The organism is Vreelandella lionensis (assembly GCF_044543515.1).
GTDB classification, from domain to species: Bacteria; Pseudomonadota; Gammaproteobacteria; order Pseudomonadales; family Halomonadaceae; genus Vreelandella; species Vreelandella lionensis.
Map to the genome: position 1 here is coordinate 1 of NZ_JBITWC010000011.1, position 56,952 is coordinate 56,952.

The window sequence follows — 56,952 nt, forward strand, 5'->3', positions numbered from 1 at the left end:
GCGTTATACCCGACGATGGGCAGAAGCCGTGCGATGAGGGTGGTGAGTCAGGCCGCGAGTGTACGCCTGCTCTAAACGCAACGAACCCACCAAAACAGGTGGGTTCGTCAGCAGTCTGAAGCCACCCTTTTTTTGGGTGGCTTTTGCATGTTGGCATGTAGGGACTCTTACCCCATCCAATAAAGGCTCAGTAGTGCAAAGCCATAGCCCATCACGCCACCAACCAGCACATCGCTCACATAATGTAGCCCCAGCCCCACTCGAGAAATTGCAATGAGTAGGCTGAGTGGAAGAACAATCGGCAGCAGCCAGGGGGTGTGGGCGGCCACTAATACGCTGAACATGATGGCGTGCATGGTGTGGCCACTGGGGAAACTGTAGCGATCTCGAGCGGGTTCACCGCAGTGTACGCCTCCCAGGTAAGTGATAAAGGGGCGCTCTCGGCACAGCTTGGTTTTAACCAGCTTATAAACCGTGACAGCTACCAGGGCGATCAGCGAGTACTGCATCATCCGCCACGTGCCATCAGGTTGAAGCCAGGGCTGGGCAGCAATCAGCAGTACCCACACCGGCCAGTCGCCTAACTTACTGGCTGTTTGCAGCGTTAGCCGCCAGGGGCGGTAGAGCGAGAGATGCGTGACCCGTTGGCAAAACCGCCACTCCCACAGGTCAAGACGATCGAATACGACAAGCGGGCGAGCTCGCATGGTGGGCCTCCTGGGCATGGTGTAGGTAGCGCAGAAATTGCTCAGCAATGCCCGACCAGCTTTGTTCTAGCGCGCGTAAACGGGCAACTCTTCCTATTCGTGCGTAATCGGCGGGGTGTTGGCACAGTGCCACGGCCGCTTCTTGAAAGCCGTGGGCGTCGTTAGGCGCTACGGTCACCCCGTTATGGCCGTTTTGGATCAGCTCCACGCTGGCTGCATGACGATAAGCAACTACCGCCAAGCCGCTTGCCATTGCCTCCGTTACTACGTTGCCCCACGTTTCCGACAGCGAAGGAAATACAAACATATCAGCACTGGCGTAGTGGCAAGCTAACTCATGTTTATCCACAAATCCGGTGAAATGTGCGTCAGGGAGTGCCTTCTCTAACTGCGCACGCCCTGGGCCATCACCAACGATCACCTGTGCCATATCGGGGCGCACATCGCGCATGGCTTGCAGCGTTTCCTGTAGCAGGGCCAGATTCTTCTCTGGTGCGAGTCGCCCGACATAGAGGGCGACCGGCTGGTGCTCGCTAACTCCCCACTGCTTACGCAGCTCTGCACTACGGTGAGCTGGAGAGAATTTTTCCCCATCAATCCCCCGAGAGAGCACCTGTACTTCATGGATACCCTGTTGGCGTAAAGCTGTGGCTTGCTGATGAGTGGGCACTAGTGTCAGTGCGCAGCCATTGTGAAAGTAGCGCAAATAGCGGCGAGTCGCGGCAGAGAGCCAAGAGACGCCGTAATCATGGCAGTAATGATCGAAGTTGGTGTGCCAACCTGCCACCAGCGGAATGCTCAACTGTTGCGCTGCCTGGCGAGCTGCCCAGCCGAGCGGGCCTTGGGTGGCTAAATAAATCACATCTGGCCGGTGCTGTTGCCAAAACCGCTGCAACGTGGACGGGCGAGCAAATCCCACCTGAACATCACGATAGCCGGGCAGCGCCAGGTGGTTAACCTGTAGCTCTTGGGTGGCATAGGCGGCACTGCCGGGTGCCTTAGGCTTAGGGCGAATCACATCCATTGTGACGCCCAGCCGCTGCAGCTCACGACATATCCGGTTGAGAGTATGCGCAACGCCGTTAATTTCTGGAGACCATGTTTCGCTAACGATACAGAGCCGCATGAGCGATTCATCCCTTTATCACGTTTCTCATTATGTTGCGCGGGCACAATGACACTGCCAAGACAGGCAAGTGAACAAGCGATGACAGACAGCCATCATGTTCCCGGTTTTATCGCTAGCTATTATTAAGTGCTGAGTCGTCATTTATCAGACAAATGTTAATCTAATAAGTCATTTTTGTTTAATTTCATTTTTTAAAAATATTAAATAAAAAAATAAAACTTTAAGAAGAATGACATATAACGCCTCTAAGGTAGCCAGTGACGAGGCAGTAGTAGCCTCCATTGTGCCTTCGCAACGCGCAATCATATTTAACTCAAATTTTAACTCTAGCTTAAGAAGTGCTGGTAACAAGCACTAACGACTTTAAAGGGATTCATCATGTTTAAGAAAACGACACTTGCTCTGGCGGTTAGTGGTTTGTTAGGTGCTTCTGCTGCCCAAGCCGCGATGGTGTACGACCAAGACGGCACCACGCTGGATATTTATGGCCGTATCGCAATGGGTATCGAGGGTGGCGGTGCAGAAGAAAACAACGTCGATAACGGAGAAGAGTTCCGCAACTTTGGCTCTCGTCTACGCGTTACCGCTGGCCATCAGATCACGTCCGACCTACGCGCGTTTGCCCGTGTAGAGTGGCGTTTTACTGGCGATGAGCGTAATCAAGAGTCTGGCTTTGACGAAGTTCGTAACAGCTACATTGGTCTGGATAGTGAGCAGTTTGGTACCTTCACTGCCGGTAACTTCGACAGCTTCTACGACGGCGAAGTAATGGGCGTGTTCGACGTGTACGTTGAGCGCGGCTATGAGTTCGCTGGTGGCGGTGTGCAGGCACGTGGTGATTCCCTGGCCTACATGACACCTGATCTGAACGGTTTCCAAGCCTTCGTGGCTGCTAAACACTACTCTGAGCGTGGCTTAACGCCTGCCCAGCAGAGTGCTGAAGGTTCAGAAGTTGCTACCCAGGGTGGCGTTGTTTACGCGACTGGCCCGCTGCGCTTAGCCGCTGGTTTTGTGGATGATAAAGCCGTTGGTGGTGGTAACGATGAAACCCGCTTTGGTGCAACTGCCGAATATGCCATTAATGACGCGTTTGCAGCACGCTTAGGCTACGAGACGCGTGATGACAATGCGACGCTGGGTGGTGGTTTTGACACCGTTGGTCTGGGTGGCTCTTTCGCCACTGGCGCATGGACCTTCCACCTCGACTATTACAACATCGAGCTGGACAACGTTTCCGACAGCCGCGATGCCTGGGCCGCTGCCGCGCATTATGATCTGTCCAACAACTTCGATGTTTTTGTTGAGTTGAACGACGCTAACGAAGATGCGGTCAACACCTACGAAGATGATCTGTATTACGCAGTGGGTGCTCGCTACCACTTCTAAGTAATACGTTAGGTTCCTTAATGTTTTAATGCTTTGAAAGATCGTTTTTTGCCGATGTGTTAATCACACATCGGCTTTTTGCGTTAAGCTGTTTTATTATTTAATAACGTATTTAAGGAGCGACGATGTCTTCGACAGTTGTGATTACGGGCGCTAATCGCGGTGTAGGGCTGGCGCTTGCCGAGCATTATCAGCAGGAGGGGTGGCAGGTCATAGGCGTATGTCGCCAAACCTCTGAGGAGCTAGCGCGCGTAGCGGCAAAAGTAGTGGAAGGTATTGATGTCACTCAGGGCGAAGATATTGCTCGTCTTGAAGCGTCGTTGGCCGGGCACACCATTGACCTATTGATCAACAATGCAGGCCTGCTGCGCGATGATGTGTTGGGGGATATCGAGATCGACAGCCTACGCCAGCAGATGGAAATCAATGCCTATGCGCCGCTGCGAGTATCCGAAGCGCTGCTGCCGCTGATGAAAAAGGGCAGTAAAATAGCCAATATTACTAGCCGGATGGGCTCCATTGCCGATAACGATTCGGGCGGTCGCTACGGCTATCGTGCGTCAAAAGCGGCGCTGAACGCCTTTGGTAAATCGTTAGCCATCGATCTAAAGCCTCGTGGCATCGCCGTGGCGCAGCTGCATCCGGGCTATGTGAAAACCCGCATGGTTAACTTTGGTGGCCACATCAGCCCGCAGGAGTCAGCGACGGGCATTGCCGCCTGCATCAAAGCGCTCAACTTAGAGAATAGCGGCGGCTTCTGGCACTCCAATGGCGAACAGTTGCCTTGGTAACGCACCAGATAACCGCCTATCGGTAGCTTAGATAACGCGCTTGCGGATTTGCGACGAGAGCTGTTCAAAACCAATAACCACGACCAGAATCACCAAAATAATGGTGAGGGCGCGGTCGTAGTTAAATAGCCGCATGGCGGCAGCGAGCTCAACGCCAATGCCGCCTGCGCCTACCAGCCCTAGCGTGACCGCTGAACGCAGCGCTTTTTCGACGCTGTATAAGCTAGTGGCCGTCATCGATGCTAGGGTTTCTGGCAAAATCGCACCCCCAATCACGGATAGCCTGCCGGCCCCGGTAGCGGTTAGCGCATCGGAGGGGCCAGGGTGGACTTCCTCAATCCGCTCTGAGAAAAAACGCGCTGCAAAACCAATCGTATCCATCACGATGGCTAGTACGCCCGCCATTGGGCCTAACCCGACCGCCACGACAAAAATCAGCGCCCAGATAAGGTCTGGAATAGTGCGCATGGTGGCAATCATCAGCCGTGTAATGGAGCGCACCCACGGGGTGGGGGAGGTATTGCGCGCCGCCAGCAGTGCAAACGGTACGCTGAGAATAACGCCCAGCGTTACGCCGACAATGGCAATGTTGAGGGTTTCATACATCGACCATGCCAGTACGTCTAAATTGCTGAGATCCGGTGGGAAAGCCCGTCCTATAAAGTGACCTAGGTTCGTCGCCCCGCGTATCAAACGCTCGAGTGTGACATTGGTGGCCATCACGCCCTGAATAAACAGCGCTAAAAAGCCAAGGCTGATGCCCCAAACAAACAGCGAAGGGCGACGAAAACGAGGCGGTAGATCGGTGGTCGGCGGTGGGGTCGAAGGCATGTTATATCGCCCTTAGCGGTTGGCGGGTATTTGGTGAAAGGGATGTTTGGTCTACGCGGGTTTCGCCTTGATAAAGCTCGCGCATCGAGTTGAGTGAGACAGTTGAGCGGGGCGAATCAAGCACCACTGTGCCCGCCTTCATGACGACAATACGATCACCATACTGCTGCGCTAGCTCTAGCTGGTGCAGCGTACACAGCACGGTGAGGCCACGTTCGCTGACTACCTCTAGCAGCAGATCCATAATCTCGCGGCCTGCTTTTGGGTCCAGGCTAGCAATAGGCTCGTCCGCGATAATGATCTGGGCGTCCTGCATTAACGTTCTGGCAATGGCTACGCGCTGCTGCTGTCCTCCAGAGAGGTCGCGGCAGTTTGCCTGAGCTTTATGAGCTAAACCGACGCGCGCTAACGCCGACATGGCACGTTCACGAAGCGCTTGGCTGGCCAGACAGGAGAGCGTTGTTAGTAGGCCAAACCGCTGCTGGCCCAGAGCGCCATAGAGCACGTTTTGGAAAACGCTAACGTTTTGCACCAAGTTAAATTGCTGGAAAACGACGCCTACTTTTTGGCGCAACGTGCGTAACTGGGAGGGTGAAAGCTGTGAGAGCCGTTCATCAAAAATATGGATATCACCACAATCATAACGTGCCAAGCCATTGAGGCAGCGCATCAGTGTGGATTTACCGCAGCCGTTGGCACCCAACAGGATTACGCACTCCCCTTTGGGAATATCCAGCGTTAGCCCACGTAAGACGTGCAGCTGGCCGTAATATTTATGCACATCGTTGATCGCAATGGCATTCATACAAAAACCTCCTGCGCTTGCGCTAGGAGGGCGAGAGAGTTAACCAACATAGTGGGATTACCGTGGTTGTACACCATCTGTGCCTAGCCCTGCCTCTGCACATTCAAGTGCAGAGGCATTAGGCGGATAAGCGCGGGTAAGGGTTAAAGCGCGATACCGGCTGCTTCATAGGCTTGGCGCACTACATCGTAATCTTCATTGGTGCGGTCAAAGCCCAGCGAGGAGTCGCGGTTCAAAAACTTATCTTCGTTGCGGTCGGTAGCAATCAGCGCGTTCCACAGGGTGTCGCGGTTCTCTTCCAGGGTGCTGCGTAGCGCTGTTTTACAAGCGTCGTCTAGCGAGCCGCGCATCCCCACCGGGTCACCGGGTAAAACATCGCTGGTAGCAATCACACGGTATTCGCCGTCCGGGTCCATCGCCTGGATCTCTTCGATATCGCGGTTACCGCCACCCATGGCATCCACATCGCCGTTAACCAGCGCGGCGACACGGGCATCGCCCGCCATAATGATCTCAAGGTCGCGATCAATATCCAGGCCCGCATCAACCAGCATTTGGCTTGGGAAAATATGGCCGCTGGTGGAGCCCACGTCTTTCAAAGCGACGCGATGGCCTGCCAGGTCTTCCAGCGACTGAATATCGCTATCGGCGGGAACATAAAAGCTGCTGCCGTAGTGGGGGCGCTCAATCGCAAACAGAATTTCAATATCGCTTTCGCGGTCGAACAGGACGAACTCAGACGGCCCCGCAAACACAAGGTCCACGTCATCATACTGCAGCGCGGTGCCTGCTGCCGTGCGGTTGCTGAGGCTAAACATCTCAAGCGTGAGGCCGGTGGTCTCTTCAAACGCTTCAGCAAAGGGGCCAAACGCTTCTGCGAGCGGGCCCATGCCTTCAATGCCGGTATCGGCCATGCGAATAGGATTGGGGCATACGCTGCTTAAATCGTTATTAGCGTGGGCCGTAGACACAGTGAAGGTGGCGGCTGCCATCGCAAGAGCTAACAGTGTTTTCGTCATAGTGGGGTTCCCTGAAACTGTTTTTGCGTTGCCTTACTTACAGAAGAAGGCAGCGAGTTATGATCCGCTTCAGGTTGGCAGCTCTCTGTGACACTAAGGTGTAGTCAAGATGACGGTATGATCACGTGAAGATGACAGGCGGTTTGTGGCATAGCGGTACCGGCCGCGCCCTAGACGAGTAGCGTTGTTACCCGCCTAAGGCGCAGGGGCTAGTGTGCGGTACGTTTGCCAGTGGTGCTATTAAATGGGTGAAGCGCCTCTTCGGTCACGTACACCTGCAGCGTTTCACCTTCGCTGACCGGTGGCTGGCCTGCGGTACGCACCACCGTGGGTTGGTCGCTGCCTGCCAAGTTCAGGTAAAGATGGCTCTCTGCCCCGGCGGCTTCAAACAACATCAAGGTAGCGTTCAGCGTTATATAGGACGCGGCTGGCGGGGCGAGCTGCATATCGTCCGGGCGGATGCCGACGGTATCAGTCTCTTTCGGCAACTGACTCAGCACGCCCTGGGTATCCTGCTGCGCAAGGTAATCCAGCGGCAGCATGTTCATGGCGGGGGAGCCAATAAACTCCGCTACAAACATGGTGGCTGGGCGGGCGTAGATCTCCATCGGGGTGCCCACCTGCTCAATCTGACCGGCGTTAAGTACTACCAAGCGATCGCCAAGTGTCATGGCTTCCAACTGGTCGTGGGTCACGTAGAGGCTGGTGGTTTTTAACCGCCGCTGAAGCTGTTTGATCTCCACGCGCATCTGCACGCGCAGCTTGGCATCTAGGTTAGAGAGCGGTTCGTCAAACAGAAACGCGGCGGGCTCGCGCACTAACGCACGGCCCATCGCCACCCGCTGGCGCTGGCCGCCGGAGAGCTTGCGCGGTTTGCGCTCCAAAAAGTCCTCAATCTCCAGCATCTTGGCCGCCGTGCGCACCCGCTGGTCGATGTCGTCTTTCTTGAAGCCGCGATTCTTCAGGCCATACGCCAAGTTGTTATACACCGTCATATGCGGGTAGAGGGCGTAGTTTTGGAACACCATGGCGATATCCCGCTCGGCGGGCTCTAGCTGGTTCACTACACGCTCGCCGATTTTTAGGGTGCCCTCGGTGATGGTCTCTAGGCCTGCCACCATGCGCAGCAGGGTGGATTTACCGCAGCCGGAAGGCCCGACCAACACCACAAACTCGCCGTCCTGAATGTGTAAATCGACCCCTTTGACCGCCGCCACGTTGCCCGCGTAGGTTTTTTTCAGCCCTTCCAAGGTAATGCTGGCCATGGTTATTTCTCCGTCTCGGTCAGGCCTTTCACAAACAGGCGTTGCATAAACAGAATCACTAATACCGGTGGCAGAGCCGCCATCACCACGGCGGCCATAATAAGGTGCCACTGGGGGTTCTCTTCAGAGGTCATGCGCTGAATGCCCATCACAATGGTGTAGTAGTCCGGGTCGGTGGTGATCAGCAGCGGCCACAGATACTGGTTCCAGCCGTAAATAAACATGATCACGAACAGCGCGGCGATATTGGTGATGGAGAGCGGCATCAAAATGTCTTTGAAGAATTTCAGTGGGCCTGCGCCATCCACCCGGGCCGCTTCCAACATCTCTTCGGGGATGGTCATAAAAAACTGCCGAAACAGAAACGTCGCGGTGGCGGAAGCAATGAGTGGTATCGATAGCCCGGCAAAACTATTGAGCATATTGAGATCCGCGACCACCTGGAAGGTAGGAATAATGCGTACCTCCACCGGCAGCATCAGGGTAAGAAAGATGAGCCAGAAGAAGAACATCCGAAAGCGGAAGCGGAAGTACACAATCGCAAAGGCGGAGAGCAGCGAGATCGACAGCTTACCCACAGTAATCGCCATGGCCATGATAAAGCTGTTCCATAGCATAGTGCCGGCAGGCGGTGCGCCCGCGTTAGACACGCCGGATTGCCACATGCGAGTAAAGTTTTCGATGCCGTGGGCACCAGGCAGCATCGGCAGCGTGCCGCGCAGCAGGTCGCCCGGCGCTTGGGTAGAGGCTACCAGCGCCACGTAGACGGGAAACACCACCACCGCGACGCCTACCATCAGCGTTAAGTGGGCAAAAAAGTTCGCCCAGGGACGATTTTCAACCATGACAAGACTCCAACAGTCAGCCTGCGGCTAGTAGTTCACCCGGCGCTCGATAAAGCGGAATTGCACCACCGTGAGTGCCACCACAATCACCATCAAAATCACCGACTGCGCGGCGGATGACCCCAGGTTCAGGCCGACAAAGCCATCGGCGTACACTTTGTACACCAGTGTGTTGGTGGCCTGGGCGGGGCCGCCCTGGGTAGTGGCGTGAATAATCCCGAAGGTATCGAACATCGCGTACACCACGTTCACCACCATCAGGAAGAAGGTGGTGGGAGACAGCAGGGGAAACACAATGGTCCAGAAGCGCTTCATGGGGCTGGCGCCATCAATGGCGGCGGCTTCGATAAGCGATTGGGGGATCGACTGCAGTCCGGCCAGGAAGAACAGAAAGTTATAAGAGATCTGCTTCCAGGCGGCGGCAAAAATCACCAGCAGCATGGCGTCTGCCCCAGAGGTGCGGTGGTTCCACTGATAGCCCACCATATCCAGCATGTAAGGCACGATGCCGATGGAGGGATTGAAGATAAACCACCACAGCACCCCGGCGATGGCGGGGGCAATGGCATAGGGCCACACCAGCAGTGTGGTGTAGGTGCTGCGCGAGCGAATCATGCGATTCACCGTGCAGGCCAGCAGCAGCGCCACTGCCATGGAGAGCAGCGTCGTGCCAATGGCGAAAACTGCCGTCACCGAGAGCGAGTTGAGATAGTTGCCGTCACGGAATAGGCGGGCAAAGTTGTCCAACCCGACAAAGGTGGTGCGTAGGCCAAACGCGTCTTCACGGAGCAGCGATTGGTAGAGCGCTTGACCGGCAGGCCAGATAAAGAAAATCAGCGTGATAATGACCTGAGGGGCGAGTAGCGCATAGGGCAGAAAGCGCCCTGGGAAGGTCATGCGTTTGGTTTGCATAAGCGACGAAACCTGCGATTAACAGATGGCACTAATAACGACATCGCCGCCTGCCTAAAAGGCAGGCGGCGAAGCAGGTGCTTACTTACTGATTCGCGGATTCAAAATCGCGCAGTAGTTGGTTGCCGCGCTCTACCGCCGCATCGGCCGCTTCTTGGCCCGACTTGTTGCCGGTCATGACTGCTTCCATCTCTTCAGAGATGATGTCGCGGATCTGTACGAAGTTACCAAAGCGCAGGCCTTTGGAGTTCTCGGTGGGCTCGTTCAGGGTCATCTGCTTCAGCGAGGTATCCGCACCGGGATTCTCATCGTAGTAGCCCTGCTCTTGGCTCAAATCCCAAGCGGCTTGAGTAATCGGCAGGTAGCCGGTTTGCTGGTGCCATTCGGCCTGTACTTCCGGCTGAGAGAGGTACTCGAAAAACGCTGCGACGGCGGCGTATTCGTCATCAGTGTGGCCCTGCAAAGCCCACAGCGTTGCCCCACCAATGATGGAGTTCTGCGGCGCGCCTTCTACGTCAGCGTAGTAGGGCTGCATGCCAAAGCCTACTTCAAAGTCGGCGTTGGCAGCTACGTCTGCACGGGAAGCAGACGAGCCAAAGAAGATCGCGCACTCCTGGGAGTAGAACAGCGGTTCGGCATCCGGGCCAGAACCCGGGCCGCCCCATTTGAACGCGCCAGCGTCTTGCCAGGTTTTCAGGTTGTCCCAGTGGCGGGCGACCAGCTCGTTGTTGAAGTTCAGCTCGGTGTCCATACCGCCAAAGCCGTTTTCCAGCGTACCCAACGGCGAGTTGTGCATAGCGGAGAAGTTCTCCAGCATCACCCAGCTCGGCCAAGAGGTGGTAAAGCCGCAGTTGGCCGCACCCGATTCGGTAATTTGAGTGGCGTACTCTGCGAGCTCTTCCCAGGTTTGCGGCGGCTGTTCTGGGTCTAGGCCAGCTTCCTCAAACGCATCACGGTTGTAGTACATGATGGGCGTGGAGGAGTTGAACGGGAACGACAGCATATTGCCGTTGGTATCGGTGTAGTAGCCCACCACGGCGGGCAGGAAGGCTTCGCGATCAAACGCACGGCCATGGGCTTCCATCAGCTCATACACCGGATAAATCGCCCCATCGGCGTTCATCATGGTGCCGGTGCCGACTTCAAACACCTGCAGGATGTGCGGCTGCTCGCCTGCGCGGAACGCTGCAATGGCGCCGGTCATGGTTTCGGTATAGTTGCCGCGGTAGCTGGGGGTAACGCGGTACTCATCTTGAGAAGCATTGAACTCCTCGGTCATGCCTTCCAGAATTTCGCCAAGTTGGCCGCCCATCGCGTGCCACCAGGTCACTTCGGTAGCGGCAGTGGCGGAGACACTGAACGAGACGGTGGCAACACCGAGGGCAAGCGCGTGCAACGTGAAACGAGACATAACGGCTCCTTGTGGGTCCTGCGCAGTACGTTTATTAAAGTTTTTGGATGCACTGAACAGTAGGAAGTGTAGATGACGCTCTCATGAATGCACGATGAACTTGTCGTGACGGTCAACGTTTAGTGAGGCGCTTGTAGCGCTCAGTAGGCAAAGGGCAAAGGGGGTGCTAGGGTGACTAAAGGCCTAACGAACGAGATAAATATGACGAATGCAACCTCGCTACTGGCTAAGCTGGTAGCGTTTGACACCACTTCCAGCGAGTCGAATCTGGCGCTGATTGAGTTTGTAGAAGGCTATTTAGCCGATTACGGTGTGACCGCCGAGCGTGTGATGAGCCCCTGCGGCACTAAAGCCAACCTGATTGCCCGCATTGGCCCGGATGCCCCCGGCGGCGTGATGCTGTCTGGTCATACCGATGTGGTGCCAGTGGCTGGCCAGCCCTGGAGCAGCGACCCGTTCATCCTGCGCGATGGCGGCGATGGCCGTTTATACGGGCGCGGCACTTGCGATATGAAAGGCTTTATTGCCTGCGCGCTCGCCATGGTGCCCGCCTGGGCGAAGGCACCACTGAAGCAGCCGATCTACTTCGGCTTCTCTTATGACGAAGAGATCGGCTGCGTGGGCGCACCCAGCCTGATTAAGCGCTTTTATGAGCACTACTCCACCACGGCCCACGTGATTGTCGGCGAGCCCACCAGCATGCAGCCGGTGGTGGCGCAAAAGGGCGCGACCAACCTGCGTACCACAGTGATTGGCCGTGAAGCGCACAGCAGCCAAGTGAATCAGGGCACGTCCGCGATCCACGTGGCCGCCAGGCTAGTGACATTTATTGAAGACTCCATGGCGGCGCTGGTGGAAGAGGGGCGTGTGGATGAGGCTTTTAACGTGCCGCATACCAGCTTGCATGTGGGTAAAATCAAAGGCGGCACGGCCATTAATATCATGGCGCGGGAGTGCCAGTTCGAGTGGGAGATTCGCCACCTGCCCACGGAGACCTTTGAAGAGGTGTACGGGCGCTTTAGCGACTACTGTGCAACGCTCAGTGAGGCGTTAAGTGCGCAGGGCAAAACCGTGGAAATTATTACTGAGCCGCTGAATGTGACGGTGCCGGGGCTAGCCGACCGTGACAATCAGCAAGTATTGCGGCTAGCGCAAGATCACTTGCCTAACGGCTGCTGCCAGCATGCGGTTGCCTATGCGACCGAAGCGGGGCAGTTTCAAGGGCAAGGGCTACAGGCGATTATTTTAGGGCCGGGCAGTATTACCCAGGCGCACCAGCCTGATGAGTATATTGAAACGGCGCAGCTTGATGAGTGCAGTGCGTTTATGCAGCGCTTAGGCAACGCTCTGGAAACGCCATATTCAGGCTAACGCGTTTATTTGCACCCAATAAAAAACACCCGCCAGTAGGATCGGGCGGGTGTTTTCTTGAGACGCTTACGGTCTGGCTATTAGTGCTGATGCTGCTCTTCGTAAAGCTCTGCTTTCGCATGGCGCATCACATCTTCGCACGCCTGCTGTTGGGCAAGCTGGGTTAGCAGCCTTTGGGTGACTTCAAACCCTTTCCCCAAGCAAGTATCCACTTCGTCACGGCTCACCTGTGGCGAGACGCTGCAGTCGATTTTTATCGTGCGGCCGCCGCCTTCAAGCCGGTCGGCAAATTCTCTAAGCCGCCACGCGATTCGCTCTTTCCAGTTTGCTGATTCTTCCGCGCCTTCGTTTACGCTAAACGTGCACTGCCATTCCGGTTTGTAAACCTTCATAGGAGAACCTCCACTGCGTTTGGAAAGAATGATCGATCGTGTTGTCGTACTCCGTCTGTCTAGGGATCTTGCTCTGTTACTATACCTAACTCAGGGCTAATACCGAAACAAAACATCTACATCGTTTGCTCCTTGCACAAGCCAGAGCCACTCCTATGACTCACTCATTGCCTAAAAGTTGCCCCTGCGGTAGCAATACTCCGCTGGCAACCTGCTGCCAGTCCTATTATCAAGGGGCCGCGCTGCCACCAACGCCCGAAGCGCTGATGCGATCACGATACACTGCTTTCGCGTTGAATCAGCGTGACTACCTGCTTGCCACTTGGCATTCCTCGACCCGCCCTCAGCAGCTACCACCCGATCCTGATACCCAGTGGGTCGCGCTCGATATTGTGGCCGCGCCAACCGTGCAAAATGACCAAGGCTCCGTGCATTTTCGCGCCACGTTTCGTGAGTCGGGTGGCTGGCATGTGTTAGAGGAAGTCTCGCGTTTTGTACGGGAAGAGGGGCGCTGGTGGTATATCGACGGTACGCCTAGTGTCATGCGTTTAAAACCGCGCCGGAATGAGCCTTGCCCTTGTGGCAGTGGGCGAAAATTCAAGGTATGTTGCCAGCAGGGCTAAGTAGTATGAGGCAGGAGAGGGGATGAACGCTTTGCAGGTACTGTTGACTATTTGCCGTAGGATACTGCTACGCACTTCCATTGTGGTCGCTCTTGGTATTGGGCTGCTTGCCAACGCCTTGGCGGTGAGTGACCAAGCGGAGGCGAATAGTGCTGCTTTTCCTGCTTCTGAGATTACCTTGGTGATGCCATTTGGCGAAGGCGGCGCTACCGATGTGTTGTTTCGGGCTATCGCCGAGCAAGCGCAAACTTATTTGGAAGTGCCGGTGACGCCAGTCAATATGCCAGGCAATGGTGCAACGCTCGGCTCTCGGTATGTACAAGAGGCACCTGCCGACGGCTATACCCTACTGGGTAGCCATCAAACGATTGATCTCGCCTACTTTGCAGGGCTTTCGGATTATTCCCACGACGCGTTTGAACCCGTGGCGCTGTTAACACGCACCGTCAATATTCCATCAACCTATGCAGGGCACCCAGTCACCCAAGCTAACCACATTGCCGCTATGGTTGAGCAACGCCCTGGTGAGCTACTGTTCGGAATTGTTGCTAACTCAACGGATAATTTTTTCTGGCTGCAGTTTTTTGAGCTAACAGGGATTTCGGCCGATGATGTGCAGTTCGTGCGCTACCCCGATACCGGCGCGCAAGTGGTGGCACTGTTAGGAGGTGAGCTGGATTTCGCGATGCTCAATTTACCTTCAGCAAATCAGCTATTCAGTGCAGGAGCGCTACTGCCCCTTGGCGTTGCCAGTGAAGCGCGCCTGCTTGCCTTGCCAGAAGTGCCTACTCTCATTGAGCAAGGGGTGGAGCTAGTGAATACGACCGACCGCGGTATCTTCGCCCCACTGGATACGCCGCCAGAGCGCCTTGAACGGTTAGCAGACGCGTTTGAGCAAGCGCTTGCCCAGCCAGCGATGACTCATACGCTGCAGTACACCCACGGTACTGTCGTAGACTTCCGGCCACGCGAAGCGTACGAGCGCTATCTTGGTGAACAATATCAGCAGCTTCAGGCATTGGCGGAGGCTGTTTCGTTTGAGCGCTAGCAGCCGACTGACCACGCACAGGAGCGAGTGGGATTCATGCCATTAAACACGCGTGACTTAGCAGCTGAGACGCTGCTATTAATGGTGTCAGCGACACTGCTCTTTATGGGCGGCGCAGGTCTGTTGGTAGGGCTTGTGCTGCCGAAGATGCTGCTTGGCCCTATGCTGGTTCCTGATGCTTCGTTGGCGACCCTATTGATCGGCATGAGCTTATTGGCGACGTTGTGCCACTGGCCTTGGCTGCGTTGGGGCGCTGCAGGCGCACTGTTGGCGCTCACGGCATATACCCTGGCCCATAACTCTCTTGATCAAGGGGTTGTCGAGTCACTGATTACCGGCGAAAGGCGCATGACCTCGCTATCAACGGTCTTTTTGCTTTGGGTTAGTGCTTGTTTGGGGGGCGGCGTTGGCAGTTCACCATGGCGCTTGTTATGGCGGATCACAGGGGTTGGGCTCCTGCTGTTTGGCGGCTTTGTGCTGGCCCAGCTTTGGCAAAGCGATGAGCTGTATCAACCGCTGTTTAGCTCTTCGCCCATCGCAGTCCTGGTATTTATTGTGCTGTTAGGGGCTGCTCTATTGGTGGCAGGCTGGCGACATCGTGCTGCACGCCTAAGCCCTGGCCGGTTAACCGTCATAGTCGGGTTGGCAGGTGTGCTGGCTAGCAGCTTGGCGTGGCTTCTGCTTAGCATGCACCAGCGCGACTCAATTGAGCAGCAGGCGAGCTATCTACTAGATAGTGTTCAGCTTAACGCTGAGCAGGCCATGACAGAGTGTCTTCAGTTAATGCAGCGCATGGCCGAGCGGCTAGAGATTGTCTCTGCTGACCAGGGCCAAAGCGAAGGCCTGTTTGAACAAGATGCCCAAAACTATTTTCGCGATACGCTGAGTTTAATAGAGATTGCGCTGGCTGATGACCAAGGCAGGGTAATCTGGTCGCAGGGACGCAATGAAGAGAGCGGCGACTGGCTATTGAGCCAGCTAAGCAAGCCCACTGTACAAGCTTGGCTCAGTATTCCTTTTGAGCGCCCGCGCTTGCTAGTGTCCGATAACCAGCAACGCAGCATGATGCTGATGGCCATTCCTGTCTCTAGCCAATCGCAACAGCTATTGGCCGCGATAGATTTAAGCACGTTGCTAAATAATGAGCTGCGGTTAGCCTTAGGGCCATTTCAGGTCAGCGTCAGCCGAAGCGAGCAACTGCTGCTGACGCTTCATCCCTCCGGGTTTGCTGGGGCTAACATCACTTCTTCCTCATTGGCATTAGCAAGCCGCCTGGCTGGGCTGCCAGGGGGCGTTAATCTAACGCTGCGCGCCTACCCAGGCCAGCATTACAACTGGTATTTATTAGGTGTAATGCCCATTAGCGTCACGGTGGGTGGCTTGGTGATGAGCTGGTTGCTGGCATTTAGTGTGGGGTTAGCCGGGGCAAGTACCGCCCGCGCAAGAGAGCTGGCGGTGGCTCGCCACTCCCTGGAGGAGAGTGAGCAGCGCTACCGTTCGCTGTTTGTACATCATCCGGACGCGGTATTTTCGCTGGATAAAAGCGGCTATTTCATGACGGCCAATACAACCTGCGGCAAGGTGACCGGCTTCCCTCTTGAGGAAGTTGTCGCGCGTCATTTCTCGGACTTTGTGGAAGAGAATGAGCGAGATTATATCAAATCGTATTTTAAGCACGTCCTGCAGGGCGGTATTTCACGCAATGAAATTACCATCACCGATAGTCAATCGCAGCGTCGTATTCTGGATTTGATCAGCTTACCCATCACAGTGAATGGCAGTGTTGAAGGAGTTTACGGTATCGCCCAAGACGTTACAGAGAAACGCAGGCAGCAGACTCGGCTGCGTATCCTTGAGCGCAGCGTGGAAGCCAGTGTGAACGGGGTGGTAATTGCTGATGCCAGCCAGCCTGATTTGCCGATTGTGTATGCTAACCAAGCTTTTAGCACTATGACGGGTTACTCACAAAGTGAAGTGATTGGCCAGAATTGCCGCTTTTTGCAGGGGCCTGATAGCGATCCTGCCATGGTCGCTAAGCTACGTTGTGGTATTCAGGAGCAGCGCGAGACCCAGGTGACGCTATGTAATTACCGCAAAGATGGCACGCCGTTCTGGAACGACCTCTACGTCGCACCGGTACGGGGCCAGGATGGCGGGGTGACCCATTTCGTCGGCGTTCAGCACGATATTTCCAAGCACAAGGCCTACGAAGCTCGCCTAGCCTATCATGCCACCCATGACGACCTGACTCGCTTGCCTAACCGCATGCATTTCGAAGAAGTCCTGCAGACACAGTTTGCCCAGGCACAGCTGGGGGGGCATGCCATCAGCGTGCTGTTCGTGGATCTGGACGATTTCAAGCCGATCAACGACAGCCTGGGGCATGCCGTGGGTGATCAGGTATTGATCGAAGTAGGCCAGCGGCTGAAGGCGGCACTGCGCCAGGAAGATACGGTGGCCCGCTTGGGCGGTGACGAGTTCGTGCTGCTGATTTCGTCGGTCAGTGACGAAAAGCAGGTGATCGACATCGTCGAGCGCCTGTTGCCCGCCTTGGCTCGCCCTTACTGCATCGATGGCCATGAGCTGTATTTGACCGCCAGCGTGGGTATTGCCATGAGCCAGCCCGATACTCCCCAGCCACAAAGCTTGATTCAGCAAGCGGATATGGCGATGTACAAAGCGAAGCAGCAAGGCCGTAACGCCTATGCGTGGTTCAGCCACGACATCAACGAAGTGGCCAACGAGCGGGTCAGCCTGCGTAACGACCTACAGGAAGCCATCGACCACCAAGGCTTTGAATTGCATTATCAGCCGCTGTTTAACCGGCATGGGCGAATCGACAGCGTGGAAGCACTGCTGCGCTGGCCGCACACTATTAAAGGTTATATTTCCCCTGCCCGCTTTATTCCCTTGGCGGAGGCTACTGGGCAAATTATGCCGATTAGCGAATGGGTGCTGCAGCGGGCCTGTAAGGATATGCTCAAGTTACAGCGCAGCGGGTTGGGGGAGCTGCGGGTCGCGGTGAATCTTTCGCCTTTGCAGTTCCACCGTGACAGCTTTCTAGCCACGCTGCGTCAAACGTTATTGGATACTGGATTGCCAGCAGAGCAGTTGGCCCTAGAGTTGACCGAAGGCATCCTGATGGATAATACCGACGCAGCAATCAATATTCTTAATGAGTTACACACTATGCAGGTCAGTGTGTCGATTGATGACTTTGGTACTGGCTACTCAAGTTTGAGCTATCTCAAGCACTTGCCGATCAGCACGATCAAAATTGATCGCAGTTTTATCAGTGAGATCACCAACAGCGACGGTGATTCAGCTATTGTGCAGGGGGTGATCTCCATGGCTCACCACCTAGGCCTTAATGTGGTGGCTGAAGGCGTGGAAACCAACGAGCAGCATCAGCGACTGTTGGCGTACCGCTGTGATTTATTCCAAGGTTTTGGGCTAGCGAAACCCATGCCGCTGGCAGAGCTTGAGCGTTTAATGGCCGAACAGGAAGTGTCTACCTCTACGACCAGCTAACGAGCCGCTATGGAAAACACAGCCACTTCTCCATGGTATTTGTACCTGCTTGAGTGTAGGCGCGGTACCTATGTAGGGATTACTAACAACCTCGCCAAACGCTACCAAGCCCACGCGACGGGTAAAGGCGCGCGCTATACCCGGGCAAACCCGCCACTAGCGTTACTGGGCGCGCAACCCTTTGCCGACCGTGCCGCTGCCAGCCGTGCTGAGTATCAGTTAAAGCAGCAGACCCCAGCCCAAAAGCGTCGCTGGGCAGCTGACTGGCCGTATCACGCATAAATAAGGAAACCGCATGCTAACGTTTTTTTCCGAAGGTAGCCGCCTGCGCCAAGCCCGTAGCGAACTGCACGATGGCGCTTTAGTTACCCCCTTTGAGTGCCCCGAGCGGATGGATTTGGTATTGGCTGCCTTGAGCAAAGCCGCGTTTGAAGTTCGTTCGCCCAGTGACTACGGCCTTGCGCCCGTGCTGGCGGTTCACGATGCTGATTACGTCGCGTTCTTGGAAAACTGCTGGCAGGCATGGCAAGCGGCGGGCCACGCGGGCGAGGCCATCCCCAATATCTGGCCAGCCCGTACGATGCGCGGTGACCGTATTCCCCAGTCGGTGAGCGGCCAGTTGGGCTACTACGCCCTTGCTGCTGAATCCTCGATTACGGAAGGCACCTTTGCCGCTGCCTTGGCAAGTAAAGATACCGCGCTGGCGGCAATCGATCATACCCTCGCTACTGGCGAGCCGACCTTCGGCCTGTGCCGTCCGCCGGGCCACCACGCGGCGGTGGATCAATTCGGCGGCTACTGCTTTTTTAATAATGCCGCCATCGCTGCCCAGCGCGCGCTGGACGCTGGCAAGCGCCGTGTCGCGATTCTCGACGTGGATTTTCACCACGGTAACGGCACCCAGCAGATCTTTTACCGCCGTGACGATGTGCTGTTTGCCTCGCTGCATGGCGACCCGGACGTGACCTTCCCCTACTTCTCAGGCTACGCCGACGAAACCGGTGAAGGGGCAGGCGAAGGCTTCACGATCAATTACCCGCTGCCGCCAGGTACGTCCGTCGCCACCTGGATGGTCGCGCTAGACGATGCGCTGGCGCGCATTCATCAGGCCGAGTGCGAGCTGCTGGTGGTCTCGCTGGGTGTGGATATTTTTGAAGGCGACCCGATCAGCGCCTTTACCTTTCAACACGCCGACTTTATTGCCCTCGGCAAGCGCCTCGCGACCGCTGGTCTACCCTGCGTATTTTTAATGGAAGGGGGCTATGCCGTGGAGGATATCGGTGTCAACGTGGTGAACGTACTGCAAGGTTTTAATGAAGCGAAAAGGGCGTGAAAAAAGGCATTAAGGTGACAGCTGCACGAAATTCGGGCAGTCTTATGCCTTTTTGGCCTATCCTGTAGGCGGTTACCTCTTTTTCACCTTATCGTTCAACGTGGGGAGCGGCGCGTGGCAGTTTACGGCGGTATTCAGGCACATGAAGTGGAGCGTTGGCTAAATGCCCTCACCAACGCGGCCTACGACCGACGCTGCCCGCTCTCTAAAGTGCACGGGGGCAACGCCCGTGCCCGCACTGCCCGCCAGGATTTACTTCATTTTGCGACCGCGTTTCGCGGCGGTGAGCGCAGCCGCGAAACGGTAGCGGATGGTTTAAGCCGCTGGTGCCAGCACTATCTGACCGAAGCAGAGTGGTACGTGCTGGTAGGCGGACGCCAGCCCGTTGCCCAGGCGAAGCCCACCCCGCGCGTGATGGAGCAACCTACCGAAGTGCCTACAGCCGACGAGCAAGCCGCTGACGATGCCTTGGAAGTGCTTTACCAACACCGCGTGGGTTAACCCACGGACGTTCGCGCTGTTACAATGGATGCATGAACAGTGCCTCTGCCGCTCCGGCGACCGCCTCCCTTGATAATCCTTTCTACTACTTAGCGAATTTTCGCTTCGTGGTCGCGTGGGTGCAGGCGCGCCACGGTGATTTACTCAGTTCCGATGAGCATCAAGCTCTTCAGCAATGGTCTCAGCTGCCCCGCGCTTCTCAAGCGCTGTTAGTGCGGATGGTGATGCGTAAAGGCGAGCTGTTCCGCGTGGATAAGCTCCGCTATCCCGAAATTGGCGATACTCATCCGGCGTTGGCGCCGCTACTGGCGCTTGGCTGGGTGGATGACGCGCCGCTGTTAAGCGTGAAGGAACTGTTTCGGCTGCTGCGCTTAAGCGAGCTGCGCCACGCCTTGCAAGCTCCTATCAGCACCGCCGGGCTGCCGTCTAATGCCACCAAAACGGCGCTCCAATCTGTGTTAATGCCTGTGCTTACCGATTCAATGCCGCTGCGCCAGTGGTGGCCTGCCGCAACAACGCACATCGTGCGGCTCAACGTCATGGCGCTGTGTGACCTCCTGCGGCTGATGTTCTTTGGCAACCTGCGCCAGGACTGGGCCGAGTTTGTGCTCACCGAGCTTGGCTTGCAGCGTTTTGAACAGGTGCCACTGACCGCCGAATCACGGGCGTTTCAGCATCGAGACGAGGTGGACACCTACCTGGCACTACACCACCTACGCGAACGCCTAGAAAACGGTGAGCTGCCTGAACGACTGGCCACAGAAGTGCCCGCGGCCTCCGACAACCGTTGGCTAGACGCACGCCGTTCGCGGCTGCTGCTGACCCTGGGGCGTACGGCGGAGCGCAGTGGTGATGCGGAGCTGGCGGTTTCGCTCTACGTCGAATCGAATAACAGCGAGGCACGCATTCGCAGGTTGCGGGTGTTAGAGCGGTTAGGCCGTTACCAGGAGGGTTACGAGCTGGCCCAGGCCGCGCTGGGGCAGGCGGGAGAGAGCGAAACCCAAGCGCTTGGGCGCTTGTTGCCGCGCTTGGCGCGCAAGTTGAACCAGCCCGCCCCCCAGGTCGTGAAAGCGGCGGACGCCCCGACCTACGTGCTGGAGCTTCCTGGCCCTCAGTCGGTAGAGCGCGCCGTTGCCGAGCACTTGTCCACTGCCAGCGCTCCGGTGTTCTACGTGGAAAACGGCCTAATCACCGGGCTTTTTGGCCTGCTGCTCTGGCCGGCGATTTTCAAACCGCTGCCGGGGGCGTTTTTTCACCCGTTTCATAGTGGGCCTGCGGATTTGTACCGCGAGGACTTCGTTCGTCAGCGCCAAGCCGAGATCGACGCCTGCCTGGCGCAGCTAGACGACGGGCGCTACCGCGAGACGATGCGCGCGACTTGGCACGCCAAGCAGGGCATTACCTCGCCGTTTGTGCACTGGGGTGTCTTGAGCGAACCGCTGTTAACAGCCGCGCTTAGCTGCCTGCCCGCCGCGCACCTACGCGCCTGCTTTATCCGCTTGCTGAGTGACCTAAAGCACAATCGGGCAGGCCTGCCGGATCTTATTCAGCTAATGCTTGATGCGCCCGCCGGGAAGCCTCGCTACCGTATGATCGAAGTGAAAGGCCCCGGTGACCGCCTGCAGGATAACCAGCGCCGCTGGATTGATTTCTTCTGCCGCCACGACATGCCGGTCGAGGTGTGCCACGTGCGCTGGCAGCCTACTTCATGAGCCGCTATCGGGTCGCAGTGCGTACGCTGTGCGATTTCACCGCACGCCAAGGCGACCTCGACCACCGTTTTACCCCCGCTCCCAGCGCCCAAGAGGGCATTGAAGGCCACGCGCTGGTGGCCAAACGGCGGGAAAACATAGCGGGCTACCTGGCCGAATTACCGCTCTCCGGCGAATATCAGGGGCTACGCGTTGCGGGCCGCGCCGATGGCTTTGATGTGGCGGCAAATTGCGTTGAAGAGGTCAAAACCTATCGCGGCAGCCTAGCGCGCATGGCGGATAACCAGCGCGCACTGCATTGGGCCCAGGTGAAGGTATACGGCGCGCTGCTCTGCGCCGAGCGCGGCCTTTCACACATTACGCTGGCGCTGGTGTACCTGGATATTGCCAGCGGTCAGGAAACCCGGCTGACGCTTGATGCCCGTGCCGAGGAGCTAGCGGCGTTTTTTGCCGACCAGTGCCAGCGCTTTTTAGCCTGGGCCGAGCAGGAGGCCGCCCACCGCGAGCGCCGCGATGCGTGGCTCGCCACGCTGACCTTTCCCCACGTGGACTTTCGTCCAGGGCAGCGGGCGTTGGCCGAAGACGTGTTCAAAGCCGCCAGCACCGGGCGCTGCCTGCTGGCCCAAGCGCCCACCGGCATTGGCAAAACCCTGGGCACGCTGTTTCCCATGCTCTCTGCGATGCCCCGCCAGCGGCTCGACCGCATCACTTTTCTCACTATGAAAACCCCTGGCCGCCGCCTCGCGCTGGATGCCTTGGCGAGCCTAGAAGCTCCTGCCCAGCCGCTGAGGGTGCTGGAACTCGTCGCCCGCGATAAAGCCTGTGAATACCCCGGCACCGCCTGCCAAGGCGATGCCTGCCCTTTAGCAAAAGGGTTTTACGACCGCTTGCCTGCCGCCCGCCAAGCGGCGGTGGAAAAAGGCTGGCTAGCGCGCGATGTGCTGCGCGAAGTGGCGCTGGCGCATCAGGTTTGCCCCTACTACTTAGGCCAGGAACTGGCCCGCTGGGCGGATGTGACGGTGGGGGATGTGAACCACTGGTTCGATAGCCACGCGCTGCTCCACGGGCTTGCTCAAGCCAACGACTGGCGAGTGGGGCTGCTGGTGGATGAGGCGCATAACCTGGTAGACCGTGCTCGTGGCATGTACAGCGCCGCGCTCTCCCAGCAGCGTTTGAGCTACCTGCGCCGTCACTCCCCGCCCGCCTTAGCCAAGCCGCTGGCCCGCGTAGGCAGGCAGTGGCAGGCGCTCAGTAAAGAGGTGGCCGCCCAAGCGCCGGAGCGGCGTTACCACTTGCTAGAAACGCTGCCCACCAAACTGGTGAGCGCACTGCATACCCTTGCTGGGGCGATTACTGATTATCTCGTGGAGCACCCCGAAGGGGCGAATCAGGCGCTTCAAGAGCTGCTGTTTGAAACGCTGGCGTTCTGCCGCTTAGCGGAGCAGTTTGACGAGCACTCCCTGTGCGATCTGGACAGTCAGGGCAAAGGAAGTGCGGTGCTTGGGCTACGCAATGTGGTCCCGGCGGACTTTCTCGCCCCGCGCTTTAAGCGCGCTCACTGCACGGTGCTGTTTTCCGCCACGCTGTCGCCTTTTTACTACTACCTCGACTTACTGGGGTTGCCGGAGCGCAGCGTATGGCGCGAGGTGGAATCTCCCTTCGTGGCGCAGCAGCTAGAGGTCCATGTGCGTAGCGATATCTCTACCCGTTACCATCAGCGCACGGCGTCGGTGCCTCCGATTGTGGCGACACTGGCGGCGCACTATCAGCACAAGCCGGGCCACTACTTGGCGTTTTTTAGTAGCTTTGCCTACCTCAAGCAGGTGATGGACGCGTTCGAGCAGGCGCACCCTGAGATTCCTGTGTTCGCGCAAACGCGCAGCATGCAGGAGCCTGAGCGAGAGGCGTTTTTGGCGCGCTTTACTCCCAGCGGTAAAGGCATTGGATTTGCGGTGCTGGGCGGTGCCTTCGCGGAGGGCATTGACCTGCCCGGTGAACGATTGATTGGTGCCTTTGTGGCAACGCTGGGCTTGCCGCCGTTTAACGACTTTAACGAAGCGCTGAAAGCTCGATTGCAGGCGCGCTTTGGCCGGGGAGACGACTACACCTACCGTATTCCTGGGATGATCAAGGTGATACAGGCCGCCGGGCGAGTGATCCGCAGCCCCGACGATGAAGGGGTTGTGGTATTAATGGATGACCGTTTTGCCCATGCCCAGGTGCGCGCACTGCTGCCGCGCTGGTGGCAGCTGGGCTGATCCCATCACTGTAAGGAAACCTATCAACGCTATGGCAGATTTACTTTGGTATCAGTACGTGCTGATTGGGCTTATCTTTGCCTGGAGCGGCTTTGTACGCACCAGTCTTGGCTTTGGTGGCGCGGTATTGGCGCTGCCGTTTCTCCTTGCTCGTCGTCAACGAACCATTGGTGTTCCTGCCGATTATTGCTATTCATCTGCTGATTTTTTCCAGTTGGATTGCCTGGAATGGGCATCGTCAGCTACAGCAGGCGGGCAGCAGCGCTGCGGTTCAGAGCAACATCGACTGGGGCTATTTAGGCAAAGCGCTCAAGATCATGATCGTGCCCAAGCTGGTGGGGGTGGTTGGGTTGCTCACCCTGCCGGCCAATGTGATGACCAGTATCATCTACGCCATCGGCTATGTGTTGAATAAACCGTTTAGAAGTAACAATAAGTACGTGGATTATGTACTGCTGGGGCTGGGGGGCTACGTTAGCGGCACGTCGCTGATTGGCGCACCGCTGATTGTGTCCGTGTTCGCCACTCACGTCGCGAAAGAGCAGTTACGCGACACCATGTTTGTGCTGTGGTTTATTTTGGTCGTGATCAAAATGGTGTCGTTTGTGATTGCGGGCGTTGACCTACAGCTCATTCATCAACTATGGCTGCTGCCCTGTGCCTTTATCGGCCACTTGCTTGGTGAAAAAGCCCACCGCTACTTGCTCAATGCCGATACGGGTCTATTTTTTCGAGTGCTGGGTGCGGTGTTGATTTTAGTCAGCGTCGTGGGGCTGATTCATCCACCTGGGTGAGCGTAGGCGGTTTATATACTGCCTGTTAAAGTCTGCTGTCGGCCTTTAGCGCCGTTTTGCCTAGAATGATCAAGGCAATGGCCAGCAGAGCACATATGACTGCCATGCCAGTAAACACATTGCGCAGCGAATCCAGCCAGATCACCGCTGGAGCCACCACCACTGGGGAGACAAACTGCCCGAAAAAGAAGGTTGAGGTGAAACCGCCAAACACTCGTCCGCGCACCCGCTGTGGGGTAATCCTCATCAGCCATGTGGTTGTGTTGGGCATAAAGGCCCCAAGTCCAAAACCAGAGATCGCTGCGCCCACGATGGCCATGAGGTAACTTTGGGTGAACCCAACAACGAGAAAGCCAGTGGCAGCTAGAAAAAAGCCGAGCACATAGATCGTCATTACCGAGAAAAACGGCTTGTAGTAGCCATAGCAAAAAGCCACGATGCTAGCGGTTAGGGCTGCCGTAGAAAGCGCCACGCCAATTGCTACGCCACTGATCTGCCCCTGTTGGGAAAGCAGGAAGGGCAACTGAGCGGGAAACATATAAAACATGGTCATGCTGATCATGGCGATCAGGTAGGCAAGGCCGGTACGCTTGTAATCCACCTTCACCGGCGCATCACTGGGCTGACTGTTTGTATCGTTGCCTGACGTCGGCTCCTGAAGCATCGCCCAAGCATAAGGGAGCAACAGCACGCCGGTTAGGTAGAGTAGAAACGGGCCGCGCCAGCTCCAGTCGGAAAGTATCCCGCCCAGGTTAATAAAGATTACGCCGCCGAGTGCCATACAGCTGCTTTGCAGGCCAAGAAAGCGTACCCGCTCAGCGCCATCAAAATAGTCGCCTACCAGCGTTGTACTGATACTGAGGATGCCTGCTACGGCAATGCCCATTAGTGCCCGGGAGCTTAACAACAAATCGACACGGTCGATGAAAAAGCCCGAAACCCCCGCAAAGCCGTAGATAAACAGCATCATCAACAGAAGTTTTTTACGTCCAAACCGGTCCGCCAAATAGCCCATAAGCGGGCTGAACAGCGTAATCATTAGCGCCGGAATGGTCAGGATCAGTTGAATGAGTACCTGAGGCTGGTCAGGGAAGTGTCGGCTGATACCCGGCAGGGCGGGTGCGATAATGGCCCCCGACATAACAGTCATAGTGCTGGCGAATAGCAGAACTGTTTTGATATGCGCTAACTGGCGAATGGTCTCTTCCTCTACTTCCATATCACGCTTATTGAAAGAGACTAAGCTTAGCACAATGTTAGCACGCTACCTTTGATGACATGCTGAAAGTAGCCAATGGCGTGGTTGAACGATAGTATTGAGGTAGGATTCGCGCAAACAAAAAACGGCCACTTGCTCTAAGAGCTAAGTGGCCGTTTTCATTAAATTCTTGGTCGGAATAGCAGGATTCGAACCTACGACCTCTGCCTCCCGAAGGCAGCGCTCTACCAAGCTGAGCTATATTCCGAAAGTTGCTGAGGCGTGCTCAACAACGGGACGAATCATACGCAGGCGAAGGGCTTTTTTCAAGCCTCTTTTTTTACGCCCTTTCTTTGTACAACGCGAAAAGCGTTGTCGGTTACGCTTGGCGATCTACGGCTAAGCGGGCAAGTTGAGCCATGCTGTCGCGATAAGGGCTAGGGGGCAGGGCATCCAGTTCGGCTAGCGCTTTATCCGCCATCTCTTCTGCCCGTGCGCGGGTGTACGCCAGCGCCCCGGTGTCGTGAATAATCGCCAGTACGTCGTCTAGCTGTTCAAGACCGCCTTTGCGAATCACCTGACGAATCAGCTTGGCTTGCTCAGGGGCGCCGCGCTCCATGGCGTGAATGAGCGGTAGCGTGGGCTTGCCTTCGGCCAAGTCGTCGCCAACGTTTTTGCCCATTGCCTCGGCGTCGCCTTGATAGTCCAGCAAGTCGTCAATCAGTTGGAAAGCCAGGCCCAGGTAGCGGCCGTAATGCTGCAGGGCGCGCTCCTGTTCTGGCGTAGCTTCTGCGAGCACTGCGCCGCTATGGGAGGCCGCTTCAAACAGCATCGCGGTTTTGCCCAGGATGGTCTCGAAGTAATCCGCCTCGGAAATGCTGGGGTTGCCAATGTTGGTCAACTGCAGTACTTCACCTTCTGCGATCACGCAGGTGGCACCGGATAGGATCGCCATGATGCGCATGGAGCCTACATCCACCATCATCTGGAACGAGCGGGAGTAGAGGAAATCACCCACCAGCACGGAGGGCGCATTGCCCCAGGCGTCGTTGGCGGTTTTTTTGCCCCGGCGCATGTGCGACTCATCCACCACGTCGTCGTGCAACAGAGTGGAGGTATGCATAAACTCGATCAGCGTGGCGAGGGTAATATGCTTGTCGCCTTCATAGCCCAACGAGCGGGCCGCTAGCAGTACCAGTAGCGGGCGCAGGCGTTTACCGCCGCTTTCAATAATGTACTGGCCAATAGTTTCCACCAGCGGCACTTTAGAGTTGAGCTGAGCAACAATGGTGCGGTTGACGGCTTCAAAGTCATCGGCCACCACGGCGTGCAGCGGTGAAGGCGAAGGGCTGGCAGGCGGGGTTGGGGAGACGTTGGCTGTCATGGGTTCCGTTCATCGCGGCGGGTGAGAAAGTGGGGGTCATGCTATGGGGCTGCCTGTAAGGCGTCAAGGTATAGCCGCGCCAAGCAGGCCCAAGCAGGCGTTTGGAAGATTGACAAGCCCCGGTGGCCTTGTGGTATGAAGCGATAGTCGTTATAATCCGCGACCCACTCATCATGCTCCCTGTCAGATGGCTGCCAAAAGAGGCGCCACTCGCAGCAGGTCGATAAGAGCGGAAGGCGATGAGCGTTGGTTACGCGGGGCGTAACCGGCATTAACGACAAGTCCGGAGAGCGACATGTACGCAGTTATTAAAAGCGGTGGTAAACAGTACCGCGTTCAAGAAGGTCAAACCCTCAAGCTCGAGAAAATCGAAGTCGCTACCGGCGAAACGATTGAGTTTGATGAAGTGCTGCTGGTTGCAGACGGCGATGACGTAAACATTGGCGCACCTTTCATTAGCGGTGCCAAAGTTTCCGCTGAAATCGTTTCCCACGGCCGTGGCGATAAAGTGACGATCATCAAATTCCGTCGCCGGAAGCACCACATGAAGCGTCAGGGCCACCGTCAGTGGTTCACTGAAGTCAAAATTACCGGAATTTCTGCGTAAGCAGCCAATTCCCTTTAGGAGGATTTTGCAATGGCACATAAAAAGGCAGCCGGCTCCACGCGTAACGGTCGCGATTCCGAATCCAAACGCCTTGGTGTGAAACTCTTCGGTGGCCAAGCGGCAACCGCAGGTAACATCATCGTTCGTCAGCGTGGCACTCGTTTCCACGCAGGCACTGGCGTTGGCCTGGGTCGTGATCACACGCTGTTCGCTCTGAACGACGGCTTCGTGAAGTTCGAGACCAAAGGTCCGAACAACCGTAAATTCGTCAGCATCGTTTCTGCCTAAGCAACCTCGGTTGCTTTGTGTAAGTGGGTTGGTATGACTTACGCAGTGCGAAGATGACGAAAGAAAAGCCCCGCCATGGCGGGGCTTTTTTGTCTTTTCGATCCCTTTTGCCCGCATAAGGCGGGTGGGGATAGTGCAGTGAGGGCGGCGGAAGCGGCCGGGAGAATCCAATGCAGTTCGTCGATGAAGCCTCGATTATTGTTGAGGCAGGTAAAGGCGGCAATGGCTGTCTGAGCTTTCGCCGCGAGAAATATGTGCCCAAGGGTGGCCCCGATGGTGGTGATGGCGGCCACGGTGGCAGCGTTTATCTGATTGGTGATGATTCGCTCAACACCCTGATTGATTTCAAATTTCAGCGTTTCTACAAAGCTGAAAATGGGCAAGGCGGCATGGGCCGCCAGATGAGCGGTAAAGCTGGTGAAGACCTGCACGTAAAAGTGCCGGTGGGCACCACGGTGATTGATGAAGACACCCTTGAGGTGATTGCCGACGTGACCGAAATTGGTCAGGTCGTGCTGGTAGCAGAAGGCGGCCGCCGTGGGTTGGGGAATATTCACTTTAAATCCTCCACCAACCGTGCGCCTCGGCGCACCACGCCGGGCACCGAAGGCGACCGTCGTAACCTGCGCCTGGAAATGAAAGTGATGGCGGATGTGGGCCTGCTGGGCATGCCCAACGCCGGTAAGTCGACGCTGATTCGTTCGGTCTCTGCGGCCAAACCCAAAGTGGCCAACTACCCGTTCACTACGCTGGTGCCGAATCTGGGCGTGGTGAAGCTGGGTATGCATGAGCACTTTGTAATGGCCGACGTGCCGGGGCTGATTGAAGGTGCCTCCGACGGCGCTGGCCTGGGGCTGCGCTTCTTGAAGCACCTGACTCGCACGCGGCTGCTGTTCCACGTGGTTGATGTGGCGCCGTTTGATGAGTCCGATCCGGTGGAAGCAGCCCAAGCGATTATTCATGAGCTTGGCCAGTTCTCTCCGGCGCTCTCCGAGCGGCCTCGCTGGCTGGTGCTGAATAAGTTCGACCTGCTGCCAGAAGAGGAGCGTGAGGCGCGCGCCCAGGCGATCATTGATGCGCTGAACTGGGATGGTCCCGTCTTCCGCATTTCGGCGATCAGCAGTGAAGGCACCGATAAGCTGGTGCAAGCCGCTTACCGCTGGCTCACCGAGCAGCAGCGCTTGGAAAACGAAGACGAAGAGGCCCATGCCCGCGAGCAGGAGATGCGCCGTCGCATGGAGGAGGAGTCGGTGGCCCGTACCGAGGCCCGCCTTGGCCGTCGTCGTAAGCGCGATGATGAAGAAGACGATGACGATTTCGACGACGATGATTACGATGTCGAAGTGGAGTACGCCCCGTAAGCCAGCGGCGTACTAGCTAGGATAAATCGCGTGAGCGCAATAGCGTGGGAGAGTCGCGACGTGGAAAGCAACGAGCAGTTGCCGGGCCGTGAGGCGCTGAGTAGCGCCCGCCGGGTGGTGGTCAAAATTGGCAGCGCGCTGCTCACTAATGATGGTCGCGGGCTGGACGAAGCGGCCATTGGCGGCTGGGTGGATCAAATTGCCGCCCTGCATCAGCAGGGTAAAGAAGTGGTGCTGGTCTCCTCCGGTGCGGTGGCAGCTGGCATGGTACGCCTGGGCTGGCAGGCGCGTCCGAGCGCCGTGCACGAGCTTCAGGCGGCCGCCGCCGTGGGGCAAAATGGCCTGACCCAGTGCTACGAGCAGCACTTTGCGCGCCACGGCATGCTCACCGCGCAGATTCTGCTCACCCACGACGACCTCTCCAACCGCAAGCGCTACCTGAACGCGCTGTCGGCGCTGCGCACGCTGGTCGAGATGCGCGTAGTGCCGGTCATCAACGAAAACGATACCGTCGTCACCGACGAGATCCGTTTTGGTGATAATGACACCCTCGGCGCGCTGGTGGCGAACCTGCTGGAAGCCGATGCGCTGCTGCTGCTCACCGACCAGGAAGGCCTGTTCGATGCCGACCCCCGCCATAATCCTGACGCCACGCTGATTACTGAGGGGCGTGCTGACGACCCCCGCTTGGCCGCCGTGGCAGGCAGCGGCGGGGCGTTGGGCCGGGGTGGTATGAGCACCAAAGTGCGCGCTGCCCAGCTCGCGGCGCGTTCCGGCGCGGTAACCGTGATTGCCAGCGGTCGCCAGCCGCAGGTAATTACTCGGGTAATGAACGGTGAAGCACTCGGCACGCTGCTGCGCCCGGATCAAGCCCCTATGGCAGCGCGCAAGCGCTGGCTAGCGGGTCAGCTTCAGGTGCGCGGTACGCTGGTGCTGGATGCGGGCGCGGTCAACGTGCTGCGTGGTAAAGGCTCTAGCCTGCTGGCCGTTGGCGTGCGTGACGTGCAGGGCAGTTTTAAGCGCGGCGACATGGTGCTGTGTGTGGATGAGCAGGGCACTCGCGTGGCCAAGGGCTTGGTCAACTACGGGGCCGACGAAGCTCGCCAGCTAGCGGGCCAGCCAAGCCACCAAATTGAAGCCATTCTTGGTTACGTGGAAGCCCACGAACTGATCCACCGCGACAACTTGGTAGTGGTTTAAACGGCGGGTTAGCCACGCCGCTTAGGCGGTAGCGGTACCTGGCGCGGCCAATCATTGGGTACCACCATCAGCCGCGTTAGCGGTCTCTCCTGGCCACTATTTTCCTGGCAACTCTTTTCCCAGTAGTTCTCTTCCCAGCAGTTCTCTCCTCCCTTCGGGTCGTACAGCATCACTTGCTGCGGCCCGTAGCGGTTGACCTGTGCCATCACGGCCTCCATCCGCTCATTGGCGTTGCCAAACGCGTCGAGCAATGGCGGCGCTAACCAGTGGGGCTTTGCTAGCCACGCGACCTGTAGCACCGTGCTGTAGCGTTCGGCCACGCTGGGCCAAGCGTGTTGATGGCACCACCACCCCCGCCGATGCTCGGCCGTTGCCCCGACAGGTGGTGGCAAGTTGGCCTGCCATGGATAAAACAGCACGCCGGGCATGGCAAGCTGTTGGGTCAAGTGATCACTTAGTGCAGCCGTTTCGCTGACATCTCTGGGCGTTAACCAGTGAGCAATATTCGCCTGCGCCGTGCGAGTACGGGAGAGCGGTAGCTGATGATGGAGCAGGTGACTGCACTTCAAGGCCAAACTGTCCAAGCCGCCAGGGCCAATCCAGCGGCTTTGGCTGTTGGCTTCGCCTGGCCCGTCGGGAAGACCAAGATAAAACTTGATCGCTACTTCCAAATGCACCGGCACTGGGTTTGTCCGCGTGCGATAAAGCATATCCAGCTCGCCCAGCGTTGTGCGGCGTTGAGTAATACGCAGATTATTGGCCAGCAGGCGGGTATTAGGGGCGTTATCCAGTAACAGCTGCCATAGCCGCTCATGGTAGTGGCCCATGCGCGTGGCCAGCTTGCCATCCAGGGCCTGCACCCTGGGTAACAGGGTGTCGAGCCACTTATGCTGCTCCTCTGCCAAGCCCAGCGCGGAACGTGTGGGGCGGCCTGGGTAATCGCCAAGGGTCACCAAATCTGGTGTGACGATGAGCCACGCCATATCGCGCAGCACCGCGTGGTGAATTCCATCGCTGACACCTTCGGCGGAGGTTGTCACAAATCTCTCCTATCAATCGGCTCGATATACGACTGAGTTAGCCGCCTGCTGCTACGCTAAACACATTACCTCGCGATGCCAATAAAATCCCCTAGATACACACAAAGGAGTGTTGCATGGGCAGTGCCAAGTCGAAAAAGCAAAAGTCTAAAGCGAAGAAATCCTCGGCGAAAATGTCCGCCACCAATGCGCCGCAGCAGCTAACCCCCGAAACGGGCGCCGCTCTGTTCGAAGATGCCCGCTCGAGGCTTGAAGCGGTCTTCAGCGCGCTGGCGATTCATCCCGATGCCCAGGCCCGGTTGATGCAGCCCAGTCTCTCGCTGCAAGTGAGCGTGCCGGTGCGCATGGACGATGGCAGTTTGAAGGCGTTTCCCGCGTGGCGTGTGCAGTACGACACCAGCCTAGGCCCGGCCAAGGGGGGAGTGCGCTTTCACCCCGGTGTGAATCAGCATGAAGTGACCACCTTGAGCTTTTGGATGGCGGTGAAGTGTGCCGTGGTAGGTTTGCCCTATGGCGGCGGCAAAGGCGGCGTGCAGGTGGATGCCAAGGCGCTTTCTTCGTTAGAGCGTGAGCGCTTGGCGCGGGGCTATATTCGTGCGATTGCCGACATCATGGGCCCTGACCGAGATATTCCTGCCCCCGACGTCAACACCGATGCCACTGTGATGGGCTGGATGATTGATGAGTACGAACATATTCTGCGCGCCCAGGCACCGGCGGCTATTACCGGTAAGCCGCTGTCGCTTGGCGGCTCACCGGGGCGTGTAGAAGCGACCGGACGTGGGGCGCTGACCGTCTTGGATTTGTGGGCAGAGCGTGAAGAGCGCAAGCCGGAAGAGACCACGCTGGCGGTGCAGGGGTTCGGCAATGCGGCCTACCATTTCGCTCGCTTGGCAAGCCAGCGCGGCTATCGAGTAGTGGCGGTTTCGGATTCCAGCGGAGCCATTTATAACGCCGATGGCATAGATGTAGACGCTGCTAAAAAAGATAAAACCCAACAGGGCAAGCTTGCCAAAAGTCAGCAAGGCAAAGCGCTATCCGGCGATGATTTGCTCGCGTTAGAGGTCGACGTGCTGGCACTCGCCGCGCTGGAAAATCAACTGCATAGCGACAACGTGGGCGATGTGAAGGCAGGCGCAGTGCTCGAAATCGCCAACGGACCGCTCACCAGCGATGCGGATGCGGCGTTGGAAAAACGCGGCGTGCCCGTGCTGCCTGACGTGTTGGCGAATACCGGCGGCGTTATCGTCAGCTACTTTGAGTGGCTGCAAAACCGCTCAGGCGAGAAATGGCAAGAAGAGGAGGTCAATCAGCGCCTGAAGCGTCGGCTCAGCGATGAAGCCAACCGGGTGCTGGTCAGGGCGGAAGAGGAGCGAGTCACCTATCGCCAAGCAGCCTATCGGCAAGGCATCGAGCGAATTGCAGAGGCGATCATGGCCCGGGGCAACTGCCAAGACTGTCGCTAACCAGCGAAGCGACAAAACGCAAACGGCGGGCCCGAAGGCCCGCCGTAGGGTGTGTACTCATAGATGCGAGGGTCGCTTAAGCGATTAGTCGCGATCCATCTGGGTGACTTCAAAAGAACCCTGGCGCAGGCTCAGTTCCAGCTCGCGGCCGTTTTGCTCGCGGCCTTCAACATCGATGATGCCGCTTTTATCGATATCGATGCTTTCAAATTCGGTCATACCTTCCTGGCTGGCAGCATTGAGTGCTTGGCGAACGTCATCTTCGCTCATGCCCCAGGCACCGGTAATCAGGCGCTTACGCTCTTCTTGCAGGGTGTCGCCGTTATCCATGGAGAAGTCCACATCGGCGTACCACTCATCGTCCAACCAGCCTTCTACTTCTACACGGCCACGGTCATCAACATTAATCTCTTCAAGCTGAGTGAACCCGTAGTCGGCAGCGTAGGTCAGAATGTCATCAATCCGGTCGACCGGCTGAGTGTCTGCCTGGGCGCTACCTGCAGCAGCGGCAAGCAGAAGAGCAGAGGTCGGGATCAGCAGCATTTTTTTCATAGCGTTCATATCAAATTCCTTCTTTGCTTAGTGAATGCATTGCCAGATGATTCCTGACAAAGGTCAGTCAGCGAATGCGACAGGGTATTTATATCATTGCGGTTCTTTCCTTAACCTGACAAAGCTGTTCATCTAGCGTTCATGTTGCCTTTGGCATCCTACTGTTATGAAAAATACGTCTCTTCTCTCACTCAAGCAGCGCTCCTGGCAACGGCTCCCCTATAAGGGTGCGCTGATGTTGGCGTTGGTGCTCATGCTAATGGGTAGCGCGACCGGTGACCAACATTGGGAAGCGTTACACAGCGAGGTTCGGCGTGGTGATGTAGTGCCGTTGGACACCATTCTTGACTGGCTGGACGCCCACTACATCGGTGATGTGTTGGAAGTCGAAATTGATCGTGATGACGGGCTGGTTGAGTATGAAATTAAGCTGCTTGGCCCCCAGGGGCAGGTGGTGGAGTTTGAGTTCGACGGTCACAGTGGCCAGCTTATGCAAATAGAGGGCGTGCGCATCCGCGAGATGCAGCGTTAAGACGTTTATCTGCGGTCCCCCACCTTCCTGCCTCCATTGGGTTTATTAATAAGGGTTTTTTGATGAAGTGTTTACTGGTAGAGGATGACCAGGCGCTTGCCCGTGAGCTGAATCAAGCGTTGCAAGATAGTGACTGGATCGTTGAGCTGGCGGAAAACGGCCAGGAAGCAGATTTTTTGGTGCGCACGGAGGCGTACGATACGGTCATTTTGGATATTGGCCTGCCCGATGGCGATGGCACTCGCTGGCTCTCTTCTTGGCGGGAGGATGGCATTGATCTGCCGGTACTGATTTTAACGGCCCGTGAACGCTGGGCCGATAAGGCCGCTGGTTTTACCGCCGGTGCCGATGACTACGTCACCAAACCCTTCGAACCCGCCGAAGTGCTGTTTCGCCTGCGGGCCTTGGTGCGCCGTACCCATGGCCATGCGCACCCGGTGCTTAAAGTGGGCGAGCTTAGCCTGGATACTCACACCCAGCATGTCACTTTGGTGGGGCGTCCCGTGAGCTTAACCGCTCAGGAAACCCGCCTATTAAGCTACTTAATGCATGCCGCGCCGCGAGTGGTCAGCCGCAGCGAGCTGTCTGAGCACGTTTACGACCGTGACCACGAGCCCGACTCCAACGTCATTGATGTTCAGGTCAGTCGGTTGCGGCGCAAGCTAGGCGCGTGGCGCATTGCCACGCTGCGCGGTCAGGGGTATCGCCTGTTAGCCGATGAGCCGAGCGATTCATGAGCGCCGATGTGCTCTCTTGGAGTCAGCGCTGGGCTAGCCGCTCCATCAATCTACGCCTGCTGTTGGCGGTGCTGCTCATGGTGCTGCTGGCACTCCCCGTGGCCGGTTGGCTGTTGTCCCATCACTACCGCACCGCTTCGGTCAATGCGTTTGATGAACGGCTGGAAGCGACGCTCAATGTGGTGATTGCTGGGGTCACCTACGACCCGCTGAACCAGCAGCTGAACTATGAGCGCGCCCTGGGCGACTCGCGTTTTGACCATGTCTATTCCGGCTGGTATTGGCAAATCACCGATGAGGCGAACCGCTCGGTCGCATCGCGCTCGTTATGGGATCAGCGTTTGCCGGTGCTGGAGAGCGAGCGGGTGACCGCCCGCACGCTCCCGGGCCCGCGTGGTCAGCAGCTGCGCGTCGTTGAACGTGATATTTATCTAGCGCCGTTAGAAGCACCGCTGCATGTGAGCGTGGCCGCGCGGGACGATGATTTACGCGAAAATATTCAGGAATTTCAGCAGATGCTGTGGCTGGGGCTGTTAGGCCTGGGCGCGCTGTTGCTAGGCGTGCTGGCGCTACAAGTGCGTTGGGGGCTCGCGCCGCTGCGGCGCATGAACGCCAACTTACGTGATGTAGAGCAGGGGCGAGCAGAGCAGTTGGATACTCGTTTGCCCGACGAGCTGGCCACACTGGCTACATCCATGAACGCCGTGCTGGCTCGCGACCAGCGGCTCATCGAACGGGGTCGTCACACGGCAGGCAACTTGGCCCATGCCCTAAAAACGCCGATTAGCGTGATGCGGCTGTTGGCCAAGCAGCTACCAGGCGAGAGTCGCGATACCTGGGAGGCCGAGCTGTCGCGTATCGACAGTGCCGTGCGCCACCACTTGGCGCGGGCATCCGCTGCGGGCGAAGGGGTACGCTTTGCTCCGGTGGCTCTCCAAGGCACACTGGCCCCGCTCATCACCGGGCTTGCCCGGCTAGCGCAGCGCCGCCATATTACCCTGCGCCAAACCGTGGATAGCGGCGTGCGGGTGCATATGGACGGTCAGGACCTGCAGGAGATGGTGGGTAATCTACTGGACAACGCCCTGCGCTGGGCCAACAGCGATGTGCATATCCGCCTGCAGGCACAGGGGAACACGCTGCGGTTGGTGGTGGGCGATGACGGCCCCGGTATGACCCCGCAGGAGTGCCAGGCAGCGGTCCAGCGCGGCAAGCGGCTGGATGAACAGCGTTCAGGCAGTGGCTTGGGGTTAGCCATCGTCACCGACCTTGTCACACTTTATCATGGCCAGATGCGCCTACAGCGCGCCGAGTCTGGCGGTTTAGAGGTAGTCATTGAACTGCCTGTGGTCGCTACTTAACGAGCTTAAGAGCGATGCAACACACAGCACAGAGGGTGTGAAATGACACAAATCGCCACGACGTTACCCGACGTACTGGTTGGGCCTTTGCTGCGTCGGCTATCGCCGTCGCGGCTGATTTTATGGCTGGTAGCGACCCGTCCGCTGACCATGCAGCTGGTGCTGAACCCCGAGCAAGAGGAGCAGCAAACCCACGCGTTAGATAACGCCCACCAGTGCGTGGCGATTGGTCGGCATGCTTATATTCACTGTATCGACCTTTCGCTGCCCACCGCGCTGCCCACCGACACCCGCATTGCCTACGACCTGCAGGTACAAAGCACTGACGGCGCGTGGCAGCCCCTGCCGGAGTGGGCGCCGTGGCTATGCCACGATGACTATGACTACCCAGGGTTTGTGTTGGCCTCTCGCCACCACCGTCTGATGCACGGCTCCTGTCGTAAACCCCATCACGATAGCGCCGATGGCTTAGTGCGGGCCGATAACTGGATAGCCGAGCGCCAAGAGTCACCCGCCGAGTGGCCCGCGTGGCTGCTGATGACCGGCGACCAAGTGTATGTGGATGACGTGGCAGGCCCCATGCTGCGGGCGGTTCATGCGCTGATTGCCCGCCTGGGGCTAGTGGATGAACTGCTTGAGGGCGCTACCGTCGATGACAGCCAAGCGCTGTATAACGCCCCGGAAAGCTACTACCACCGGGAAGCGCTGCTGCCGGATGTCACCAGCAACGCGGCGCTGCGTGAGCGCTTTTTTGGCGGCGTAAAAAAGCCGGTATTCACCTCGGCGAACGCCCAGAACCACCTGATGACGCTGGCCGAGATGCTCGCCATGTACTGCCTGGTGTGGTCGCCCGCGCCGTGGCAGGTGATTGCCTATGACGCCCCGGCGTTAGGCGAAAAAGAGGCCGAGGCTTACCGGGAAGAGCAGGCGATCATCGAAGCGTTCGTAGAGGGTCTGCCTCAGTGCGCGCGGCTGATGGCCCACGTGCCCAGCCTGATGATTTTTGATGACCACGACGTGACCGACGACTGGAACTTGACCGCCGACTGGGAGCGCTGTGCCTACGGCCACCCGTTCTCAAAGCGTATTATCGGCAACGCGCTGGTGGCGTACCTGCTCTGCCAAGGGTGGGGGAACGCGCCCGATAAACTTAATCCGTTGCTACACCAGGCGATCACCCTGTTTGACGATGTTGGCCCGCTGAACCTTGGCGCCCAGGATGCCTTGATTGAGCGGCTGCTGCGCTTTCAGGGCTGGGAGTTCCAGGTACCAGGCACGCCCGCACTCATCGTGCTGGACACCCGTACGCGCCGCTGGCGCAGCGAGCGCAGCCCCAACCGCCCGTCAGGCTTGATGGATTGGGAGGCGCTGATGGAGATGCAGCAGGCGCTGCTGGGCACTAAAAGCGCGGTGATCGTCTCGCCTGCGCCCATGTTTGGCGTCAAGCTGATCGAAAGTATCCAAAAACTCTTCACCCTGGCGGGCAAACCGCTGGTGGTGGATGCCGAGAACTGGATGGCGCACCGCGGTGCGGCCAACGTGCTGCTGCATATCTGGCGGCACTCCAAAACCCCCGGTAACTACGTGATCCTCTCCGGTGATGTTCACTACTCCTTTGCCTACGATATCGTCGTACGCCGCCAGAAGCGGGCTCCAAAGCTATGGCAAATCACTTCGAGTGGGGTGAAAAATACTTTTCCCAAGCAGTTGCTGAATACCTTCGACCGTTTGAACCGTTGGCTCTACGCGCCGTTATCGCCGCTGAACTGGTTCACCAAGCGGCGCAAGCTTAGCATCTACCCCCGCGACCCAGACCAAGCCAGCGCCGGAGAGCGGCTATGGAACGCCAGCGGCATTGGGCTGGTAAGCCTGGATGAGCAGGGCAACCCGACGGATATTCGCCAGCTCGATGCCAGCGGTGGCGATGTGGTCTTTCCACCGCCCGAGGTGCCAATCGACCCGTAAAGTGATTGTGTTTGTCATGCAAATGTCATGGAAATGACGCACGCTTGCTGCCCTAGAACCTTCCTCATGGAGCGTTACGAAACATAGGGATAGTGGACGTTTGATAGGGCAGCAGGCATATGACCGCACAAGAAGCGCAGTGGCTAAATCAAATTATTGCGGCAGAAGAGCTGCATGTGCTTTTCCAACCGATTGTGGACGCCAATCAGCAGGCCATTTATGGCTATGAAGCGCTGATCCGCGGGCCAAAAACGTCCCCGCTTCACTCCCCTCTGCGGCTATTTGATGTGGCGACCCAGGCTGGCCTGCTGGTTGAACTGGACTTGCTGTGTCGGCGGCTCGCCATTCGCCGCTTTGCCGAGCTTGAGCTGCCGGGGCTGTTGTTTCTCAACGTGATGCCGTTAACCATCGTGGAGCGTGACTTCCGCGAGGGGCTGACGCTGAGCTTTATTCAAGAGAGCGGCCTGCCCCCTGAGCGCGTGGTCATTGAGTTGACCGAGCACGTGCCGATTCACGACTACGAACTGATGCGTCAAGCGGTGGACCACTACCGCGATATGGGCTTTCAGGTGGCGCTGGATGATTTAGGTGCCGGGCACTCCAGCCTGCGCCACTGGTCAGAGCTGCGGCCCGACTTCGTCAAGTTAGATCGCCACTTTATCTCTGGTATTGATCAAGAGCCTGCCAAGCGCGAGTTTCTGCGCTCCATTTTGGATGTGGCGCGTAGTCTGGATTGCCAGCTCATTGCGGAAGGGGTCGAGACGGCTGCCGAGCATCTCTGCCTATGGGAGCTAGACCGCGGGTTGGCACTGCTGCAGGGGTTTTACTTTGCCCGGCCAAGCCTTCAGCCGCCCATGCAGCTCAATACGCTATTACCCGCGACGACCCAGCTAAAAAGCCCGGCAGGGCGCACTGCGCACTCTATTTTGCGCTCCATTGAGAGTGTATCCGCGACTTACTCGGTGCCAATGCTTGCCGAACGCTTTCGCGAAGACCCGCGTCTGCGCTGCGTGGCGGTGATCGAAGGGGGCGTCCCCGTGGCGGTGGTGCGCCGCAATACATTTCTGACCCTGTTCACCAATCAGTACAGCCACGCGCTGTACGCCAAACGCTGCGTACTGGAGATCGCCGATCCTAAAATGATCGTGGCGGAGGCGGATCTCTCCCTGGAGGCGCTGAGTCAGCAGCTCACCGACAGCCGCGATATCGAGCAGGAAGATTTCGTGATCGTCGATAGCGACGGTCATTACCTCGGCATGGGCAATATCGTCGACCTGCTGCGGGAAATTACCGCGATTCAAGTGCGCCAAGCGCGCCACGCGAACCCGCTCACCGGGCTGCCCGGTAATATTCTGATTAACGAAACCCTAGCCTCCTATTTAGCCCAAGGCAGCGGATTTGCGGCTGCCTATGTGGATTTAGATAACTTCAAAGCGTTTAACGATGCCTACGGCTACGCCCGCGGCGACCACGTGATTATTTCGCTCTCAAGGCTGCTACAGGCCCAGGTAGAGAGTGCGGGTGGCTTTATCGGCCATATCGGCGGCGATGACTTTATGATGCTGCTACCGCTGGGCCATTGGGAAACCGTTTGCCAACAAATCCTTCACTCTTTTGAAGTGATGGCGCCTGGATTTTACGAAGAAAAAGACCGCCAGCAAGGGGGCATTTCGATAGAGAGCCGTCAGGGAGGCGTGACGTTCTTCCCCTTTGTCAGTGTCTCCATTGCGGTTAAACCGATTACCGACCCCGCCCCCTGCAAGGCGCTGGAGATCGCCGCGCAGCTCTCGGAACTCAAGCACCAGGCCAAGAAAATCGCGGGTAACAGCCTGTTTGTGGAGCGGCGCGGCTGCTGTGTAGGTGGCTGTCGCTAGGTTGTCACGCAGCCGTAATCAAGGCGTAACGAGAGTGTCCTGCCGCTGTCATATCAAAACATCACTATGGCGTTAACACTTCATAACTCGCTTAGGTGATGCATGCATACTCTCTCTTTCTCTCGTACGCTGTTGAGCGCCGCCGTCGCAGGCACGTTTGCACTGGCAGCGGTCACTGCCTCTGCTGATCTCTCTTCGCGCTACGTGGACAACGACGGCGATATGATCGCCGATGTGCCCAGCGATGAGTCGCAGTGGGTTGATCCGGATACGCTGGTGTTTGCTTACACGCCGGTAGAAGACCCAGCCGTTTATGCCGACGTTTGGGCGAGTTTCCTGGATCATCTGAGCGAGGCTACCGGTAAAAACGTCCAGTTCTTCCCGGTGCAGTCTAACGCTGCCCAACAGGAAGCGCTGCGCGCCGGTCGTCTTCACGTGGCGGGCTTCAACACGGGCGGTGTGCCGGTGGCGGTCAACTGCGGTGGCTTCCGCCCCTTCGCCATGATGGCTGCTGAAGACGGTAGCTTTGGCTACGAGATGGAAATCATCACCTACCCCGATAGCGGCATTGAGTCGGTGGAAGACCTAGCCGGTCGTCAGCTGGCCTTCACCTCCGAAACGTCCAACTCCGGTTTCCGCGCGCCTTCCGCGCTGCTGCGCTCTGAGTACGGCCTGGAAGCGGGCGAAGATTTCGAGACAGCCTTCTCTGGCTCTCACGACAACTCCATCCTGGGCGTGGTGAACAAAGATTACGACGCGGCCGCCATTGCCAACTCTGTCGCCAAGCGCATGCTGTCACGCGATGTGGTGAGCGAAGGCGATTACAACGTCATCTACACCTCGGAAACCTTCCCCACCACGGCCTATGGCCTGGCGAACAACCTGAATCCTGAGCTTGCCCAGCAGATTCAGGACGCGTTCTTCAGCTACGACTGGGAAGGCAGCGCGCTGGAAGCCGAGTTTGCCAACTCTGGTGAAGCTCAGTTCATTCCGATCACCTACCAAGAGAACTGGTCAGTGATCCGTACTATCGCCGATGCTAACGGTGTGACGTACGACTGCGACTAATCCATCGGTTGGTCCATGATTTTCTCGGCCAGGAGGGCGACCTCCTGGCCGAGCCGCTATGTAGCCATTAGAGAAGTGCTTGTGAACGCAAGCACGGACGCATAAGACACTGAGGCACCCTCCATGTTGACACTCACCGGCGTTGGCAAACGTTACCCTACCGGCGACCGCGCGCTGACCGATATCCAGCTCTCGCTGCCGAAAGGGCAGGTTATGGCCCTCATTGGCCCGTCTGGTGCGGGAAAGAGCACGTTGATCCGCTGCGTGAACCGCTTGGTAGAACCCACCCAAGGCAGCATTCGCCTGGAAGACGTGGAGCTGACAAAACTCTCAGGCAGCCGCCTGCGTCATGCCCGCCGCTCCATGGGGATGATCTTCCAAGAGTACGCCCTGGTGGACCGCCTGAGCGTGATGGAGAATGTGCTCTCTGGTCAGCTGGGCTATGTAGGGTTCTGGCGCAGCTTTTTACGCCGCTACCCGCAGGAAGCCGTGGCAGAAGCGTTTCGCTTGCTTGAGCGTGTAGGCCTGCCCCACGCGATTGATAAGCGCGCCGATGCGCTCTCCGGTGGCCAGCGCCAGCGGGTGGGCATTGCTCGAGCGCTGCTGCAAAGCCCCAAACTGCTGCTGGTGGATGAACCCACCGCGAGTCTGGACCCTAAAACCTCTCGCCAAATCATGCGCTTGATTCGCGAGCTGTGCGCCGAGCGCGAGCTGGCCGCCATCATTAACATTCACGATGTGGCGCTGGCTCAGCAGTTTGCCGACCGCATCGTTGGGCTGCGTGCCGGGGAGATTGTCTTTGACGGTAAGCCCAGCGATCTGACTAGCGAGATGCTGACCACCATTTACGGCGAAGAGGATTGGGACACGACGCCCGAGCCTGCCGATGACGACGATGAGGAGAGCAGTGGCGCTACGTCTCACGTTACGTCGCCGCAGGCAGCCACAGCACCACATGCGCCGCGCCAGAACCGCTTAGCGAGTGGAGGCGCGCAATGAGCATGACGGACGCTCAAGCCCGCCAGCAGGCCGCCCGCCAAGGCCAGTGGCGGCGGCTGCCGCTGATTGAGAGCCGCCGCCTGCGTTGGGCGCTGGCGCTGGGTTGCGTGGTGTACCTGATGCTGGCGCTGGCATCGGTGGAAGTGAACTGGGCGCGGGTGGCGGAAGGTGCCGGGCGTGCGCTGAACTTTCTCGGCGCGTTTTTGCAGCCGGATTTCGTCAGCCGCCAAAGCGATATTCTGGCGGGCTTGATGGAAAGCCTGACCATGACGCTGACCTCGACGGTGATCGGCGTTCTGCTGGCCATCCCGGTGGGGCTAGGGGCTGCGCGCAATATCGCGCCTTTACCGATCTACGCGGTGTGCCGGGCCATCATTGCCGTCTCGCGCACTTTTCAAGAGGTGATCATTGCCATTCTGTTTGTGGTGATGTTCGGCTTTGGCCCCTTTGCGGGCATGCTCACGCTGGCCTTTGCCACCATCGGCTTTATGGCCAAGCTGCTGGCAGAAGATATTGAAGACCTCGACTGGAAACAGGTAGAAGCCGTGCGTGCCACCGGGGCGAGCTGGTGGCAAACCATGAACCACGCCGTGCAGCCGCAGGTGATGCCGCGTTTGATCGGGCTTTCTATGTACCGGTTGGATATCAATTTCCGCGAGTCATCGGTGATCGGCATTGTCGGTGCGGGGGGGATTGGCGCGACGCTCAACACCTCGCTCAGCCGCTACGAGTACGGCACCTCGGCCGCCATTCTGCTGATCATCATCGCCATCGTGCTGATGAGTGAGTACGCCTCCAGCCATGTGCGTCGCTGGACGCAGTAGCGCGCCGTCGCACACTTGTTGCCAACCCTTTACGTAAAGCCTGAAGGTAAAAGGAATTCTCCATGCCGGTGTCAACTTCCTCAAACGGTGTGCCACAGTGGCAGCGGCGCACCACCCGCGCCCAGTGGTTGCAGTACCTCGCTTGGCTGGCGGGCGTTAGCCTGTTCTTACTCTGCTGGAAAGTGATCTCTGACAACACCATGTGGGTGTTTGTGGAAGACGCTGGCCGCCAGGGTAGCGACCTGATTAGCCGTATGATGCCGCCCCGCTGGGAGTACGCCAGCGAGCTTTGGAAACCCATGTGGGACACGCTCAATATCGCCACCTTGGGCACCGCACTGGGCATTATGATGGCGTTTCCGGTGGCGTTTTTAGCCGCGCGTAACACCACGCCGCACCCGCTCGTGCGCAGCTTGGCGCTGACCATCATCGTCTCGTCGCGCTCGATCAACTCGCTGATTTGGGCCATGCTGCTGGTGACCATTCTTGGCCCTGGCGTGCTGGCGGGCATCATCGCCATCGCGCTGCGCTCGATAGGCTTTGTGGGCAAGCTGCTCTATGAAGCCATTGAGGAGATCCATCCCACACCGGTGGAAGCCATCAGTGCCACGGGCGCCAGCCGCCTGCAGGTGATGAACTACGGCGTGCTGCCGCAAATCATGCCTGCCTTTGCGGGGATCAGCGTGTACCGCTGGGATATCAATATTCGCGAATCGACGGTGCTGGGGCTGGTGGGCGCAGGCGGCATAGGCCTGCAACTGAACGCCTCCATCAACAGCCTAGCGTGGAATCAGGTCAGCGTTATCTTCGCGTTGATTTTCGCCACGGTACTGGTGTCGGAGTGGGTGTCTGCCCGCGTTCGTCACGCCATTATTTAACCTGTCCGTGAAGGGGATAACCGCTATGCGCTTTGCCAACGCCGAGATCACAACGATTGACCTGATGCGCCACGGTGAACCGCAGGGTGGGCGAATGCTACGGGGCAGTACCGACCATCCGCTTAGCGATTCGGGCTGGCAGCAGGTGACCGACGCAGTGATGCGCCATACGGTGGATGGACGGCCACCCTATGATGCCATCGTTAGCTCGCCGCTGGCCCGCTGCCGCGAGTTCGCGCTTTGGTTAGGGGAGGAGTTCGACCTGCCGGTGCAGGTAGACGACGACCTAGCCGAGCTGCACCTGGGCGAGTGGGAGGGGAAAACCTATGCGCAGGTATATGAGCAGGAAGGCACCGAGCAGATGAGCGCCTTCTGGTACGACCCCGCCCGCGCCGCACCGCCCCGTGGTGAAACCCTCGCCGAGCTGGATGCCCGCGTCAGCGAAGTGTGGCGGCGGCTGTTGGTCAATCCTCCTGGTCGCCATGTGCTGGTGGTGGCTCATCTGTTCGTGTGCAACGCGCTGCTGCGCCAGGTGCTGGAGCAACCGCTCAGTAATGGCTTGGTCATGGATTTGCCCTACGCGGCGATGAGCCGCCTGCGCCACGAGCGCCATGCGCTAGGCGAGAGCACGTTTATCGAGTGGATAGGCCGTTAACGACGAGTGATGGAGTAGCGGGTGAACGGCGCTTAGGCCATGATAAGAGCACCAGGCTGACTTGGAGCGTTGCCATGCCGTTTACCCGATTCTCCCCTCTTTTTGCGCTGTTCACCTTACTGCTCTTGGCCGGGTGTGCCAGTAAAGACGTGGCTATGACCCCCGCGCCCAGCCTGCCATCGGGCATCTCGATGGAGCGCGCGTTGATTCTCTCCCATGCGCAGCAGGCGATTGGTACTCCTTACCGCTTTGGCGGCAACTCTCCGGACGGCCTGGACTGCTCAGGCTTAGTCGAAATGACCTACCGAGCGGCAGGTATCCGCGTCCCACGCACCGCCGATGGTCAGTTCCGTGCGCTTCCTCAAGTAGACGCTCCGCGCCCTGGAGATTTGCTGTTTTTTGGCGACGGCAACAAAGCCACGCACGTTGGCATCTACGGCGGCAACCGCCAGATGATTCACGCCCCCGGCAGCGGCCGAGCGGTGGTCAGCGTACCGCTGGACATCGACTACTGGCAGCAGCGCTTTTTAGGGGCGGCAGGTCCAGCCCCTTAAGTGAGCTGCCAGGGTGATACAGGTCAAGGTATATTTTTCTTATCGCTATACACTCGGACTGTTTTGTCAGCTAATCGCATTTAATTGCCCGGCAAAATGCGGCAAACTTGGTAAATAAAGAGTCTATATAGGCCAATAAAAAAACGAGTACGCCGCTTACCTCCCTGAACGATGTAAATTGAGGCTAAGCAACGCGATGAAAGAGATTCTCCACCGCTTACCGATGCGGTTTAAGTTTGCCCTAGTATTGGTGCTGCCTTTGATAGCGCTGGGATGGTTTGCTGCCAGTGGTGCCATTGCCCGGCAGGCAGTGGTTAACGAGCTGTCACGTATGCAAGCACTAACTGCACTGGCTCAACAGGCAGGGGGCTGGGTACATCAAGTGCAGCGGGAGCGCGGCATGACGGCTGGCTTTTTAGGCAGCCAGGGGAAGGTGTTCGGAGATCGGTTGCGCCAGCAGCGTTCAGATATGGATGCTGCTGCGGAAGCTTTTTTCCAACAGCGTGATCAACTTGATGCAACGCTGCTGACCTCCACGATCAGCTCGCAGTTGGCTGCGGTTGAGCAACAATGGCAGCAAAACCAGTCGCTGCGTGACCAGGTAGACCTGCTTAGTGTGGCAACACCGGAAGCGCTAGGCCACTATACAGGGCTTAATAGCTTGCTGATGGTACTCGTTGGCGAGCTTGCCCACCTAACGGGAGAGGGCGCGATTACCCGTCAACTGGCAGCCTATTATAATTTGTTAGAGGCAAAAGATTTGGCAGGTATTGAGCGTGCGCTTCTTTCAAATGTATTTGCTGCCGATGCGATGCCTGAAGCGACCCTGCAGCGTCTCTTGTCATTAATAGGTGAGGAACGGGCATTTCTAGAAACTTTTCGTGTCTTATCTGGTGCTGCTAACCGTGAGGCACTGGAGACAGCTTTGAGTGGCCCGGAGGTTGAGCGCGTGCTGGAGCGGCGCGCACTAGCGATTCAGCAAACGGCAGGCTTCGGGGTAAACCCAGAAGAGTGGTTCGATTGGCAAACAGTGAAAATTGGCCGCTTAAAGGCGCTTGAGGATAGTGTTTCTGCAACTATCGTAAGCGCTACTGATGAGCTTAAGCGCGAAGCACAGCGAGATCTATGGTGGTACTTAGCGATTGCTGTAGTGGCTGCTGTGATTGCCATTGGCATGGCAATACTCATTGTTCGCACCATGACGCGACCGCTTCAGCGAGCGTTGGTAAGTATTGCGGAGCGCGGCGATGACTTGACGCAGCGCCTGCCGGTGCCCGGTAGTGATGAGCTTTCTAGGCTTTATCAAGCGGTAAACGATGCGTCAGCGCAAACAGAACAGTTGATTGCTGAAATGAAGCGCAATGCACAGTCGGTAGCGCTTGCCAGCAATGAAATTGCTCAGGGTAACCAAGATCTTGCTCAGCGCACTGAGGAGCAGTCAGCGTCACTCGTGCAGACAGCTTCCAGTATGGAGCAGATGACCGCCACCGTGCGGCAAAATGCGGATAACGCGCATCAAGCTCAGCGTATGACTGGTGGCGTTGCTAACCAGGCACAAGAAGCTACTGAGGTGGCGATGCAGGCCCGGCAGGCAATGCAGCACATTCATCAGGCGAATGAGCAAGTGACAACCATCGTAACGGCCATCGATAATATTGCCTTTCAAACTAACCTGTTGGCACTGAACGCATCGGTAGAAGCGGCGCGTGCGGGCGAGCATGGGCGAGGGTTTGCAGTAGTAGCTGATGAGGTACGTAAGTTGGCAAGCCGCAGTGCCGAAGAGGCTAGTCAGATCCGCCACTTGGTCAACAATAACGTAGCGCGTATTAACGAAGGTGAAGCGTTAGTTGCCACGACAAGTGACACACTGGAAAAAATTGCTGCGCGTGTGCAGCAGGTGGCGGCACTGGTAGATGAGATTGCGACAGCTAGCCATGAACAGTCAGCGGGAGTTGAGCAGATTAGCCATGCGATGGCACAGCTTGAAGATGTTACCCAGCAGAATGCTTCTTTGGTTGAGCAAGTCGCCACGGCAAGCCGCTCGCTAGATGACCAGGCTGAAGAAATGACCACGCTGGTTAGCCGTTTCCGCGTTGCAGAAATATCGCCACGCCATAGTCAGCAGCTTGCCTACAGTTAATGGCGCTAAGTAAAACGCGAAAAAGGGAACCCTGTGTTCCCTTTTTGTGGGGGAGAGGGGCGTTGGCTTATGTCTGCTGAGGCTAAAGTAGCACGTTGATTTAACGCTATTTAATCTAAAACATATGTAGCAAGACGGTGTTAATATAATCGAAAGTCATTAAATTTAACCAGTTTATACGAGGAGAGCAGAGACGTATGCGCCCGCCCTTGAACGACTCGAAGGAGCAGTCTTTGCCTCACCCCGCTGCCCAAGCAGCATCTTTGCCGTTTAGCGCCGCCACAATGTCAGTGACCGATTCTAGTACGCTTTTAGCGCCTGCTGAATCGGCATTTCGTTACGCTAATGAGGCCATCATCATTACCGATGCTGATAATCTTGTGGTGGATGCTAATCCAGCCTTCTGCGAATTAACGGGGTTGTCGCTAAGTGAAGTTCGAGGCCGGTCGCCGGAAGCATTCAGCATTTTGCCATTCGACGATAGCCGCACCACGCGTTTGATGCGCGAGGAGCTTCAACTGCGTGACCGCAGTAAAAGCCAGATTAGTTATCGTAGCCACGACGGACAGTTTTACCCCGGTATGATGTCGATAAACCGGGTTCGTAATGAGCAGGGCCGAATTGATCATCATGTGATTGTGCTGGCAGATCTTTCTGCCATTCCTTCCCACGCCCGCCACTTGAATCGTGAAGTCTATTTTGATGCATTAACAGGGTTGCCAAACCTGCAGCTGCTGACCCAGCTCATTCAAGAGTCCATCCAGCACGCAGAAAGTCGACAACTGCCGCTGGCGATTTGTTCTCTGGATATTGATCACTTTCACGCCATTAATGCCCGTCTTGGCCCTCAGGTAGGTGATGCTTTGTTATCGGCATTTGCACAACGCATCAGCCATCTACTGTTTGGTGATGATGTACTTGCTCGTATCGGCGGTGATGAGTTTGTGCTGTTGCTTCACCATGGTGTTAAGGAATCGTTTTTTGAAAAGCTGTTGGCCTCCATTCGCCAACCGCTAATCGTTGAAGGCCAGGCAATTTACCTGACTGCCAGTTTAGGCGTTACTTCCTACCCAAGCGATCATGCTCAAGGCGATGTGCTTTTGCGCCATGCCAACCAAGCTATGTATCGCGCCAAGCAGCGCGGCCGGGATACCTACCACCTTTTTGATCCTACTCATGACCTTCTGCTTCAGGTACGCCATGAGCAGCGTCAGCGCTTTATGGATGCACTAAAGCATGGCGAACTACGACTTTTCTATCAGCCGCAGGTAGATATGCGCAGCGGCCAGGTTGTGGGTGTTGAGGCATTAATTCGCTGGCAACATCCCGAACGTGGGCTGTTATCTCCTGGGCAGTTTTTGTCAACTATAGATGCCACCCCGCTGGAAGTGGATCTAGGCGAGTGGGTGTTAGAGCATGCGCTACAACAGCTGACTCAGTGGCAAAATGACGGTATTGAAATACCGATTAACGTCAATATCAGCCCTACGCACCTTTTGGTGAGCAACTTTAGCCAACGCTTAGCAGAGCTGCTTGCCCGCTACCCCACGGTGTCGCCTTCTCTGTTAAAGCTGGAAGTATTGGAAAGTGCGGCAATGCATGATGTGAAAGCTGCGCTAAAAAATATGGCTAGTTGCCAAGCGCTAGGGGTCAGTTTTGCCATTGATGATTTTGGTACTGGGTTTTCGTCGTTAACTCATTTACGCCAACTGCCTGTCGATCTAATTAAAATTGATCAAAGCTTTGTGCGCGATATGCTGAGCGACCAGGATGACATGGCAATTGTCGAAAGCGTTATTTATATGGCGAATCGATTTAAACGTCCAATGCTGGCCGAAGGCGTAGAGACGCTTGAGCATGCCAAGGCGCTAATGGCACTGGGATGTGAGTTAGCCCAAGGGTATGGTATTGCTCGGCCAATGCCACCAGAAGCCGTATCAGAGTGGCTAACACATTGGACCCAGCGTCATGAGTGGCGAGCGTTAGCCACGCTATAGTCGCTCAAATGATTTAGCGTTTAAGCCGCCTGCTCGGGCGGCTCGTCATTGGCAGGCTCACTATCATGCTCGCCACGCGCTTGGTTCATCTCGCTCTGTTTTTGTGCGGCCTCTAGCTTTGCTTCGAGTAAGTACTGCCGTGCTTGAGCGGCAACTTGCAGATCCTTTGGCGATGGATCAGCTGGTGCCATGGCGGCTGCAATCACTGTCTGCATCTTTTCGACTGTAGCTTGTGGATCGCCAGGAACCGGACCGTAATCAATCGGCACCTCACCGGCTACTGCATAGCGTTTGCCATCTGGGCCGACCTCATAATCGTAAGAAGCACCGCCTGTGTAGGGCCCGCCTGCTGTTTGATGAGCCATTTCATGCTGGCGCACTTCTCGATCTGTCTGCTTTAACTGCTCAAGTTGCTGAATCTCTTCCGGGGCTAACGGAGTGCCATCAGGGCGAGTAGGGCCCGCCGTCTTTTCGCTACTCTCTGTACGCTCGTCTGTCTCTTTGCTTGGCTCAGCGTTGGAAAGCGGGCCGTCGGCCTTAGAGCGTTGACTGCCAGCCTCGTTCCGCTCTACCCGCGGAGTAGGCAGGTTGGAAGCCGACCAAGTCGCAGTGGAGCCGGAAAACGCATTTAAAGCAGAAATATCCATAAGCGATTACCGATGTTTAGGCCATTTCAGTTAGCATAGAGTATCTGCGAGCCAGCCGAATTGCGCAACGTTATGCTCTCAATAGACGTCATTATTCATCTAAGTGTCAACGAATGCCTTGCCCACTATGAAGGGCAGTACGACAATGTGCGTACACGAAGTGTAGATGGTCGCTGGGTTGTTTTCCCTGCTCAAGCGCTTAGACGCGTGGTGGGGGAGGAGGGGGTTCATGGTATTTTTCGGTTAACGTTTACCGAGCAAGGCCGTTTTCACGATATTGTTCCACTTAATCGCCGCTGAGCCTGCTTATGCCCCAATATAATGCAAAAATGACGCTGAATGAGCTCGTTTACTCCGTCATTCCTAATTTAAACACCGCCGAGCGTTTAGTGTGCAACACCTTAGATAGCTTGATTGAGTCTGCAGAAAACCCTCTTGATGTCTTTAAGCGCACAGAACAGCGCCAAGCATTTAATTTAGAACTACACCGAATCCGCATGAATATTAAGCATTTGCTGGATCGCTATCGCGCCGATGTTGATGAAATAATGCGAAAAAATGGCGGTGTGGATGGCCCGGTGATTGAGCCAGATGTGTTAGAGGCCGATGCCATTCAAAGTGCCATTGATATTTATCAGCATGTTCGAGCGTTTCAGCGTGGCGAGCAGCGTCATCCAATCCCGCGCCGGTGATACATACATGGCATTAATATTGCCTGTATAATGTGGCACGTGCTTCAGGACTACCCGCCTGAATGCTTGCAGCTCGCCTACCCGGCAGCAGCTGCTTACACATTAGGAGATTACCCATGTCTGCCTCACCTGTCACATTGATGGTGGCTCGTCGCGTCGCGAATAGTCGCTACCAAGATTTTAACCGTTGGCTAAATGAAGGTCGTGAACTCGCGGCTGACTTTCCTGGCTACTTGGGGTCCGGTGTATTGGCGCCCCCTAAAGAAGATGATGAGTATCAGATCATTTTTCGCTTTGACAGCCAGGAAACCCTTTCTGCTTGGGAGCATTCGGCCTCTCGCCATGCTTGGCTTGAGCGGGGTAAAGGCCTTTACGATGCGCCCCATGAGCACCGGGCAACAGGCTTGGATGCGTGGTTTAAGGTAAGCCCTGGAGCTACCCCACCACGCTGGAAGCAAGCCGTAGCCGTCTGGCTGGCGTTTTTCCCCATTTCACTGCTGTTTCAGTGGACGTTTGGCAGTGTGTTAGCCGAGTGGCCGCTCATTCCGCGGGTGCTGGTGAGTACCATGATGCTGACTCCCGTCATGGTGTTTGTGTTTATCCCGCTTTCAACACGTTTACTAGCGCCGTGGTTACAAGGAAAGTGGTCGCCCATGGATCTTTTTGCCCGCTTTCGACAGCAGCATAGAACGTGAGCGTTTGTATTGTTCAGCCTCCTTATAAGTTATTAATCCCTTTCTAAAACAGAAGCTTAAGCGCATATCATGAGAAGTAATGACGATGTCATGATATGTGCTTGCCGTAATATAAGCAGGTCGTCGCTTTCTCCATGAGGTTCAACGCTGCAATAGTGCTAAGCTGGAAAAGCTTGCAGTCAATGGATAACTGACACTGGCCTAGTGCTGGTGTACCAAGTCGCCTCATGGAGTAGTTATGATTCGCGTCCACCATCTAGAAAAATCTCGCTCTCATCGTATTTTATGGCTTTTAGAAGCGCTGAACGTTGATTATGAAATTGAGGTTTATCAGCGGGACCCTAAAACCCAGCAAGCGCCAGACGCGTTAAAAAAGGTGCATCCGCTTGGTAAGTCACCAGTTATTACAGATGGTGATCTAACGGTGGCAGAGTCCGGGGCAATTATTGATTATTTAGTAAATCACTACGGTGAAGGACGGCTACAGCCTGCTACCGATGCGGGCAAAGAGTGGGTGAACTACCGTTACTGGCTGCATTATGCGGAAGGCTCATTAATGCCACTGTTAGTGATGGGACTCGTCTTTAGCCAAATTCCTAAGCAGTCACCGTGGCTAATTAAGCCAATTGCCAAAGGCATTAGTTCAACGGTACAGCAACGTTTTATTCAGCCTCAACTGAAACAGCATCTTAGCCTCATTGAAACGCATCTATCTGAACACGGTAACTTTGCCGGTGATTGGCCTAGCGGTGCGGATATCCAAATGAGCTTTCCCTTGCAGGCGGTGGCGGCCACTCGGTCGTTAGCGGCTTACCCTGCTATTGCTGCCTTTATTGAACGTATAGAAAGTGATCCTGCTTGGCAGCGCGTTGTGGAGCGTGCTGGCCCGCTAACCATGCCAGGTGAGTAAACGCTGCTATGGTGCTCAAGGGAATGTTTGCGCCAAACCGGGCGCTAGGTAATCTCCCTATCGGGTGTGTAAAACGCTACGGAGTGTTAATTGCGTTGTTTACGCTAGGTAGTTGGAGTAGTGCAGCGCTGGCTAACGAGACGCTGCGGGTTGGGGTCTATCATAATCCTCCTAAACTATTTGCTGATGAGCAAGGGCAGTTAAGGGGGGTGTTGGGAGAGCTTTTAGCAGCGATAGCCCATCAAGAACAGTGGCAGCTTGAAAGCCGTGCCTGTGACTTTCAGCAGTGTTTAACATTATTAGAGCAGGGCGACATTGACCTGTTACCCGACGTGGCTTGGAGCGAAGAGCGGGCCCAGCGCTTTGCTTTCCATAGTGAACCGGTCATGCATAGCTGGTCACAGCTTTATCAGTCTAGCGATAGCCGGGTAGAGGCTATTCTTGACCTTGAGCAGCGTCGTGTTGCGATCGTCGATGGTTCTATTCAGCAAAGCTATTTAGCAGCGGTTATTGAGCGTTTTGCTATTGATGTGACATGGCTGAAGGTCGACAGCTTTGCGGCTGGCTTCCGGGCTGTAGCGAGTGGCGATGCGGATTTAGTGGCATCAAATCACCTCTTTGGCGATTGGCGGGCGCATGATTACGGCCTGAATGAAACGCCCATTATATTCCAACCCACTCGGCTGTTTTATGCGGCCTCCCCGACGCTTTCTGCTGATGTACTTGAGCGTATTGATGTGGTTCTGCTTGGGTGGAAGGACGATATGAATTCGGTCTATTACGAGACGCTCCGTGCATGGCGCTCAAATATTTCGTCCGATTCACTGGCCCCGGCATGGCTATGGTGGGGCATAGCGCTGTTGTTACTGGTGCTGGCTTCTGCACTAGGCGGTAATGTGTTGCTTAAGCGGCGGATGACCATCAGTCGAGCGAGATTAACCACGAATGAAACGCTGCAAACTACTATTTTGGACAGTGTTGACGCCTATATTTATATCAAAACACCCTCGCTAAAATACCGCTACGTCAATCGCCAAATCAGTAACCTATTTAATTACCCAGCTGAGCAAATTATCGGCAAGGGTGATTATGAGTTCTTTGACACTGCTAGTGCGGCAGAAATGGCCGAAGTTGATCGTCAAGTGCTGGCCTCAGGTAAAAAAATCACCGTCGAAGAGCACAACGTGTTGCAGGGAAATGAGCGAGTTCGCACGTTTCTATCGATTAAAATGCCACTAGAAATGGCTCCAGGGGAGGCGCCTTGCCTCTGCGGAATTTCCACCGAGCTAACGGAATACCTGGAGATGCAGTCGCGGACTCACCATCTGGTGTTCTACGATGCGCTGACAGGGCTGCCCAATCGCCGCCTATTACTGGAGTCGCTTGCCGAGGTGACTGATCCCGCCGGAGGGCCATGCGGATATAGCGCAATTTTGATTGCGGACCTGGATAACTTCCGCTTGGTGAATGATATTCAGGGCCATGAAAGTGGTGATCAACTGCTGATTAACGTAGCGCAGAAGCTGCAGCAACGGCTTACCGACGATGCTACGCTGGCGCGTTTTAGTAGCGATGAGTTTGTGGTACTGCTGAATGGCCTGGGTGAGCAGCAGAGTGAAGCAGCAGCCAATACTGAGAAGCTAGCGCGGCAACTGCTGGAAGCGGTTGCCCAGCTGCGCAATGATCGCGCGCTGCCCATTAGCGCCAGTATCGGTATCACGCTATTTAACAGTGCAGACCATGGCGTGAACAGCGTGCTGCAGCAGGCAGATATGGCGCTACAGCAAGCAAAAGCGGCTGGTGGCAATACGCTGTGCTTTTTTAATGTGGACATGCAAACCAGCGTGTTAGAAAGAGCTAGCCTAGAGGGCGATTTGCACCAGGCACTGGCTCGTAATGAGCTTGCGTTGCACTATCAGGTTCAGGTCGACCATCAGGGCGTTACTACTGGTGTAGAGGCGTTGCTGCGCTGGTATCACCCTCAGCGGGGCTGGGTTTCTCCGGCAACGTTTATCCCCCTGGCCGAAGAGAACGGGCTGATTGTACCTATCGGCCACTGGGTGTTGCAGTGTGCCTGCGAGCAGCTGGCTAAATGGGCCAACCAACCTTCATATGCGGCGCTGACGATCTCCGTGAACGTTAGTTCGGTGCAGTTTCAGCAGCCGGAATTTGTCCGCGACGTGGAAGGGCTATTGGCCCAAACGCAAGCGCCTCCCGGCCGCTTGGTATTGGAAGTAACCGAAAGCCTGCTTATGCGTGAACCAACCCGGGTGCGTAATACCATGCTGAAGCTGCGCGCTCAGGGGGTCCGCTTTGCGCTCGATGATTTTGGCACTGGCTACTCATCGCTTAGCTACTTAAAACGCCTGCCGCTGGATGAGCTGAAAATAGACCAATCCTTTATCCGCGAACTGCTTACTGATAAAACCGACGCAGCGATTGTTGATACTACGATTCTACTTGCGGTCAGCTTGGGGTTGAACGTGGTGGCGGAAGGCGTTGAGAAAAAAGAGCAGCTCGACTGGTTGAAAGGCCACGGCTGCTACCGCTATCAGGGCTATCTATTTGGGCGGCCCACGCCCATTGAATATCTTTTCGAAGCGTATTAAAGCGTATTAAAAAGCCCGCCCAGTGCACGAGCGCTGGGCGGGCTAGCGTGTTTACCTGCTAAGGCTAGCCAAACAGCGCGAAGCTTTCGGCATTGAGCCACATATGAACCAGGATACTGGCGATATACCCCAGCAAAATCACGGGCGACCAGCGCAAGTGCCCCATAAAGGTATAAGAACCGCGCGCTTGACCCATCACGGCCACACCAGCGGCTGAGCCAATCGACAGCAGGCTACCACCTACGCCCGCCGTCAACGTGATTAGCAGCCAGTGCCCATGAGACATTTCAGGTTCCATGGTAAGTACGGCGAACATGACCGGGATGTTATCAACCACTGCAGACACTACCCCTAGCGCAATATTCGCCCACGTAGCGTTCCAGCCGGTGTAGAGTGCTTCTGAAAGCAGCCCCAGGTAACCCATAAAGCCAAGGCCACCGACGCACATCACTACCCCGTAGAAAAACAGCAGTGTGTCCCACTCTGCCCGAGCAACGCGGTTGAAGACATCAAACGGCACGACGCCCCCTAGCTGCTCCAGCTTTTTGTTGTCACCCAGGCGGCTATAGCGTTCCCGCTTGCGTTCCAGTGAACGGGGCAGGCTCTGGCGTAGGTAGTAACCAAAAAACTGTAGGTAGCCTAGGCCGGTCATCATGCCCAGCACGGGCGGAAGGTGAAGCAGTGTATGACACAGCACCGCTGTGCCAATGGTCAGCAAGAAGAGCGCAATAATGCGTCGCGCTCCGCGCTTGAGCTGTACATCCTCATATACGCTGCTGGGCTTTTGATCTTTAATAAACAGGCTCATTACCATCGCTGGGATCAGGAAGTTAACCAGCGACGGAATAAACAGGATAAAGAACTCCTGGAATTCAATCAGACCGGCCTGCCATACCATCAGCGTTGTAATATCACCAAACGGACTAAAAGCACCGCCTGCGTTTGCTGCGACCACAATATTGATACAAGCAAGGTTAATAAAGCGTTTGTCGCCTTCGGCTACTTTAGTGATGACGGCACACATTAGCAGCGCAGTGGTTAAGTTGTCGGCAATCGGAGAAAGAATAAAGGCAAGGCCGCCCGTTAGCCAAAAAAGCGTACGATAGTTAAAGCCTTTGCGCAGCATCCAAGAGCGCAGCGCATCAAATACTCGGCGCTCCTCCATGGCGTTGATATACGTCATGGCGACCAGCAGGAACAACATTAGCTCGGTAAACTCCAGAAGCGTCACGCGAAACGCGTACTCGGACGTATCCGACATGCCGTTCTGGACATATACCCAGCCAATGAGTCCCCAAATAATACCGGCGGCCACCAGCACAGGCTTGGATTTGCGCATGTGGATTTTCTCTTCGGCCATGACCAAGGCATAGGCCAGGACAAAGATTGCCACCGCGAAGAACCCTACCGCAGAGGTGGTTAAATCAATCTCACCTGTGACCGCGAAAGCGGCTGGGCTAATAAAAAATAATAAGGCCGCTAACAAAAAAGGCCAGCAACGAGTCACTCGAAGCTGGCCTGGGTCATGATGTAACGTCATCATAGTGTGTTTATCCTTATAATGGTTAAAAGAAGGGGGAATAAGCGACGCTAGTTTAGCAAGCGATATTGCGCTGCAATACGGAATAAAACCGAATGAAATCCTGTGATAAATAAGTTATCGCGTCTTTTTTTTGGAAATTATCCGTTTCGCTAATAGTAAATTTCGCCAGATAATGTAATGAATTTAGGCTGAATAATTAGTTAGACGATAGTCGGCTATAAGTAACCCTACCATTACCAGTCAATGTGCTAGACACGGCTTATCGGCACAATGAAAGCCACTTCCAGCCGTCTCAGCACATGTGAGAAATCAAGACGAAGGCCGGTAGGGGGGATCAACGCACAGGTGGGGTGCGGCTATGCTAACGTATGTGGCCCTTGATCCCCGAAGGTATTTTCATGCGCGTTCACCCTCATTCCTTGTGTCGCATTGTTATCCTGTCATTGGCCACGTTGGTACTGGCTACTGCCGCGATGTCTACTCAGGCACAGACACGCATCATTTATAAATCA

The 56,952-nt window shown here is 56.5% G+C and carries 51 protein-coding genes, 1 tRNA gene and 1 pseudogene (1 of these 53 only partly in view); 36 read left to right on the forward strand and 17 right to left on the reverse strand.

The genetic code is table 11. From position 1 onward, the window contains the following. Positions 1 to 167: 167 nt before the first annotated feature. Together ACIGG6_RS08445 and ACIGG6_RS08450 are read right to left on the reverse strand one after the other, a co-directional pair. Positions 168 to 707 carry a phosphatase PAP2 family protein gene (locus ACIGG6_RS08445; protein WP_399843880.1) on the reverse strand — a complete coding sequence of 180 codons (540 nt, stop codon included), beginning with the start codon at positions 705 to 707 and terminating at the stop codon, positions 168 to 170. Then, a complete protein-coding gene (locus tag ACIGG6_RS08450) occupies positions 670 to 1,833 on the reverse strand; it encodes a glycosyltransferase family 4 protein (RefSeq protein ID WP_399843882.1) in 1,164 nt (387 codons plus the stop codon). Before ACIGG6_RS08450 ends, ACIGG6_RS08445 begins: the two co-directional genes overlap by 38 nt. Before the next feature lie 381 nt (positions 1,834 to 2,214). Between ACIGG6_RS08450 and ACIGG6_RS08455 the strand changes: the two genes are divergently transcribed. Continuing rightward, positions 2,215 to 3,222, forward strand: coding sequence for a porin (locus ACIGG6_RS08455; protein ID WP_399843883.1), 1,008 nt, complete (start codon positions 2,215 to 2,217; stop codon positions 3,220 to 3,222). A 125-nt stretch (positions 3,223 to 3,347) separates the two neighbouring features. Next, positions 3,348 to 4,013: an SDR family oxidoreductase gene (locus ACIGG6_RS08460; protein ID WP_399843885.1), complete on the forward strand. Its 666-nt coding sequence runs from the start codon at positions 3,348 to 3,350 to the stop codon at positions 4,011 to 4,013. A gap of 27 nt (positions 4,014 to 4,040) precedes the next feature. Here the strand turns inward: ACIGG6_RS08460 and phnE (ACIGG6_RS08465) are convergent, their stop codons facing one another. The 7 genes from phnE (ACIGG6_RS08465) to ugpB form a co-directional block, all read right to left on the reverse strand. Then, positions 4,041 to 4,844, reverse strand: coding sequence for a phosphonate ABC transporter, permease protein PhnE (phnE, locus tag ACIGG6_RS08465; protein WP_399843887.1), 804 nt, complete (start codon positions 4,842 to 4,844; stop codon positions 4,041 to 4,043). 1 nt (position 4,845) lies between these two features. Next, on the reverse strand, positions 4,846 to 5,649 hold the full coding sequence (locus tag ACIGG6_RS08470) for a phosphonate ABC transporter ATP-binding protein (protein ID WP_399843888.1): 804 nt from the start codon (positions 5,647 to 5,649) through the stop codon (positions 4,846 to 4,848). A gap of 143 nt (positions 5,650 to 5,792) precedes the next feature. Further along, on the reverse strand, positions 5,793 to 6,668 hold the full coding sequence (phnD, locus tag ACIGG6_RS08475; protein WP_399843890.1) for a phosphate/phosphite/phosphonate ABC transporter substrate-binding protein: 876 nt from the start codon (positions 6,666 to 6,668) through the stop codon (positions 5,793 to 5,795). Between the two features lie 209 nt (positions 6,669 to 6,877). After that, entirely contained in the window at positions 6,878 to 7,933 is a 1,056-nt protein-coding gene (locus ACIGG6_RS08480) for a sn-glycerol-3-phosphate import ATP-binding protein UgpC (protein ID WP_399843892.1), read from the reverse strand. 2 nt (positions 7,934 to 7,935) lie between these two features. Then, a complete protein-coding gene (gene ugpE / locus ACIGG6_RS08485) occupies positions 7,936 to 8,778 on the reverse strand; it encodes a sn-glycerol-3-phosphate ABC transporter permease UgpE (protein ID WP_159340695.1) in 843 nt (280 codons plus the stop codon). Positions 8,779 to 8,805: 27 nt separating this feature from the next. Beyond that, entirely contained in the window at positions 8,806 to 9,690 is an 885-nt protein-coding gene (gene ugpA, locus ACIGG6_RS08490) for a sn-glycerol-3-phosphate ABC transporter permease UgpA (RefSeq protein WP_285264191.1), read from the reverse strand. Between the two features lie 85 nt (positions 9,691 to 9,775). Continuing rightward, on the reverse strand, positions 9,776 to 11,101 hold the full coding sequence (ugpB, locus tag ACIGG6_RS08495) for a sn-glycerol-3-phosphate ABC transporter substrate-binding protein UgpB (protein ID WP_399843894.1): 1,326 nt from the start codon (positions 11,099 to 11,101) through the stop codon (positions 9,776 to 9,778). Positions 11,102 to 11,302: 201 nt separating this feature from the next. Between ugpB and argE the strand changes: the two genes are divergently transcribed. Beyond that, positions 11,303 to 12,472 carry an acetylornithine deacetylase gene (gene argE / locus ACIGG6_RS08500; RefSeq protein WP_399843896.1) on the forward strand — a complete coding sequence of 390 codons (1,170 nt, stop codon included), beginning with the start codon at positions 11,303 to 11,305 and terminating at the stop codon, positions 12,470 to 12,472. A gap of 80 nt (positions 12,473 to 12,552) precedes the next feature. On the opposite strand, the gene ACIGG6_RS08505 is transcribed toward argE, so the two are convergent. After that, positions 12,553 to 12,864, reverse strand: a complete 312-nt coding sequence (locus tag ACIGG6_RS08505) for a hypothetical protein (protein ID WP_289108575.1) — start codon at positions 12,862 to 12,864, stop codon at positions 12,553 to 12,555. A 155-nt stretch (positions 12,865 to 13,019) separates the two neighbouring features. Between ACIGG6_RS08505 and ACIGG6_RS08510 the strand changes: the two genes are divergently transcribed. The 9 genes and pseudogenes from ACIGG6_RS08510 (at position 13,020) to ACIGG6_RS08550 (ending at position 24,664) form a co-directional block, all read left to right on the forward strand. Further along, positions 13,020 to 13,487, forward strand: a complete 468-nt coding sequence (locus ACIGG6_RS08510; RefSeq protein ID WP_399843898.1) for a YchJ family protein — start codon at positions 13,020 to 13,022, stop codon at positions 13,485 to 13,487. A gap of 22 nt (positions 13,488 to 13,509) precedes the next feature. Further along, complete coding sequence (locus ACIGG6_RS08515) at positions 13,510 to 14,535, forward strand: Bug family tripartite tricarboxylate transporter substrate binding protein (RefSeq protein WP_399843899.1); 1,026 nt, start codon at positions 13,510 to 13,512, stop codon at positions 14,533 to 14,535. Between the two features lie 36 nt (positions 14,536 to 14,571). Next, a complete protein-coding gene (locus tag ACIGG6_RS08520; RefSeq protein WP_399843901.1) occupies positions 14,572 to 18,066 on the forward strand; it encodes an EAL domain-containing protein in 3,495 nt (1,164 codons plus the stop codon). A gap of 9 nt (positions 18,067 to 18,075) precedes the next feature. Further along, on the forward strand, positions 18,076 to 18,348 hold the full coding sequence (locus tag ACIGG6_RS08525; protein ID WP_062360488.1) for a GIY-YIG nuclease family protein: 273 nt from the start codon (positions 18,076 to 18,078) through the stop codon (positions 18,346 to 18,348). A 13-nt stretch (positions 18,349 to 18,361) separates the two neighbouring features. Beyond that, positions 18,362 to 19,399 (forward strand): histone deacetylase family protein, encoded by a 1,038-nt coding sequence (locus tag ACIGG6_RS08530; protein ID WP_399843902.1) that lies wholly within the window; start codon positions 18,362 to 18,364, stop codon positions 19,397 to 19,399. Positions 19,400 to 19,513: 114 nt separating this feature from the next. Continuing rightward, the gene (locus ACIGG6_RS08535; RefSeq protein WP_399843904.1) at positions 19,514 to 19,900 is read left to right on the forward strand and encodes a hypothetical protein; all 387 of its coding nucleotides are present in this window, start codon (positions 19,514 to 19,516) and stop codon (positions 19,898 to 19,900) included. 32 nt (positions 19,901 to 19,932) lie between these two features. Next, complete coding sequence (locus ACIGG6_RS08540; protein ID WP_399843906.1) at positions 19,933 to 21,612, forward strand: VRR-NUC domain-containing protein; 1,680 nt, start codon at positions 19,933 to 19,935, stop codon at positions 21,610 to 21,612. Next, the gene (locus ACIGG6_RS08545; RefSeq protein ID WP_399843907.1) at positions 21,609 to 23,870 is read left to right on the forward strand and encodes an ATP-dependent DNA helicase; all 2,262 of its coding nucleotides are present in this window, start codon (positions 21,609 to 21,611) and stop codon (positions 23,868 to 23,870) included. The genes ACIGG6_RS08540 and ACIGG6_RS08545 overlap by 4 nt, the downstream gene beginning before the upstream one ends. A gap of 31 nt (positions 23,871 to 23,901) precedes the next feature. Beyond that, positions 23,902 to 24,664: pseudogene (locus tag ACIGG6_RS08550) on the forward strand (TSUP family transporter). A 25-nt stretch (positions 24,665 to 24,689) separates the two neighbouring features. Here the strand turns inward: ACIGG6_RS08550 and ACIGG6_RS08555 are convergent. The 3 genes from ACIGG6_RS08555 to ispB form a co-directional block, all read right to left on the reverse strand. Then, positions 24,690 to 25,916, reverse strand: coding sequence for an MFS transporter (locus ACIGG6_RS08555; protein WP_399843908.1), 1,227 nt, complete (start codon positions 25,914 to 25,916; stop codon positions 24,690 to 24,692). Positions 25,917 to 26,053: 137 nt separating this feature from the next. Beyond that, a tRNA-Pro gene (locus ACIGG6_RS08560) sits at positions 26,054 to 26,130 on the reverse strand. 111 nt (positions 26,131 to 26,241) lie between these two features. Continuing rightward, entirely contained in the window at positions 26,242 to 27,246 is a 1,005-nt protein-coding gene (ispB, locus tag ACIGG6_RS08565; protein WP_399843910.1) for an octaprenyl diphosphate synthase, read from the reverse strand. Between the two features lie 295 nt (positions 27,247 to 27,541). On the opposite strand from ispB, the gene rplU reads away from it, so the two are divergent. From rplU to proB, 4 genes are all read left to right on the forward strand, one after another. Then, positions 27,542 to 27,853 carry a 50S ribosomal protein L21 gene (rplU, locus tag ACIGG6_RS08570; RefSeq protein ID WP_016915863.1) on the forward strand — a complete coding sequence of 104 codons (312 nt, stop codon included), beginning with the start codon at positions 27,542 to 27,544 and terminating at the stop codon, positions 27,851 to 27,853. Between the two features lie 30 nt (positions 27,854 to 27,883). Beyond that, the gene (rpmA, locus tag ACIGG6_RS08575) at positions 27,884 to 28,141 is read left to right on the forward strand and encodes a 50S ribosomal protein L27 (protein WP_030071394.1); all 258 of its coding nucleotides are present in this window, start codon (positions 27,884 to 27,886) and stop codon (positions 28,139 to 28,141) included. Between the two features lie 170 nt (positions 28,142 to 28,311). Beyond that, on the forward strand, positions 28,312 to 29,502 hold the full coding sequence (cgtA, locus tag ACIGG6_RS08580; protein ID WP_089674895.1) for an Obg family GTPase CgtA: 1,191 nt from the start codon (positions 28,312 to 28,314) through the stop codon (positions 29,500 to 29,502). Positions 29,503 to 29,562: 60 nt separating this feature from the next. Continuing rightward, positions 29,563 to 30,702 carry a glutamate 5-kinase gene (gene proB / locus ACIGG6_RS08585; protein ID WP_058579741.1) on the forward strand — a complete coding sequence of 380 codons (1,140 nt, stop codon included), beginning with the start codon at positions 29,563 to 29,565 and terminating at the stop codon, positions 30,700 to 30,702. An 8-nt stretch (positions 30,703 to 30,710) separates the two neighbouring features. Here the strand turns inward: proB and ACIGG6_RS08590 are convergent, their stop codons facing one another. Further along, entirely contained in the window at positions 30,711 to 31,742 is a 1,032-nt protein-coding gene (locus ACIGG6_RS08590; protein WP_399843913.1) for a DUF1853 family protein, read from the reverse strand. Between the two features lie 116 nt (positions 31,743 to 31,858). Between ACIGG6_RS08590 and ACIGG6_RS08595 the strand changes: the two genes are divergently transcribed. Then, positions 31,859 to 33,208, forward strand: coding sequence for a Glu/Leu/Phe/Val dehydrogenase (locus ACIGG6_RS08595; RefSeq protein ID WP_399843915.1), 1,350 nt, complete (start codon positions 31,859 to 31,861; stop codon positions 33,206 to 33,208). A gap of 84 nt (positions 33,209 to 33,292) precedes the next feature. Here ACIGG6_RS08595 and ACIGG6_RS08600 read toward each other — a convergent pair whose 3' ends face one another. After that, entirely contained in the window at positions 33,293 to 33,769 is a 477-nt protein-coding gene (locus tag ACIGG6_RS08600) for a PepSY domain-containing protein (RefSeq protein ID WP_062360504.1), read from the reverse strand. A 157-nt stretch (positions 33,770 to 33,926) separates the two neighbouring features. Here ACIGG6_RS08600 and ACIGG6_RS08605 point away from each other — a divergent pair, with 157 nt between their 5' ends. The 13 genes from ACIGG6_RS08605 to ACIGG6_RS08665 all read left to right on the forward strand — a co-directional run bounded on the left by ACIGG6_RS08605 (position 33,927) and on the right by ACIGG6_RS08665 (position 49,344). Further along, positions 33,927 to 34,292 (forward strand): PepSY domain-containing protein, encoded by a 366-nt coding sequence (locus tag ACIGG6_RS08605; RefSeq protein ID WP_399843917.1) that lies wholly within the window; start codon positions 33,927 to 33,929, stop codon positions 34,290 to 34,292. A gap of 62 nt (positions 34,293 to 34,354) precedes the next feature. Beyond that, complete coding sequence (locus ACIGG6_RS08610) at positions 34,355 to 35,029, forward strand: response regulator (protein ID WP_399843920.1); 675 nt, start codon at positions 34,355 to 34,357, stop codon at positions 35,027 to 35,029. Next, on the forward strand, positions 35,026 to 36,390 hold the full coding sequence (locus tag ACIGG6_RS08615; RefSeq protein ID WP_399843922.1) for a sensor histidine kinase: 1,365 nt from the start codon (positions 35,026 to 35,028) through the stop codon (positions 36,388 to 36,390). Before ACIGG6_RS08610 ends, ACIGG6_RS08615 begins: the two co-directional genes overlap by 4 nt. A gap of 42 nt (positions 36,391 to 36,432) precedes the next feature. Continuing rightward, positions 36,433 to 38,355 (forward strand): alkaline phosphatase D family protein, encoded by a 1,923-nt coding sequence (locus tag ACIGG6_RS08620; RefSeq protein ID WP_399843923.1) that lies wholly within the window; start codon positions 36,433 to 36,435, stop codon positions 38,353 to 38,355. Positions 38,356 to 38,474: 119 nt separating this feature from the next. Continuing rightward, complete coding sequence (locus ACIGG6_RS08625) at positions 38,475 to 40,229, forward strand: bifunctional diguanylate cyclase/phosphodiesterase (RefSeq protein WP_399843925.1); 1,755 nt, start codon at positions 38,475 to 38,477, stop codon at positions 40,227 to 40,229. Between the two features lie 102 nt (positions 40,230 to 40,331). Then, positions 40,332 to 41,297 carry a phosphate/phosphite/phosphonate ABC transporter substrate-binding protein gene (gene phnD, locus ACIGG6_RS08630; RefSeq protein WP_399843927.1) on the forward strand — a complete coding sequence of 322 codons (966 nt, stop codon included), beginning with the start codon at positions 40,332 to 40,334 and terminating at the stop codon, positions 41,295 to 41,297. A 123-nt stretch (positions 41,298 to 41,420) separates the two neighbouring features. After that, a complete protein-coding gene (phnC, locus tag ACIGG6_RS08635) occupies positions 41,421 to 42,296 on the forward strand; it encodes a phosphonate ABC transporter ATP-binding protein (RefSeq protein ID WP_399843929.1) in 876 nt (291 codons plus the stop codon). Then, positions 42,293 to 43,120 carry a phosphonate ABC transporter, permease protein PhnE gene (phnE, locus tag ACIGG6_RS08640; RefSeq protein WP_399843930.1) on the forward strand — a complete coding sequence of 276 codons (828 nt, stop codon included), beginning with the start codon at positions 42,293 to 42,295 and terminating at the stop codon, positions 43,118 to 43,120. The genes phnC and phnE (ACIGG6_RS08640) overlap by 4 nt, the downstream gene beginning before the upstream one ends. Positions 43,121 to 43,182: 62 nt before the next feature. Then, positions 43,183 to 43,998 (forward strand): phosphonate ABC transporter, permease protein PhnE, encoded by an 816-nt coding sequence (phnE, locus tag ACIGG6_RS08645; RefSeq protein ID WP_399843931.1) that lies wholly within the window; start codon positions 43,183 to 43,185, stop codon positions 43,996 to 43,998. A 25-nt stretch (positions 43,999 to 44,023) separates the two neighbouring features. Further along, entirely contained in the window at positions 44,024 to 44,653 is a 630-nt protein-coding gene (locus tag ACIGG6_RS08650; protein WP_399843933.1) for a histidine phosphatase family protein, read from the forward strand. A 74-nt stretch (positions 44,654 to 44,727) separates the two neighbouring features. Continuing rightward, positions 44,728 to 45,207, forward strand: a complete 480-nt coding sequence (locus tag ACIGG6_RS08655) for a C40 family peptidase (protein WP_399843935.1) — start codon at positions 44,728 to 44,730, stop codon at positions 45,205 to 45,207. 196 nt (positions 45,208 to 45,403) lie between these two features. After that, entirely contained in the window at positions 45,404 to 47,347 is a 1,944-nt protein-coding gene (locus tag ACIGG6_RS08660) for a methyl-accepting chemotaxis protein (protein WP_399843937.1), read from the forward strand. 284 nt (positions 47,348 to 47,631) lie between these two features. Beyond that, a complete protein-coding gene (locus ACIGG6_RS08665; protein ID WP_399844017.1) occupies positions 47,632 to 49,344 on the forward strand; it encodes a putative bifunctional diguanylate cyclase/phosphodiesterase in 1,713 nt (570 codons plus the stop codon). Between the two features lie 20 nt (positions 49,345 to 49,364). On the opposite strand, the gene ACIGG6_RS08670 is transcribed toward ACIGG6_RS08665, so the two are convergent. Further along, the gene (locus ACIGG6_RS08670) at positions 49,365 to 49,991 is read right to left on the reverse strand and encodes a putative metalloprotease CJM1_0395 family protein (RefSeq protein ID WP_253505591.1); all 627 of its coding nucleotides are present in this window, start codon (positions 49,989 to 49,991) and stop codon (positions 49,365 to 49,367) included. 72 nt (positions 49,992 to 50,063) lie between these two features. Here ACIGG6_RS08670 and ACIGG6_RS08675 point away from each other — a divergent pair, with 72 nt between their 5' ends. The 5 genes from ACIGG6_RS08675 (at position 50,064) to ACIGG6_RS08695 (ending at position 54,897) form a co-directional block, all read left to right on the forward strand. Then, on the forward strand, positions 50,064 to 50,291 hold the full coding sequence (locus ACIGG6_RS08675; RefSeq protein ID WP_253505593.1) for a DUF2835 family protein: 228 nt from the start codon (positions 50,064 to 50,066) through the stop codon (positions 50,289 to 50,291). An 8-nt stretch (positions 50,292 to 50,299) separates the two neighbouring features. After that, positions 50,300 to 50,683, forward strand: coding sequence for a hypothetical protein (locus ACIGG6_RS08680; RefSeq protein WP_399843940.1), 384 nt, complete (start codon positions 50,300 to 50,302; stop codon positions 50,681 to 50,683). A 116-nt stretch (positions 50,684 to 50,799) separates the two neighbouring features. Continuing rightward, positions 50,800 to 51,378, forward strand: coding sequence for an antibiotic biosynthesis monooxygenase (locus ACIGG6_RS08685; RefSeq protein ID WP_044629455.1), 579 nt, complete (start codon positions 50,800 to 50,802; stop codon positions 51,376 to 51,378). Between the two features lie 238 nt (positions 51,379 to 51,616). Then, positions 51,617 to 52,288: a glutathione S-transferase gene (locus tag ACIGG6_RS08690; protein WP_399843942.1), complete on the forward strand. Its 672-nt coding sequence runs from the start codon at positions 51,617 to 51,619 to the stop codon at positions 52,286 to 52,288. Between the two features lie 23 nt (positions 52,289 to 52,311). Then, the gene (locus ACIGG6_RS08695) at positions 52,312 to 54,897 is read left to right on the forward strand and encodes an EAL domain-containing protein (RefSeq protein ID WP_399843944.1); all 2,586 of its coding nucleotides are present in this window, start codon (positions 52,312 to 52,314) and stop codon (positions 54,895 to 54,897) included. Between the two features lie 64 nt (positions 54,898 to 54,961). On the opposite strand, the gene nhaD is transcribed toward ACIGG6_RS08695, so the two are convergent. After that, positions 54,962 to 56,440 carry a sodium:proton antiporter NhaD gene (gene nhaD, locus ACIGG6_RS08700; RefSeq protein WP_253505597.1) on the reverse strand — a complete coding sequence of 493 codons (1,479 nt, stop codon included), beginning with the start codon at positions 56,438 to 56,440 and terminating at the stop codon, positions 54,962 to 54,964. Between the two features lie 398 nt (positions 56,441 to 56,838). Here nhaD and ACIGG6_RS08705 point away from each other — a divergent pair, with 398 nt between their 5' ends. Continuing rightward, positions 56,839 to 56,952: the 5' portion of a TAXI family TRAP transporter solute-binding subunit gene (locus ACIGG6_RS08705; protein WP_399843946.1), read on the forward strand. It continues 717 nt past the right edge of the window; 114 of the gene's 831 nt are visible here — the first part of the coding sequence; its start codon is at positions 56,839 to 56,841; its stop codon lies off the right edge, out of view.

Coding starts and splice junctions, on each gene's coding strand:
- ACIGG6_RS08445 (WP_399843880.1), bottom strand. CDS start 707: ATGCGAGCTCGCCCGCTTGTCGTATTCGATCGTCTTGACCTGTGGGAG.
- ACIGG6_RS08450 (WP_399843882.1), bottom strand. CDS start 1,833: ATGCGGCTCTGTATCGTTAGCGAAACATGGTCTCCAGAAATTAACGGC.
- ACIGG6_RS08455 (WP_399843883.1), top strand. CDS start 2,215: ATGTTTAAGAAAACGACACTTGCTCTGGCGGTTAGTGGTTTGTTAGGT.
- ACIGG6_RS08460 (WP_399843885.1), top strand. CDS start 3,348: ATGTCTTCGACAGTTGTGATTACGGGCGCTAATCGCGGTGTAGGGCTG.
- phnE (WP_399843887.1), bottom strand. CDS start 4,844: ATGCCTTCGACCCCACCGCCGACCACCGATCTACCGCCTCGTTTTCGT.
- ACIGG6_RS08470 (WP_399843888.1), bottom strand. CDS start 5,649: ATGAATGCCATTGCGATCAACGATGTGCATAAATATTACGGCCAGCTG.
- phnD (WP_399843890.1), bottom strand. CDS start 6,668: ATGACGAAAACACTGTTAGCTCTTGCGATGGCAGCCGCCACCTTCACT.
- ACIGG6_RS08480 (WP_399843892.1), bottom strand. CDS start 7,933: ATGGCCAGCATTACCTTGGAAGGGCTGAAAAAAACCTACGCGGGCAAC.
- ugpE (WP_159340695.1), bottom strand. CDS start 8,778: ATGGTTGAAAATCGTCCCTGGGCGAACTTTTTTGCCCACTTAACGCTG.
- ugpA (WP_285264191.1), bottom strand. CDS start 9,690: ATGCAAACCAAACGCATGACCTTCCCAGGGCGCTTTCTGCCCTATGCG.
- ugpB (WP_399843894.1), bottom strand. CDS start 11,101: ATGTCTCGTTTCACGTTGCACGCGCTTGCCCTCGGTGTTGCCACCGTC.
- argE (WP_399843896.1), top strand. CDS start 11,303: ATGACGAATGCAACCTCGCTACTGGCTAAGCTGGTAGCGTTTGACACC.
- ACIGG6_RS08505 (WP_289108575.1), bottom strand. CDS start 12,864: ATGAAGGTTTACAAACCGGAATGGCAGTGCACGTTTAGCGTAAACGAA.
- ACIGG6_RS08510 (WP_399843898.1), top strand. CDS start 13,020: ATGACTCACTCATTGCCTAAAAGTTGCCCCTGCGGTAGCAATACTCCG.
- ACIGG6_RS08515 (WP_399843899.1), top strand. CDS start 13,510: ATGAACGCTTTGCAGGTACTGTTGACTATTTGCCGTAGGATACTGCTA.
- ACIGG6_RS08520 (WP_399843901.1), top strand. CDS start 14,572: ATGCCATTAAACACGCGTGACTTAGCAGCTGAGACGCTGCTATTAATG.
- ACIGG6_RS08525 (WP_062360488.1), top strand. CDS start 18,076: ATGGAAAACACAGCCACTTCTCCATGGTATTTGTACCTGCTTGAGTGT.
- ACIGG6_RS08530 (WP_399843902.1), top strand. CDS start 18,362: ATGCTAACGTTTTTTTCCGAAGGTAGCCGCCTGCGCCAAGCCCGTAGC.
- ACIGG6_RS08540 (WP_399843906.1), top strand. CDS start 19,933: ATGAACAGTGCCTCTGCCGCTCCGGCGACCGCCTCCCTTGATAATCCT.
- ACIGG6_RS08545 (WP_399843907.1), top strand. CDS start 21,609: ATGAGCCGCTATCGGGTCGCAGTGCGTACGCTGTGCGATTTCACCGCA.
- ispB (WP_399843910.1), bottom strand. CDS start 27,246: ATGACAGCCAACGTCTCCCCAACCCCGCCTGCCAGCCCTTCGCCTTCA.
- rplU (WP_016915863.1), top strand. CDS start 27,542: ATGTACGCAGTTATTAAAAGCGGTGGTAAACAGTACCGCGTTCAAGAA.
- rpmA (WP_030071394.1), top strand. CDS start 27,884: ATGGCACATAAAAAGGCAGCCGGCTCCACGCGTAACGGTCGCGATTCC.
- cgtA (WP_089674895.1), top strand. CDS start 28,312: ATGCAGTTCGTCGATGAAGCCTCGATTATTGTTGAGGCAGGTAAAGGC.
- ACIGG6_RS08595 (WP_399843915.1), top strand. CDS start 31,859: ATGGGCAGTGCCAAGTCGAAAAAGCAAAAGTCTAAAGCGAAGAAATCC.
- ACIGG6_RS08600 (WP_062360504.1), bottom strand. CDS start 33,769: ATGAACGCTATGAAAAAAATGCTGCTGATCCCGACCTCTGCTCTTCTG.
- ACIGG6_RS08605 (WP_399843917.1), top strand. CDS start 33,927: ATGAAAAATACGTCTCTTCTCTCACTCAAGCAGCGCTCCTGGCAACGG.
- ACIGG6_RS08610 (WP_399843920.1), top strand. CDS start 34,355: ATGAAGTGTTTACTGGTAGAGGATGACCAGGCGCTTGCCCGTGAGCTG.
- ACIGG6_RS08615 (WP_399843922.1), top strand. CDS start 35,026: ATGAGCGCCGATGTGCTCTCTTGGAGTCAGCGCTGGGCTAGCCGCTCC.
- ACIGG6_RS08620 (WP_399843923.1), top strand. CDS start 36,433: ATGACACAAATCGCCACGACGTTACCCGACGTACTGGTTGGGCCTTTG.
- ACIGG6_RS08625 (WP_399843925.1), top strand. CDS start 38,475: ATGACCGCACAAGAAGCGCAGTGGCTAAATCAAATTATTGCGGCAGAA.
- phnD (WP_399843927.1), top strand. CDS start 40,332: ATGCATACTCTCTCTTTCTCTCGTACGCTGTTGAGCGCCGCCGTCGCA.
- phnC (WP_399843929.1), top strand. CDS start 41,421: ATGTTGACACTCACCGGCGTTGGCAAACGTTACCCTACCGGCGACCGC.
- phnE (WP_399843930.1), top strand. CDS start 42,293: ATGAGCATGACGGACGCTCAAGCCCGCCAGCAGGCCGCCCGCCAAGGC.
- phnE (WP_399843931.1), top strand. CDS start 43,183: ATGCCGGTGTCAACTTCCTCAAACGGTGTGCCACAGTGGCAGCGGCGC.
- ACIGG6_RS08650 (WP_399843933.1), top strand. CDS start 44,024: ATGCGCTTTGCCAACGCCGAGATCACAACGATTGACCTGATGCGCCAC.
- ACIGG6_RS08655 (WP_399843935.1), top strand. CDS start 44,728: ATGCCGTTTACCCGATTCTCCCCTCTTTTTGCGCTGTTCACCTTACTG.
- ACIGG6_RS08660 (WP_399843937.1), top strand. CDS start 45,404: ATGAAAGAGATTCTCCACCGCTTACCGATGCGGTTTAAGTTTGCCCTA.
- ACIGG6_RS08665 (WP_399844017.1), top strand. CDS start 47,632: ATGTCAGTGACCGATTCTAGTACGCTTTTAGCGCCTGCTGAATCGGCA.
- ACIGG6_RS08670 (WP_253505591.1), bottom strand. CDS start 49,991: ATGGATATTTCTGCTTTAAATGCGTTTTCCGGCTCCACTGCGACTTGG.
- ACIGG6_RS08675 (WP_253505593.1), top strand. CDS start 50,064: ATGCTCTCAATAGACGTCATTATTCATCTAAGTGTCAACGAATGCCTT.
- ACIGG6_RS08680 (WP_399843940.1), top strand. CDS start 50,300: ATGCCCCAATATAATGCAAAAATGACGCTGAATGAGCTCGTTTACTCC.
- ACIGG6_RS08685 (WP_044629455.1), top strand. CDS start 50,800: ATGTCTGCCTCACCTGTCACATTGATGGTGGCTCGTCGCGTCGCGAAT.
- ACIGG6_RS08690 (WP_399843942.1), top strand. CDS start 51,617: ATGATTCGCGTCCACCATCTAGAAAAATCTCGCTCTCATCGTATTTTA.
- ACIGG6_RS08695 (WP_399843944.1), top strand. CDS start 52,312: ATGTTTGCGCCAAACCGGGCGCTAGGTAATCTCCCTATCGGGTGTGTA.
- nhaD (WP_253505597.1), bottom strand. CDS start 56,440: ATGATGACGTTACATCATGACCCAGGCCAGCTTCGAGTGACTCGTTGC.